46 protein-coding genes and 1 pseudogene (1 of these 47 running past the window's edge) are annotated in these 50,228 nt (G+C 55.3%); 32 read left to right on the top strand and 15 right to left on the bottom strand.

Going from position 1 to position 50,228, the window contains the following annotated elements; genetic code table 11:
* Nucleotides 1–367 precede the first annotated feature (367 nt).
* Entirely contained in the window at nt 368–1,771 is a 1,404-nt protein-coding gene (gene mdtD / locus QCD69_RS07780; protein WP_301251609.1) for a multidrug transporter subunit MdtD, read from the top strand.
* Here the strand turns inward: mdtD and rbsR are convergent.
* From rbsR to budA, 9 genes are all read right to left on the bottom strand, one after another.
* Nucleotides 1,768–2,769 carry a ribose operon transcriptional repressor RbsR gene (gene rbsR, locus QCD69_RS07775; RefSeq protein ID WP_369895303.1) on the bottom strand — a complete coding sequence of 334 codons (1,002 nt, stop codon included), beginning with the start codon at nt 2,767–2,769 and terminating at the stop codon, nt 1,768–1,770. The genes mdtD and rbsR overlap by 4 nt on opposite strands.
* Before the next feature lie 3 nt (nt 2,770–2,772).
* Nucleotides 2,773–3,702, bottom strand: coding sequence for a ribokinase (gene rbsK, locus QCD69_RS07770; protein WP_253456907.1), 930 nt, complete (start codon nt 3,700–3,702; stop codon nt 2,773–2,775).
* A 61-nt stretch (nt 3,703–3,763) separates the two neighbouring features.
* A complete protein-coding gene (gene rbsB, locus QCD69_RS07765) occupies nt 3,764–4,645 on the bottom strand; it encodes a ribose ABC transporter substrate-binding protein RbsB (RefSeq protein WP_253456904.1) in 882 nt (293 codons plus the stop codon).
* A 17-nt stretch (nt 4,646–4,662) separates the two neighbouring features.
* On the bottom strand, nt 4,663–5,619 hold the full coding sequence (gene rbsC, locus QCD69_RS07760) for a ribose ABC transporter permease (protein WP_125289154.1): 957 nt from the start codon (nt 5,617–5,619) through the stop codon (nt 4,663–4,665).
* Nucleotides 5,616–7,127 carry a ribose ABC transporter ATP-binding protein RbsA gene (gene rbsA, locus QCD69_RS07755; RefSeq protein ID WP_301251607.1) on the bottom strand — a complete coding sequence of 504 codons (1,512 nt, stop codon included), beginning with the start codon at nt 7,125–7,127 and terminating at the stop codon, nt 5,616–5,618. Before rbsA ends, rbsC begins: the two co-directional genes overlap by 4 nt.
* A 7-nt stretch (nt 7,128–7,134) precedes the next feature.
* A complete protein-coding gene (gene rbsD, locus QCD69_RS07750) occupies nt 7,135–7,554 on the bottom strand; it encodes a D-ribose pyranase (protein WP_125289156.1) in 420 nt (139 codons plus the stop codon).
* 202 nt (nt 7,555–7,756) lie between these two features.
* Nucleotides 7,757–8,530 (bottom strand): (S)-acetoin forming diacetyl reductase, encoded by a 774-nt coding sequence (locus QCD69_RS07745; protein ID WP_253456895.1) that lies wholly within the window; start codon nt 8,528–8,530, stop codon nt 7,757–7,759.
* Nucleotides 8,531–8,546: 16 nt separating this feature from the next.
* Nucleotides 8,547–10,226: an acetolactate synthase AlsS gene (gene alsS, locus QCD69_RS07740; RefSeq protein WP_253456890.1), complete on the bottom strand. Its 1,680-nt coding sequence runs from the start codon at nt 10,224–10,226 to the stop codon at nt 8,547–8,549.
* 15 nt (nt 10,227–10,241) lie between these two features.
* Nucleotides 10,242–11,024, bottom strand: coding sequence for an acetolactate decarboxylase (budA, locus tag QCD69_RS07735; protein WP_301251604.1), 783 nt, complete (start codon nt 11,022–11,024; stop codon nt 10,242–10,244).
* Between the two features lie 105 nt (nt 11,025–11,129).
* Between budA and QCD69_RS07730 the strand changes: the two genes are divergently transcribed.
* Complete coding sequence (locus tag QCD69_RS07730; protein ID WP_301251603.1) at nt 11,130–12,005, top strand: LysR family transcriptional regulator; 876 nt, start codon at nt 11,130–11,132, stop codon at nt 12,003–12,005.
* A 225-nt stretch (nt 12,006–12,230) separates the two neighbouring features.
* Here QCD69_RS07730 and QCD69_RS07725 read toward each other — a convergent pair whose 3' ends face one another.
* Nucleotides 12,231–12,632, bottom strand: coding sequence for a YgiW/YdeI family stress tolerance OB fold protein (locus QCD69_RS07725; RefSeq protein WP_301251617.1), 402 nt, complete (start codon nt 12,630–12,632; stop codon nt 12,231–12,233).
* A gap of 217 nt (nt 12,633–12,849) precedes the next feature.
* Here QCD69_RS07725 and qseB point away from each other — a divergent pair, with 217 nt between their 5' ends.
* Together qseB and qseC are read left to right on the top strand one after the other, a co-directional pair.
* A complete protein-coding gene (qseB, locus tag QCD69_RS07720) occupies nt 12,850–13,509 on the top strand; it encodes a quorum sensing response regulator transcription factor QseB (RefSeq protein WP_253456877.1) in 660 nt (219 codons plus the stop codon).
* Nucleotides 13,509–14,855 carry a quorum sensing histidine kinase QseC gene (gene qseC, locus QCD69_RS07715; protein ID WP_301251602.1) on the top strand — a complete coding sequence of 449 codons (1,347 nt, stop codon included), beginning with the start codon at nt 13,509–13,511 and terminating at the stop codon, nt 14,853–14,855. Before qseB ends, qseC begins: the two co-directional genes overlap by 1 nt.
* A gap of 280 nt (nt 14,856–15,135) precedes the next feature.
* On the opposite strand, the gene kup is transcribed toward qseC, so the two are convergent.
* Nucleotides 15,136–17,004, bottom strand: a complete 1,869-nt coding sequence (gene kup / locus QCD69_RS07710; RefSeq protein ID WP_253456870.1) for a low affinity potassium transporter Kup — start codon at nt 17,002–17,004, stop codon at nt 15,136–15,138.
* Between the two features lie 253 nt (nt 17,005–17,257).
* On the opposite strand from kup, the gene ravA reads away from it, so the two are divergent.
* The 16 genes from ravA to QCD69_RS07630 all read left to right on the top strand — a co-directional run bounded on the left by ravA (nt 17,258) and on the right by QCD69_RS07630 (nt 34,556).
* Nucleotides 17,258–18,754, top strand: coding sequence for an ATPase RavA (gene ravA, locus QCD69_RS07705; protein ID WP_253461173.1), 1,497 nt, complete (start codon nt 17,258–17,260; stop codon nt 18,752–18,754).
* On the top strand, nt 18,751–20,214 hold the full coding sequence (gene viaA, locus QCD69_RS07700; protein WP_253456867.1) for an ATPase RavA stimulator ViaA: 1,464 nt from the start codon (nt 18,751–18,753) through the stop codon (nt 20,212–20,214). Before ravA ends, viaA begins: the two co-directional genes overlap by 4 nt.
* Before the next feature lie 85 nt (nt 20,215–20,299).
* The gene (gene ovoA / locus QCD69_RS07695) at nt 20,300–22,438 is read left to right on the top strand and encodes a 5-histidylcysteine sulfoxide synthase (protein ID WP_301251601.1); all 2,139 of its coding nucleotides are present in this window, start codon (nt 20,300–20,302) and stop codon (nt 22,436–22,438) included.
* 147 nt (nt 22,439–22,585) lie between these two features.
* Nucleotides 22,586–23,047: a transcriptional regulator AsnC gene (asnC, locus tag QCD69_RS07690; protein ID WP_125289166.1), complete on the top strand. Its 462-nt coding sequence runs from the start codon at nt 22,586–22,588 to the stop codon at nt 23,045–23,047.
* A 244-nt stretch (nt 23,048–23,291) separates the two neighbouring features.
* Nucleotides 23,292–23,735 carry an FMN-binding protein MioC gene (gene mioC / locus QCD69_RS07685; protein WP_253456861.1) on the top strand — a complete coding sequence of 148 codons (444 nt, stop codon included), beginning with the start codon at nt 23,292–23,294 and terminating at the stop codon, nt 23,733–23,735.
* 461 nt (nt 23,736–24,196) lie between these two features.
* Complete coding sequence (gene mnmG / locus QCD69_RS07680) at nt 24,197–26,086, top strand: tRNA uridine-5-carboxymethylaminomethyl(34) synthesis enzyme MnmG (protein WP_253456858.1); 1,890 nt, start codon at nt 24,197–24,199, stop codon at nt 26,084–26,086.
* 50 nt (nt 26,087–26,136) lie between these two features.
* Nucleotides 26,137–26,778 carry a 16S rRNA (guanine(527)-N(7))-methyltransferase RsmG gene (rsmG, locus tag QCD69_RS07675; protein ID WP_301251599.1) on the top strand — a complete coding sequence of 214 codons (642 nt, stop codon included), beginning with the start codon at nt 26,137–26,139 and terminating at the stop codon, nt 26,776–26,778.
* An 828-nt stretch (nt 26,779–27,606) separates the two neighbouring features.
* Nucleotides 27,607–27,987: a F0F1 ATP synthase subunit I gene (atpI, locus tag QCD69_RS07670; RefSeq protein WP_125289170.1), complete on the top strand. Its 381-nt coding sequence runs from the start codon at nt 27,607–27,609 to the stop codon at nt 27,985–27,987.
* A gap of 8 nt (nt 27,988–27,995) precedes the next feature.
* On the top strand, nt 27,996–28,811 hold the full coding sequence (gene atpB, locus QCD69_RS07665; RefSeq protein ID WP_125289171.1) for a F0F1 ATP synthase subunit A: 816 nt from the start codon (nt 27,996–27,998) through the stop codon (nt 28,809–28,811).
* 50 nt (nt 28,812–28,861) lie between these two features.
* Nucleotides 28,862–29,101: a F0F1 ATP synthase subunit C gene (gene atpE / locus QCD69_RS07660; protein ID WP_003849523.1), complete on the top strand. Its 240-nt coding sequence runs from the start codon at nt 28,862–28,864 to the stop codon at nt 29,099–29,101.
* Between the two features lie 97 nt (nt 29,102–29,198).
* Nucleotides 29,199–29,669 (top strand): F0F1 ATP synthase subunit B, encoded by a 471-nt coding sequence (gene atpF / locus QCD69_RS07655; protein WP_253456852.1) that lies wholly within the window; start codon nt 29,199–29,201, stop codon nt 29,667–29,669.
* Between the two features lie 14 nt (nt 29,670–29,683).
* Nucleotides 29,684–30,217, top strand: a complete 534-nt coding sequence (gene atpH / locus QCD69_RS07650) for a F0F1 ATP synthase subunit delta (protein ID WP_125289173.1) — start codon at nt 29,684–29,686, stop codon at nt 30,215–30,217.
* A gap of 14 nt (nt 30,218–30,231) precedes the next feature.
* A complete protein-coding gene (gene atpA / locus QCD69_RS07645) occupies nt 30,232–31,773 on the top strand; it encodes a F0F1 ATP synthase subunit alpha (RefSeq protein WP_125289174.1) in 1,542 nt (513 codons plus the stop codon).
* A 54-nt stretch (nt 31,774–31,827) separates the two neighbouring features.
* A complete protein-coding gene (gene atpG / locus QCD69_RS07640) occupies nt 31,828–32,697 on the top strand; it encodes a F0F1 ATP synthase subunit gamma (protein WP_253456849.1) in 870 nt (289 codons plus the stop codon).
* A 32-nt stretch (nt 32,698–32,729) separates the two neighbouring features.
* On the top strand, nt 32,730–34,112 hold the full coding sequence (gene atpD / locus QCD69_RS07635) for a F0F1 ATP synthase subunit beta (protein WP_253456846.1): 1,383 nt from the start codon (nt 32,730–32,732) through the stop codon (nt 34,110–34,112).
* A 24-nt stretch (nt 34,113–34,136) separates the two neighbouring features.
* Nucleotides 34,137–34,556, top strand: a complete 420-nt coding sequence (locus QCD69_RS07630) for a F0F1 ATP synthase subunit epsilon (protein WP_125289177.1) — start codon at nt 34,137–34,139, stop codon at nt 34,554–34,556.
* A 142-nt stretch (nt 34,557–34,698) separates the two neighbouring features.
* Here the strand turns inward: QCD69_RS07630 and QCD69_RS07625 are convergent, their stop codons facing one another.
* Complete coding sequence (locus QCD69_RS07625) at nt 34,699–35,145, bottom strand: winged helix-turn-helix domain-containing protein (RefSeq protein ID WP_253456843.1); 447 nt, start codon at nt 35,143–35,145, stop codon at nt 34,699–34,701.
* Nucleotides 35,146–35,725: 580 nt separating this feature from the next.
* Between QCD69_RS07625 and QCD69_RS07620 the strand changes: the two genes are divergently transcribed.
* The 5 genes from QCD69_RS07620 (at nt 35,726) to glmS (ending at nt 42,317) form a co-directional block, all read left to right on the top strand.
* Nucleotides 35,726–37,846: a glycosyl hydrolase family 18 protein gene (locus QCD69_RS07620; RefSeq protein WP_301251595.1), complete on the top strand. Its 2,121-nt coding sequence runs from the start codon at nt 35,726–35,728 to the stop codon at nt 37,844–37,846.
* A gap of 58 nt (nt 37,847–37,904) precedes the next feature.
* On the top strand, nt 37,905–38,372 hold the full coding sequence (locus QCD69_RS07615; protein WP_253456837.1) for a lysozyme: 468 nt from the start codon (nt 37,905–37,907) through the stop codon (nt 38,370–38,372).
* 65 nt (nt 38,373–38,437) lie between these two features.
* Nucleotides 38,438–38,749, top strand: coding sequence for a phage holin family protein (locus QCD69_RS07610; RefSeq protein ID WP_301251592.1), 312 nt, complete (start codon nt 38,438–38,440; stop codon nt 38,747–38,749).
* A gap of 203 nt (nt 38,750–38,952) precedes the next feature.
* Nucleotides 38,953–40,323, top strand: a complete 1,371-nt coding sequence (gene glmU, locus QCD69_RS07605) for a bifunctional UDP-N-acetylglucosamine diphosphorylase/glucosamine-1-phosphate N-acetyltransferase GlmU (RefSeq protein ID WP_253456832.1) — start codon at nt 38,953–38,955, stop codon at nt 40,321–40,323.
* 161 nt (nt 40,324–40,484) lie between these two features.
* Nucleotides 40,485–42,317: a glutamine--fructose-6-phosphate transaminase (isomerizing) gene (gene glmS / locus QCD69_RS07600; RefSeq protein ID WP_253456829.1), complete on the top strand. Its 1,833-nt coding sequence runs from the start codon at nt 40,485–40,487 to the stop codon at nt 42,315–42,317.
* Between the two features lie 129 nt (nt 42,318–42,446).
* Here glmS and QCD69_RS07595 read toward each other — a convergent pair whose 3' ends face one another.
* Together QCD69_RS07595 and QCD69_RS07590 are read right to left on the bottom strand one after the other, a co-directional pair.
* The gene (locus tag QCD69_RS07595) at nt 42,447–42,914 is read right to left on the bottom strand and encodes a DUF943 family protein (RefSeq protein WP_301251591.1); all 468 of its coding nucleotides are present in this window, start codon (nt 42,912–42,914) and stop codon (nt 42,447–42,449) included.
* Nucleotides 42,911–43,747 (bottom strand): YPO3983 family protein, encoded by an 837-nt coding sequence (locus tag QCD69_RS07590; RefSeq protein WP_253456823.1) that lies wholly within the window; start codon nt 43,745–43,747, stop codon nt 42,911–42,913. The genes QCD69_RS07595 and QCD69_RS07590 overlap by 4 nt, the downstream gene beginning before the upstream one ends.
* 186 nt (nt 43,748–43,933) lie before the next feature.
* On the opposite strand from QCD69_RS07590, the pseudogene QCD69_RS07585 reads away from it, so the two are divergent.
* Nucleotides 43,934–44,177: pseudogene (locus QCD69_RS07585) on the top strand (glutamine--fructose-6-phosphate transaminase (isomerizing)); the annotation flags it as partial.
* A gap of 45 nt (nt 44,178–44,222) precedes the next feature.
* Here the strand turns inward: QCD69_RS07585 and QCD69_RS07580 are convergent.
* Entirely contained in the window at nt 44,223–44,642 is a 420-nt protein-coding gene (locus QCD69_RS07580; RefSeq protein ID WP_301251590.1) for a hypothetical protein, read from the bottom strand.
* A 420-nt stretch (nt 44,643–45,062) separates the two neighbouring features.
* Between QCD69_RS07580 and pstS the strand changes: the two genes are divergently transcribed.
* From pstS to QCD69_RS07550, 6 genes are all read left to right on the top strand, one after another.
* Nucleotides 45,063–46,103 (top strand): phosphate ABC transporter substrate-binding protein PstS, encoded by a 1,041-nt coding sequence (pstS, locus tag QCD69_RS07575; protein ID WP_301251589.1) that lies wholly within the window; start codon nt 45,063–45,065, stop codon nt 46,101–46,103.
* Between the two features lie 69 nt (nt 46,104–46,172).
* The gene (pstC, locus tag QCD69_RS07570; RefSeq protein ID WP_253456815.1) at nt 46,173–47,135 is read left to right on the top strand and encodes a phosphate ABC transporter permease PstC; all 963 of its coding nucleotides are present in this window, start codon (nt 46,173–46,175) and stop codon (nt 47,133–47,135) included.
* Nucleotides 47,132–48,019, top strand: coding sequence for a phosphate ABC transporter permease PstA (gene pstA, locus QCD69_RS07565; RefSeq protein ID WP_253456812.1), 888 nt, complete (start codon nt 47,132–47,134; stop codon nt 48,017–48,019). Before pstC ends, pstA begins: the two co-directional genes overlap by 4 nt.
* Before the next feature lie 42 nt (nt 48,020–48,061).
* Entirely contained in the window at nt 48,062–48,832 is a 771-nt protein-coding gene (gene pstB, locus QCD69_RS07560) for a phosphate ABC transporter ATP-binding protein PstB (protein WP_125289188.1), read from the top strand.
* A 17-nt stretch (nt 48,833–48,849) separates the two neighbouring features.
* Nucleotides 48,850–49,581: a phosphate signaling complex protein PhoU gene (gene phoU, locus QCD69_RS07555; protein WP_253456809.1), complete on the top strand. Its 732-nt coding sequence runs from the start codon at nt 48,850–48,852 to the stop codon at nt 49,579–49,581.
* Between the two features lie 91 nt (nt 49,582–49,672).
* Nucleotides 49,673–50,228 carry the 5' portion of an MFS transporter gene (locus tag QCD69_RS07550; protein WP_301251615.1) on the top strand. The gene runs 671 nt beyond the window's last position, so the window shows 556 of its 1,227 coding nt (coding positions 1–556); its start codon is at nt 49,673–49,675; its stop codon lies beyond the right edge, outside the window.

Below are 50,228 nucleotides of genomic sequence, written 5' to 3'. Positions count from 1 at the left end.
TTCGCTTCCTGCCGCGAGGTGGCGTATATTACGCTTTCCTCCTTCAGAGTCAACCACTTTTTCAGAAGTTTTCTCCGGCGATTCAGCTTCCTGAACCTTCTGACCCGGTGACCGTCAGGCCGTTGTTCCGTGTCAGTGGAGGCGCATTATAGGGAGTTTCTGACGGCTGACAAGCGTTTCTGTAAAAAAAACTTCCGACCGTTTCTTTTTTCAACAAAGGAACAATAAACGTACTTTTTAAGGTTATTTAACCCGCAAATTGCCCCGAATTCTCTTTTATATCCATCACAATCACCGGCCTGCCGATGCTATTCTTTTTACTTCGCAGGATTTTCCTGTCGGTAATAACGACTGAGAAGGATGCCCAATGATAAAATCCGCGCGCAGTATGGCCGGACTTCCGTGGATTGCCGCCATGGCTTTCTTTATGCAGGCGCTTGATGCCACGATATTGAATACTGCACTTCCCGCCATCGCCTTAAGCCTTAACCGTTCGCCCCTCGCCATGCAATCTGCTGTTATCAGCTATACCCTGACCGTCGCTATGCTGATCCCGGTCAGCGGCTGGCTGGCGGATCGCTTTGGCACCCGGAAAGTTTTTATCGCTGCCGTTTCTTTATTTACGTTGGGTTCGCTGGCCTGTGCGCTTTCCGGCTCTTTAACTATGCTGGTTCTGTTCAGGATAGTGCAGGGGATTGGCGGCGCGATGATGATGCCCGTGGCCAGGCTGGCGCTGTTAAGAGCCTATCCGCGTAGCGAGCTGTTGCCCGTACTGAACTTTGTGACGATGCCAGGCCTGGTCGGTCCGGTGCTGGGCCCGCTGCTTGGCGGCGTACTGGTCACCTGGGCGAGCTGGCACTGGATCTTCCTGATTAATATTCCGGTAGGCGTTCTCGGTATCTTCTATGCCCGCAAATATATGCCGGACTTCACCACGCCGAAACGCCGCTTTGATTTTACCGGCTTTGTGCTCTTTGGGATTGGCCTGGTGATGCTCTCCAGCGGCATCGAGCTGTTCGGCGAAAAAATAGTCGCCAGCAGCATAGCGCTGGCGGTAACCAGCGGCGGCATTCTTCTGCTTCTTCTTTATATAGCTCATGCACGCCGTCATCCGACGCCGCTGATCCCGCTCCCCATGTTTAAGACGCGCACCTTCTCGGTCGGCATCTTAGGCAATATCGCTTCGCGCCTCGGTACAGGCTGTATTCCCTTCCTGATGCCGCTGATGCTCCAGGTTGGCTTTGGTTATACCGCCATTCTGGCTGGCTGCATGATGGCGCCTACCGCTCTGGGTTCAATCCTGGCGAAATCAACGGTAACGCAGGTGCTGCGCTGGTTCGGCTATCGCAAAACGCTGACGGGGATCAGCGTCATTATTGGCGTGCTGATCGCCAGCTTCGCGCTACAGTCGCCTGCGGCCAGTCTGGCGCTACTGCTGCTGCCGTTATTTGTGCTGGGAATGGCAATGTCTACCCAGTTTACCGCGATGAATACCATTACGCTGGCAGACCTTAACGACAGCAACGCCAGCAGCGGCAACAGTATGCTGGCCGTCACCCAACAATTGGCTATCAGCTTTGGCGTGGCGGTCAGCGCGGCGGTACTGCGTTTTTATAGCAATTTTGACGGCACCACTGTCGATCACTTCCACGCCACTTTCCTGACGATGGGCGTGGTAACGGTGTTTTCCGGCCTGGTCTTTATGCTGCTGAAGCCAGGCGACGGCCGGCATCTGATTGCCGACCGGGAAAAGCGGAAAAAACGCGCCTAGCGTTCCGCCACCGAACCGCGTTCGATCAGTTCCGGCGTCAGCACCAGCAGCTGCTGGCTGGCGTCGGGATCGGCAAAACGGTGGATCAACGTATCAATAGCCAGTTCACCCAGTTCGTCTTTGGGCTGGTGAATGGTGGTTAACGGCGGCGTCATATAACGGGCAAGCTCGATATCGTCATAGCCGATCACCGCCATATCTTCAGGCACCGACAGTCCCGCCTGATAAAGAGAATGGTAAACGCCAACGGCCATCGCATCGTTACTGGTGAATACCGCCTGCGGTCGAGGGCTCAATGCCAGCAGCTGATTCATAGCGTGATAGCCGCCCTGAAATTCAAAGTCGCCGCTGACCACATACTCCTCAGGCACGGCTAATTCCGCCTGCTGCATAGCCTGATAAAAACCGTTAAGCCGCAAACGCGCCGGCGTCTTGTCCTGCGGCCCGGCGATACAGGCAATGCGGGTATAGCCGCGCGAAATCAGAAAACGGGTCGCCAGTTCGCCGCCCAGCAGCGAGTTGTCCTGAATAATGTCGCTGCCGCCTTCAAAGGGCGACCAGTCCATCATCACGATAGGAATAGAAGGATAACGATTAAGGATCTCGGGAGAGGGAAGATGACTTTCGGTGCACATGATCAGTAAACCGTCGACGCGCTTTTGCAGCAGCGTTTCCAGACTGCGGTTCATTCTGTCCTCGTCGCCTTCGGTGTTGCACAGCACCAGGCTGTAGCCGCGTTCATAACAGCTTCTTTCCACGCCGCGCACCACTTCCGAATAGAAGGGGTTGCTGCTGGCGGTAAGCAGCATCCCTATCGTGTGCGTCTGATTGAGTTTAAGGCTGCGCGCCAGCGCAGAAGGGGCGTAGTTCAGCGCAGTAATCGCCGCAGTAACCTTTTCCTTCACCGCCTCGCTGACGAAGCGGTTTTTGTTGATGACATGGGAAACCGTAGACGTCGATACGCCCGCCAGACGAGCGACATCTTTCATTGTGGGCACGGGCTACTCCTGCTGCTGTAAAAAGCGATCGGTCTCTTCACGCCAAGGCACCGAAGGCTGCGCGCCGGATCGCGTGACGGCAATTGCCGCCGCCGCATGGGCAAAACGCACGGCCTGCGGTAACGGCTTGCCTTCCAGCAGCGCGGTCATCAGCGCGCCGTTAAAGGTATCGCCTGCGGCGATAGTATCGACGGCCTGCACCTTGAATCCTGAGATGCGCTCGCCTTTACCCGCTTCGCTTAGCCATACGCCACGGCTGCCCAACGTAATCAACACGCTGTGGATGCCTTTATCGTGCAGCACCGATGCCGCGCGCGCCGCGTCTTCATCGGAGGCAACGGCCACGCCGGTGAGGATTTCCGCTTCGGTTTCGTTCGGCGTAATCATATCCACCAGCGCCAGCAGCTCGTCCGGGAGCGGCATGGCCGGCGCAGGATTGAGGATGACTTTGGTCTGATGCTGACGGGCGATTTTTGCGGCGGCCAGCACGCTTTCAAGCGGAGATTCCAGCTGCATCAGCAGGGCATCCGCGTTTTCAACGATCTTCCGCTGTTTTTCGACCAGAGCGGGCGACAGCGCGGCGTTCGCGCCAGCATGGATAGCAATGCTGTTTTCGCCCTCATCATTAACGAAGATCAGCGCCACGCCGGTAGATTCGCCAGCGATGACCTCCACCGGCGCAATATCGATATGGTCTTCCGCCAGCTGCTGACGGATACGCTGGCCGATATCGTCGTCGCCCACGCAGGCGATAAAAGCGATATCCGCACCGCTGCGTCCGGCCGCGACGGCCTGATTGGCGCCCTTGCCGCCGAAAGCGATCTGGTATTGCTTACCGATCACCGTTTCACCGGGACGGGGGAAGGAGGTCAGATTAAGAATATGGTCTGCGTTGATGCTGCCGAGCACGGCCAGCCTGCCGGTTTTATTCATGGGAGCGTCCAGAAAAAGGCGCCACCTGCAAGAGGTGGCGCGTGCCATGCTTTTCTTTGATTTATTTAGTGACCAGCTTCAGGTCAACGGGATTGATAGCCTGAACCTGCTGGCCCTTCAGCACTTTATCAGCGGTTTGTACGCCGATAACGCCGATTTGCTCCGGCTGCTGCGCCACGGTGGCAGCGAGTTTGCCGCCCTGCACGGCTTTTACGCCGTCCGCAGTGCCGTCGAAGCCGACTACTACCACATCAGATTTGCCCGCCGTTTGCAATGCGCGCATCGCACCTAATGCCATTTCATCGTTCTGCGCAAACACCGCCTGCACATCCGGATGGGCCGTCAGCAGGTTCTGCATCACGTTCAGGCCCTTGGTGCGGTCAAAATCTGCGGGCTGGCTGGCAAGGATAACAAATTTATGCGCATCGGCTGCCGTTTTGAAGCCTTCGCCACGTTCGCGAGCGGCGGACGTCCCGGCAATCCCGGCCAGCTCAATGATTTTAGCCTGGTCGCCGATGCGTTTCGCAATATAGTCGCCCGCCATTTTGCCGCCCAGGCGGTTGTCGGACGCGACGTGGCTGACGACTTTGCCCTGAGCAGCCACGCGATCCAGCGTGATCACCGGGATATTGGCCTGATTCGCCATTTTTACCGCGTTGCCTACCGCATCGGAATCGGTCGGGTTAATCAGCAGCAATTTTGTGCCGCGCACCGCAAGATCCTGCACGTTGGCCAGCTCTTTTGCCGGATTGTTCTGCGAATCCAGCACCACCAGGTTGTAGCCCAGCTTGTCCGCTTCTTTCTGGGCACCCTCTTTTAACGAAACGAAAAACGGGTTGTTCAGCGTGGAAACTACCAGCGCGAGCGTCTCTTTCGCCATCGCGTTGGCGCTGAGCGTTGCGCCGAGCAGCACGGCCAGCGCCGTCATTTTAGTCATTTTCATTTTCGATTCCTGTAGGGTTATTTTTTGTTATCCACCAGCACCGCCAGCAGGATCACGACTGCTTTAACGATCATCTGGTAATAGGAAGAAACGCCAAGCAGATTCAGGCCGTTATTAAGGAAGCCCAGGATCAGCGCGCCGACCAGCGTGCCCATGATGCGTCCTTTGCCGCCTGCCAGACTGGTGCCGCCCAGCACCACCGCCGCGATGGCGTCCAGCTCGTAGCCGGTGCCCGCCGTAGGCTGAGCGGAAGAGAGTCGCGCCACCTCAATGGTGCCCGCCAGCGCCGCCAACATGCCGCTCAGCGCATAGACCGTGATTTTGACGCGGCTGACGCTGATGCCGGAAAGGCGAGTAGCCGCTTCATTGCCGCCAAGCGCATAGATATAACGGCCCAGGCGAGTATGGTGCAGCATGTACCACGCCAGCAGGAAGGTCAGCGCCATCAGCCAGACCGGCGTGGGAATACCCAGCGGCCGTCCGATACCAAACCAGCCAAACAGATCGGCATTATCGCTGAAGCCGGTATTCACCGGGCTGCCGTTGGTATAAACCATGGTCGCGCCGCGCAGCAGCAGCATCATGACCAGCGTGGCGATAAACGCCTGCACTTTGCCCTTTGCCACTATGGTGCCGGTTATCGCGCCAATCAGCGCCCCCAGCGCCAGCGAGGCCGCCACCGCGACCAGCGCGTTAACCTCTATACCAACCAGCGAAGCACCCACTGCGCCGGTCAGCGCCAGCAGCGACCCTACGGACAGATCGATGCCTGAAGTCAGGATCACCAGCGTCATGCCGACGGCCATAATGGCGTTGACGGAAGTCTGCTGCAGAATGTTGAACATATTGTTCAGGGTAAAGAAATTGGGGCTCTGACTGGCGACGACGGCAATCAGCACCACCAGCGCAATCAGCGATTTTTGTTCCAGCAGCCAGGCTTTGCCGCGGCTGGCCTGTAGGGTTTGAGTACTCATGGTGTGACCAACTCCGCGCTATGTTGCTTGCCGACCGCCGCCGCCATCAGGCGTTCCTGCGTGGCCTGTTCAATGGGGAAATCGCCGCTCAGGCGGCCTTCGTGCATGACCAGCACGCGATCGCTCATGCCCAGCACTTCCGGCATTTCTGAGGAAACAAGAATGATGCTCAGCCCCTCTTGTTTAAACTGATTGATTAACTGGTAGATCTCTTTCTTGGCGCCCACGTCCACGCCGCGCGTCGGCTCATCCAGAATCAGCACCTTAGGCCGCGTCATCAGCCCGCGCGCAATAGCGACTTTCTGCTGGTTGCCGCCGGATAAAAGCCCGATCGGCTGCATCATCGAGGGCGTTTTTACGTTGAACAGCTTGATAAAATCGCTGACCGCCAGCTGCTCTTCGGCATGTTTTAACCGCCCGCCGCCGTGGCTGAAGTAGTCGAGCGCGGTTAAAGACATGTTTTCTTTTACCGACATGCCGAGCACCAGCCCGTCGCGTTTGCGATCTTCAGAGATATAAACGATGCCGTGACGCAGACCCTCTTCCGGCGTGCGCGTCGTTACCGTTTTACCGTCGAGCGTGACGCTGCCGCCGCTGCGTGGAAAAGCGCCGTACAGCACCTTCATCAGTTCGGTACGGCCCGCGCCCATCAGTCCCGCTACGCCCAGGATCTCGCCCTGACGCAGTGAAAAGCTGACGTCGTTTACGCCCGGCCCGCTAAGGTTTTTCACGGTTAAGCGCACGTCGCCCGGGGCTTTGTTCAGGCGCGGATACTGCTCTTCCAGCCTGCGGCCCACCATCATTTCAATCAGCGCTTCTTCGTGCAGCGTATCGACCGCTCTTTCGGCGATAAACTGCCCGTCGCGAAACACGGTGACGTCATCGCAGATTTCAAAAATCTCTTTCATGCGGTGCGAGATATAAACGATGCCGCAGCCCTGCGCTTTCAGCTCCCGGATAACGCGAAACAGCGAGGCCGTTTCGGTATCGGTCAGCGCATCGGTGGGTTCATCCATCACGATGACTTTTGACTCATAGCTCAGCACCTTGGCGATTTCGACCATTTGCTGGTCGCCGATCGACAGGTCGCCGACCAGTTTATGGCTGTTGAAACGCAGGTTCAGCCGCTGTAACAGCTTGTCCGCTTCCGCATAAAGCTTTTTCCAGCGGATGCCGCCGAAAGCGTTAACGAATTCGCGGCCTAAAAAAATGTTCTCCGCCACGCTAAGCTGCGGGATCAGATTCAGCTCCTGATGAATGATGCCAATACCCGCTTCCTGCGACGCTTTCGGCCCGCTGAAGTTAACCTCTTCGCCCAGCCATTTAATGGAGCCGGCGTCGCGGGCATAGATGCCGGTCATCACTTTCATCATGGTAGATTTTCCGGCGCCGTTTTCGCCCACCAGCGCCATCACGCGGCCGGGGTAAACCGCCAGCGAAGCGCCGGACAGCGCTTTGACGCCGGGAAAGGCTTTTTCAATGCCCTGTAGTTGCAGTAAAGGTTGCATGACGGCCTCAGAAGGTCACGCCAGCGCCAAGGATGATGTTCGCGTAGGGCGAACACTCCCCGCTGCGAATAACCGCATGGCTGCGCTGTGTTAACTGTTTGAACTGTTGATGAGAAACGTACTGAACGGCGATAGTGTTTCCCTGGCGTTGTTGCAGTAAATCGAGCAGTGCGGAAAGTTCGTCGTGGAGCCGTGGATTATGAGATTTGATCTCTTCCGCGATGATGGCGCTCTCGACCTGCATCTCTTTCGTTACGGTTTCGACTACCTGCATAAAGCCGGGAATGCCCTGGGTCAGCGCCAGGTCGATGCGCTCCGGCCCTGAAGGGATGGGCAGGCCCGCATCGCCGATAGTGACGCTGTCGGTGTGGCCCAGGCGGGAAACCAGGGAAGAGATTGCAGAATTCAGTAAGGCGCCTTTTTTCATCTTTCACTCCAGAGCGAAACGTTTCGCTGATCGGGAGTGTAAAAAAACGGCGGCGGAAAACAATCGTCATGATGCGGAACTGTGATCGCCATCGAAACGTTTCGTTAACAAGCTTTGCGCAGGATATGCAACAGGAAAGGAGGAGCGATCGGTCATCAGAACAGTATGAAAAAAGACCGCCTCGTAAGGCGGTCGGCAGGGATTAGTTAAATACCATTCCACCATCGATCAGCAGCGACTGACCGGTCATGTAGTCGGAATCAGGCCCGGCGAGGAAAGAAACGCAGGCGGAGACATCTTCTGGTTCAGACAGGCGGCCCAGCGTAATGCGTTTGGCAAACTCTGCCGTACCGTAGCCCAGCGGTTTACCTGCCGCTTCTGACACCTGACGATCTATCTCGTCCCACATAGGCGTTTTAACAATGCCCGGGCAGTAAGCGTTGACGGTAATGCCCAACGGAGCCAGATCGCGGGCGGCGGTTTGCGTCAGGCCGCGTACGGCGAACTTGCTGGAACTGTAGATCGCCAGCTCCGGGTTGCCGACATGGCCCGCCTGCGAACAGGCATTAATGATTTTGCCGCCGTGGCCTTCAGCTTTAAACGCCTGAATTGCCGCCTGCATTCCCCAAATCACGCCTTTTACGTTGATATCGTAAACTTTATCCACCATTTCCGCCGTGATCTCTTCAATTGGCGTAGTTGGCGCAATCCCGGCGTTGTTGACGATGACGTCAAACCCGCCCAGCTCTTTACGAGCCTGTTCCACCGCAGCGATGACCTGGTCACGCTTTGAGACATCTACCGTTACCGCAATCGCTTTACCGCCTGCGCTGGCGATTTCGTCGGCCACCTGACGCGCGGTCTGGCTGTTATAGTCCGCGACCGCCACGGCAAAACCGTCTTTTGCCAGACGCAGCGCTATGGCTTTGCCGATCCCCTGGCCGCTACCCGTGACTAAGGCTACTTTCGTTTTCATATTATCTCCTTGAATACTAAAGAATCTGGCTCAGATGCAGCTGACCCATCAGCATTGGGTTATCGGCGTAATCCACCGGTACGGCGACCACCGCAGGCCCGTTGACGTCCATTGCTTTACGCAGCGTCGGCTCCAGCTCAGCCGCGCTTTCCACCGCAAAGCCCGCCGCGCCGAACGCCTGCGCATAGGCTTTAAAATCAACCGGCCCGAATTTCACGCCGGAAACGCGCTGATATTTCTTCTCTTCCTGCATCGCCACCATGTTGTAGGCCTCATCGACCCAGATGATGTGCAGGATATTGGCTTTCAGCCTGACCGCCGTTTCCAGCTCCATGCTGGACTGCAAGAAGCCGCCGTCGCCGGAAACCGAGATCACTTTACGACTCGGATCCACCAGCCAGGCACCGATAGCCCATGGCAGCGCCACGCCCATGGTCTGCTGCCCATTGGAGATCATGATCTGGCGGGCGCGGAAGCTATAGAGATAGCGAGCGATCCAGATATGGAAGCTGCCCATATCCACGGTCAGCGTGACGTCGTTGTTAATGATGTCCTGCATGGCGCGCACGATCCGCAGCGGATGCAGCGCGAACTGGTTGAGATTTTTGCCCTGCATTGATAACAGCTGACGCTGCTGTTGCCGATCGTCCAGAATGGCTGCCGCTTCTGCGCTGAGCTGTAAAGGCGTATCAATGCGCTCGGCCAGCTTGTCGACGGTGGCGGCAATATCGCCAATCAGTTCCGCATCAGGCAGATAGCAGTTATCGGCATCGGAGGGCAGCACGTCGATATGTACCAGCGTGGCGCCGCCGCTGTTCCACATGGCCGGTTCGTACTCAACCGGACTGTAGCCGATAGTGATAATCAGGTCGGCCTCGCGCAGCAGACGGTCGCCCGCCTGGTTGTTAAACAGCCCAACGCGGCCCGCAAAACGTGAGAAGTGTTCCTGTCTGACCGCGCCGGCGGCCTGATAAGTGCTGGTAACCGGAATGCGGCTGCGCTCCAGCAGGCGATGGATCGCATCGCTGTTTGCCGGCTGGCTGGCCATCAGGCCCAGCAGCAGTACCGGGTTTTTTGCTTTGGCAATTTGCGCGGCAACGGCGGCAATGGCCGCATCCGGCGCAGGCCCCAGCAGCAGCTGGCCTTTACTGGTTAGCAGCTGACCGCGAGCGGGCTGGTCAACGATATCCTGCGGCAGGCTGACAAAGGCGCCGCCGCCGCGACCGTGCTCGGCATGACGGAAGGCGTTGGAGACCACTTCCGCCAGCGCGTTGGAGTCGGTGACCTCGACGGCATATTTGGTGACCGGACGAAACATCGACACGGTATCCATACTCTGATGCACCTGTTTGGCGCTGTCAGCCCGCTTCACCTGTCCACCCAGCGCCACCACCGGATCGCCTTCGCTGGTAGCGGTCGCCATGCCCGTGATCAGATTCGAGCAGCCCGGTCCGGAAGTCACCAGCGCCACGCCCGCGTTGCCGGTCAGGCGGCCCACGGCGGCAGCCATAAAGGCAGCGTTGGCTTCATGACGCACCGGAATGGTCTGGATAGTCGAGTCCACCAGCGAATCAAACATTTTGTCGATCTTCGCGCCAGGAATGCCGAAGACCTGTTTTACGCCCTGCGCCTCCAGCTGTGCCACGACCAAATCGGCGCCGTGCTGCCAGAGAGCGGTTTCGGTTGGGTTTTTCATCTTAATTCCTCAGGATTAGCTTTCAACGGAGCGAATGGCGGAATCCAGATTTTCCGGATTCAGATTGGCCTGCAGAAAATCACTGTCGCCCGGCAGATCGATGACCAGCTTGCTGATCTCGCCAAAGGTCAGCTCGCCCTCTTCCAGCTGGTAATCCAGCAGATGGCCGCCGCCCTGGCGATCGTCGGTAATGAAATGTTCGTGATAGCCCGCTACGTTGATGCCCTGCATATACTGCGGGGTACGGAAACCAATCAGCACGCCGTCGCGCTGGCTGAACCGGAAGGTAGGCTGCTGGCCAAGCACTTCCGGCATAGAACGATAGGGTCGATGCTGGCAAGGTACGGTACGCGTGGAGGCCGCAGAAAAATGGCCGTTGATCCGCAGCGCACAAAACTGATTGTCCGAAGTCACCTGGCTGTCGATCAGATCGTGAATAGCCTGACGGCTGGCCGGTGCAGAGAAACGATGGCGGTACTGAGGCTGGAAAAAGGTCATCACGGCAAAAGGCGTTTTCTGCTGCGGATCGGCTTCCCGTGCGCTGCCGTCGGAACGCAGCTGATAAACCTCGCTGTCGAAAGCGATCAGCTCACCATCGAGCTGGTTAAAGGTGCCTAAACCAAAATCGCCCTTCTTCAGCAGGTCGGCTACGGTAACGTTGCCTTCGTACACGCCGCTGAGCAACGCACTCATCAGAGAGGTTTGATAGATGACGCTTTCTGGTCTTTGCTGACGGAGCCCGCTGACGGTTGAAACCAGCTGTTGCTCACATAAACAGTCGGTTACAGAATGTTTCATAACTTGCCTCTATGCTAAAACAGTTCAGGATTACTAATTGAATGTTGACTCGATTCAGTTATGAATTCCAATATAGAAAGCCCATCACTTTGAGACGAATTAGATATGGAACTCCGCCATCTGCGTTATTTTGTCGCGGTCGCGCAAACGCGCCACTTTACGCGTGCCGCAGAAATGCTGGGGATCTCGCAGCCGCCGCTCAGCCAGCAAATTCTGCGTCTGGAACGGGAAATAGGTACGCCGCTGCTGAGGAGGCTGTCGCGCGGCGTGGAGCTGACGGAAGCGGGGGAAGCTTTTTATCAGGATGCCTGCCAGATCCTGGAGCTGACCGGGCATGCGCTGGAGAAAGCCAAAGGGATAGCCCGCGGCGTGACCGGCAAGCTTTCGCTGGGTGTCGCCAGCTCGGTCGCCTTTCATTCGGTGATTTTTGCGTTGATGAAGGATTTTCAGGCTCGCTATCCGTCAATGACGATACTGACACGTGAGCAAAATATGGCGTCGCTAATGCACGACTTGCAGGAGGGCTTGCTGGATGCCGCTTTCGTTCGCCTGCCCTGTGAGAGCAGCAAAGCGTTTAACCTGAAGGTAATAGCCAGCGAAAAGATGCTGGTGGCGCTGCCTGCCAGCCATGCGCTGGGCGCGCAGTCGAAAATTTCCCTGTCGCAGCTGGCTGATGACACGCTGATTATGTTTCCGCGCGAGGTTGCGCCAAGCCTGTATGAACTGGTGATCAGCGCCTGCCTGCGCGCCGGCTTTCAGCCGCATACCGGGCAGCAGTCGCCGCAAATTTCCTCGTCCATCGGCATGGTGGCCGCGGGTTTCGGCTTCGCTATCGTGCCGGAATCGCTATGCTGCATCGCGCATCCCGGCGTGGTGTTTCGCCCTGTTGACGATGCGGCGTTAAATACTGATATTGCGCTGGCCTGGCGCCGTTTCGACCGCTCGCCTGCCGTTATGCACCTGTCCATGATGTCGACCTAGGCCATAGCGAGACCTGCTCAGCCATTGTGGGGCCAGACTGGCCGCCTCAGGGCTAACTTAGCCATTACGGGGTCAGCGTAGCGGTTACGGAAGCCGTTAGCCGCAACCGGGGCAAGCTGCTAAGAACGCGGCCGCCCCGGATCCAGACGCCGCCGAAGGTCGCTTACCCGTCGGTAGCGCAGTCGGGCTGCTGGCCTCACCTTCGGCCAGCCGATCGAGGCTGAATCAGTTCAGCTTGCGGATTTTCTTCACGTCAAGCTCGACGGAATTAAAGTCCTTATCCAGTTCGCCCTGGATTTCGACTTTGTCTTTTGGCGTGATGTTCTGGCCTTCCCAACGCTTATGATCGATATCCACTTTCATCGTGCCGGTCGCGTCACGAAAGATATAGTCATCATCGCTGACGCGCTTTTCAATGTTGCCGCGCATTGTCACCCAGGCATCGTCCTTCATATCCTGCGCCTGTTTGACCGTGACCACGGTTTCATCCCCGCTGAAACCGCCTTTCTGCACGTTGGCGGTCGGCGCGGTCGGCGCACTTGGGTCGCTGAAGCCGCCGTTCTGAGCAGCGAATACCGGGCCGGAAACCAGAGCGGCGAGGGCTAATAAAGCAGCAGTTTTTTTCATCATAGTCACCTTTATTCCATGGAGTGAGGCAGCTTTCGCTGCGCGATTCGTCGTGTTCAGGGCTCAGTTAAACAAACTTTTCTTAACAGGATCTTAAGAGACATCATCAAATACGCGGTTTGCGAGCCGTACCGAAAAATAGCCTTTTTTCCCGATTTTTGCCTGTACAGCGCCCGTTCCCTTTCGTATAAAGCCGTTAATCACAGAGGAAGTCGCCATGAAAATTTTGGTCATTGAAGACGATCGCCTGATTGGCGACGGGATTAAAGCAGGTCTGAGCAAGCTGGGTTTCAGCGTCGACTGGTTTACCGAGGGCAAAACGGGGCAGGCGGCGCTTTCCGCTACCTCTTACGATGCGGTAGTGCTGGATTTAAGCCTGCCCGGCATCGACGGCCTGGATATTCTGCGCGGCTGGCGGCAGCAGGGTCGGGACGAGCCGGTACTGATCCTGACCGCGCGGGATGCCCTGGAGCAGCGGCTTGCCGGGCTGCAGCAGGGCGCCGACGACTACCTTTGCAAACCTTTCGCCCTCAGCGAAGTCGCCGCCCGGCTACAGGCATTAATTCGACGACGTCACGGTCAGCTACAGCCCGTGCTCCGCCACGGCGCGGTTGCGATGGCCTCCGGTTCGCATACGGCCACCCTGAACGACGAGCCGCTCCCCCTGAAGCCGCGCGAACTGGCCCTGCTGGAGCTGTTCTTGCTTAACCCTGGTCGCGTATTGACCCGCGCGCAGCTGGAGGAAAAATTGTATGGCTGGGATGACGACGTCTCCAGCAATGCCGTTGAAGTTCATATCCACCACCTGCGCAAAAAGCTGGGCAGCACGTTTATCCGTACCGTTCATGGCGTCGGCTATACGCTGGGAGATGCGTAATGCATCGACTAAGCCTGCGCCTGCGCCTGATGCTGGGTTTTCTGCTGCTGACACTTATCTGCTGGGGTGCTGCCAGCATCGGCTCGTGGTGGCAGACGCGGCACAACATCAATCAGCTGTTTGATACCCAGCAGATGCTGTTTGCCAAACTGCTGGCGACCATGAATCCCGAGCAGCTGAGTCACGAACCTTTAACGCTGCCAAAAACTAAAAAGCTGCTGAAGCATCATCGCGGCGAACAGGAGGATGAGGCGCTGGCATTTGCCGTTTTCACTGCGGATGGCAGCATGGTGATGAACGATGGCGACAACGGCAAGGATTTTCTCTTTAGTCACAGGCGCGACGGTTTTACCGATGGCAAGCTCCGGGGTGATGACGATTTATGGCGTATGGTCTGGCTACCCACGCCGGACAAACAATATGTGGTGGTGGTAGGTCAGGAGTGGGAATACCGCGACGACATGACCCGCGATATCGTCCAGACCAACCTGATCCCCTGGCTGATCGCGTTGCCGATTATGCTGCTGCTGCTGCTGTGGCTGGTTACGCACGAGCTGGCGCCGTTAAAAAGAATTGCCCGCCAGCTGCGTCTGCGCACGCCTGATGACGGCACGCCGCTGGTGGAAAAGCGGGTGCCGAACGAGGTGAAGCCCTTGCTGACGGAGCTGAACGCGCTGTTCTCACGCGTCAGCGAAATGCTGCTGCGCGAACGGCGTTTTACTTCCGATGCCGCGCATGAGTTAAGAAGCCCGCTGGCCGCGCTCAAGGTTCAGGCGGAGGTCGCGCAGCTGGCTCACGATGACGAAACGGTGCGCCGCCACGCGCTGCAAAACCTGGATCTTGGTATCGATCGCGCGACTCGTCTGGTGGATCAGCTGCTTACGCTCTCAAGGCTGGACAGCAAAGCCGATCTGGCAACGGAAAGCCTGGATCTGCGTCAGCTGCTCCAGCAGGCCGTGATCGACCATTACTCACAGGCGCAGGCCGTCGGAATGGAGATAGCGCTGGAAGCACCGCCTTCGCCCATTATCCGTAACGGTAACGCTTTGCTGCTGTCGCTAATGATGCGTAACCTGGTAGAAAACGCCCTGCGTTACGGCCAGTCAGGAAACCTGGTGCAGCTGAGCATTAATGAAAACGGCCTGGCCGTCACGGATAACGGGCCAGGCGTCAGCAAAGATGATCTGTGCCGCCTGGGGCAGCGGTTTTATCGGCCGCCGGGGCAGGAAAAATCGGGCAGCGGCCTTGGGCTGTCTATCGTTAACCGTATTGCCCGCCTGCATGGGATGCAGATGCGTTGCGCCAATCGTGACGGCGGCGGCTTTGCAGTTATGCTGACGTGGTGACGTAGTGGCAAAGTGACATGCTGGTATGTGGTGACACCCTGGCCCGGTTAGATGCCGACAGAACCCGCTAAGCCGCGCCGGAACACGCAGCTCAGTAAGCCGCCGGTTTAGAAATCCGACGTTTCTTTCAGGAGTCGGGATGAGGATATGCCTGGCGGTAAGCAAAACAAAAGGCCGACGATTGTCGGCCTTGCAGGGTCAGGTTTCGGCTTGGGTACCCGGTGCAATAACCCGGCTTGTCAGATTTCGACCTGGGTGCCCAGTACAGTAGCCCGGCTTGTCAGATTTCGACCTGGGTGCCCAGTTCAATAACCCGGTTTGGCGGGATCTCAAACTGGTCAGGGGCGCGCAGGGCGTTGCGCTGTAGCGCCATAAACAGCTTGCCGCGCAGACGCAAATACCATGGCCGCTTGCCGATAATCAGCGATTCATGCGACATAAAGAACGAGGTTTCCATCATCCGGCAGTTCAGGCCTTCCAGCCCGCAGCGGTGGAAAATCTCTTCCATATTAGGCGTTTCCCGCCAGCCGTAGCTCGCCACCACGCGCCAGAAAGTGGGGGAAAGCTGTTCAATAGACACGCGACGCACGTTATGGACGTAAGGCGCATCTTCCGTCCGCAGCGTCAGCAGCACAACACGTTCATGTAACACTTTGTTGTGCTTGAGATTATGCAGCATGGCAAAAGGAATAACGTTCAGCGCGCGCGACATATAGACGGCGGTGCCCGGCACGCGTACCGGTGGCGACTTCTCCAGCGAAACAATCATCGCTTCCAGCGAGTTGCCGTGTTCATGCATCCGGCGCAGCAGACGGAAACGCTCGCTTTTCCAGGTGGTCATAATCACAAACATCACCAGCGCCAGGCTTAACGGCAGCCAGCCGCCGGAGAACACTTTCACCAGGTTGGCCGAAAAGAGCGAAACGTCGATGCACAACATGCAAAGCAGGATAAACAGCACCAGATAGCGGTTCCAGTGCCAGTTTTTTATCGCCACGGTGGTGCAAAGGATGGAGGTCAGCACCATCGTACCGGTTACGGCGATACCGTAGGCGGCTGCCAGGTTGCTGGAGTGTTTAAAGCCGACAATCACGATCACCACGGAGAAAAAGAGTATCCAGTTAATGACCGGAATGTAGATTTGACCGGATTCCTCTTCAGAAGTATGCACGATGCGCATAGGCGGTAAATAGCCCAGACGAACCGCCTGGCGAGTCAGTGAGAAAACGCCGGAAATCACCGCCTGAGAAGCGATAACCGTCGCCAGCGTCGCCAGGATCAGCATAGGGATCAGCGCCCAGTCCGGCGCCAGCAGAAAGAACGGGTTCTTGATCGCTTCGGGATTTTTCAGCAGCAGCGCGCCCTGGCCGAAGTAGTTCAGCACCAGCGACGGCAGCACCGCCAGGAACCAGGCCAGACGGATCGGCAGCTTGCCGAAATGGCCCATATCCGCATACAGCGCTTCCACGCCGGTAATAGCCAGCACCACGGCGCCCAGCGCAAAAAACGAGACGGTTTTATATTCAAAAAAGAAGTGCATTGCCCAATAGGGGTTCAGCGCGTGCAGCACGTCGGGATTAGCCATAATGCCCCGAGCGCCCAGTATGGCCAGAATGATGAACCATGCCAGCATGACCGGCGCGAACAGTTTACCGACAATACCCGTGCCGTGTTTCTGGATCATAAACAGCAGCGTCAGCACCGCTATCGCCAGCGGCACAATCCAGGCATCAAGGTTAGGCGCGGCGATTTCCAGCCCTTCAATAGCGGAAAGTACCGAAACGGCCGGCGTGATCACCACTTCGCCATAGAAGAAACTGCCGCCAATCAGCCCCATAATGACCAAAACCGCCGTGGCTCTGGCACCGGTATGACGGCCCGCCAGGGACATCAGGGTCAGAATCCCCCCTTCGCCGGCGTTGTCAGCGCGCATCACGTAGCTGATATATTTTAACGAGACCACCAGCACTAATAGCCAGAAAATCAGCGAGAGGAAGCCGAATACCGCATCGCGCTCAACGCCGAAACCGAACTGGCCGGAGAGACACTCCCGCAGCGTATAGAGAGGGCTGGTGCCGATATCGCCATAGACGACGCCTATTGCCGCTAAGGTCACGGCGCCAAGGGACTGCTTTTTATCAGAACTCATAGGAAGATCTTTTGTTGGAGCTGATTGCTGAAACGCGCCCAGCTTATCAAGCCATCAAAAAACGCACAGTATGCACGAATCATTCTGAATGCCTATCCTTAATTGGAGTATGGAAAGCGACTTCAATGGCCTGTGTCACCCTTTGACAAGAAAAAAGCTGACGTATATCAACTCTTTCAAGCATCATAGCCAGTAGTGTTTGCGCTCGCCAGTCGCCCGCTGGCAAGAACGTAGAAAAGGATACTGTTTGATGATGTCCCAGCCTCACCTCCTGGCGGAAAGAATCGCACGCCTCAGCAACGCGTTAGAAAAGGGACTTTACGAACGCCATCACGCTATTCGCCTTTGCCTGCTGGCGGCATTAAGCGGCGAAAGCGTTTTTTTGCTTGGCCCGCCAGGTATTGCCAAAAGCCTGATAGCCCGTCGGCTGAAGTATGCCTTTCAGCATGCCCGCGCCTTTGAATATCTGATGACCCGCTTCTCCACCCCGGAAGAAGTTTTCGGGCCGCTTTCCATTCAGGCGCTGAAAGATGAAGGCCGCTATCAGCGCCTGATCAAAGGCTACCTGCCCGATGCCGAAATCGTCTTTCTGGATGAAATCTGGAAAGCCGGGCCGGCTATCCTCAATACGCTGCTGACCGCCATTAACGAGCGCCGCTTTCGCAACGGCGATTGTGAAGAAGCCATCCCGATGCGGCTGCTGGTGACCGCCTCCAACGAACTGCCCGAAGCCGACAGCGGGCTGGAAGCGCTGTATGACCGGATGCTGATCCGGCTGTGGCTTGATAACGTGCATGAAAAGCAGAACTTTCGCAGCATGTTGACCCATCAGCAGGATGAAAACAGCAATCCCGTCGCGGAGTCGCTCTGCATTACTGATGAAGAGTATAGCGAATGGCAAAAAGGCATTGCGCAGGTTGCGCTGCCGGAAGAGGTGTTTGAGCTGATTTTTATGCTGCGCCAGCAGCTGGAGAACCAGCCGGAAGCGCCTTATATTTCCGATCGCCGCTGGAAAAAAGCGATCCATCTTTTACAGGCCTGCGCTTTTTACAGCGGTCGTAAAGCGATCGCGCCGGTAGATCTGATTTTGCTGAAAGATTGTCTGTGGCACGACGTTGCCTCAATGGCGCTGCTGGATCGCGAGATAGACAACCTGATTACCCAGCAGGCCTGGCAGCAGCAGCCGATGCTGATCAAACTGCAGCAAATCGCCTCACGCCGGCTGAGCCTGCAGCAGGAAAAAAGCGTAGAGCAGGCGATAAGGCTGGAGAAGCACGGCGGCATATTCAGCCGTAAACCCCACTATGAGCTGCCCGAGGCGCTGTCCGCCGACACGCTGACGCTGATGCTGCAAAAGCCGCTGATGCTGCACGACATGCAGGTCAGCCATATCGTGATTGGCCGCGAACCGCTGTACCACTGGCTGCAAAAAGGCGGCGAAGTGCGCGGCAAGCTTAACGGTATTGGTTTTGCCCAGACGCTGGATCTGCATATCGACGGCGCCGACTGCCTGACAGTGCGCGATGTCAGCCTCCAGACTTCGCGGCTGATGCTGCCGGGCCAGCCGCTGGAACACGGGCTGCCGCAGGAGATCGTCGAGGCGCTTGATGAGGTAGAGGCACAGCTGCATGCCCAACGTACGTTGTTCAGTCAGCATCATCGCTGCCTGTTTATCAGCGACGACTGGCTGGCGAAGATCGAAGAGAGCCTGCAACAGGTCGCTGAACAGCTGAAACAGGTGCGTCGTTGATATCGCTGGATACGCTCAGCGCCTTTCTGGCGGTCAGCGAAGGCGACCTGATTGAAGAGCTGGTGGTGACGCTGTTGGCCAGCCCGCAGCTCGCCCTTTTTTTTGAAAAATTTCCCGGCATGAAAAAGGCGCTGCTGCACGATTTGCCGCGCTGGAAATCGGAGCTCCTGGCGCAGCTGAAACAAACAGCGGTGCCGGAAGCGCTTGCCGGTGAATTTACGCTTTTCCAACAGTGCCAGCCGCTCGCCCATCAGGCATTTTGCCTGAAAATTCCGTCTATCCTACTTTACCTGGATTCGCATCAGTCGCCGTTTAAAGACAAAGCCCGCGAGCTGGTGGCGCATAGCGTCGCGGGCCAGAGCATGAGCGAGCCGCAGCATACGCTGTTTTTACAGCGCTGGCGGCTGAGCCTGACGCTGCAAACCCTGTCGCTGAATCAGCAGCTGCTCGACAGCGAGCGGGAAAAGCTGCTGGCGGAGCTACAGCAAAGGCTGGCGATGAGCGGCCAGCTGGCGCCGGTGCTGTCGGATAACAGCGATGCCGCCGCCAGCCGCCTGTGGGATTTGAGTAAAAGCCCGCTACAGCGCGGCGATTATCAGCTGATGGTCGATTACGGCGATTTCCTGGCGCAGCAGCCGATGCTGCAAAAACTGGCGGAACAGCTGGGCCGCAGCCGCGAAGCCAAAGCGGTACTGAGCGAGCAGGCGCCGCTGGAGGCGTTCCACCAGCTGGTCAGGGAACCTGCCAGCGTGCCGGAAGAGGTCAACGGCATTCACCAAAGCGACGACGTGCTGCGCCTGCTGCCGCCGGAGCTGGCGGCGCTGGGCATCAGCGAGCTGGAACTGGAGTTCTATCGCAGGCTGGTGGAGAAACGGCTGCTGACCTATCGGCTGCAGGGCGAGGCCTGGCATGACAGGGTTTCGCAGCGCCCGGTCAGCCACCAGCAGCATGAAGAACAGCCGCGCGGGCCTTTTATCGTCTGCGTGGATACTTCCGGCTCGATGGGCGGCTTTAACGAACGCTGCGCCAAGGCCTTTTGCCTGGCCCTGTTGAAGGTGGCGCTGGCCGATAACCGTCGCTGCTACATAATGCTGTTCGCGCATGAAGTGGTGGGCTACGAGCTGACCGCAGACGACGGCATTGCTCAGGCGATCCGCTTTCTCAGCCAGCGCTTTCGCGGCGGCACCGATCTGGCAGCCTGTTTGCAGTCGGTGCTGGGCAGGCTCGCCACACCGGAGTGGAACGATGCCGACGCCGTCATTATTTCCGATTTTATCGCCCAGCGGCTGCCGGAAGATCTGGTTAAAACCGTCAAAAAGCACCAGCTCCTCCAGCAGCAGCGCTTTCACGCCGTTGCGCTGTCCGATCATGGAAAACCGGGTATTATGCGCATTTTCGACCATATCTGGCGTTTTGATACCGGCCTGAAGAGCCGTCTGCTGCGCCGCTGGCAGCGCTGATTTTCTCTTTGCCGCTGCCCGACAATCCTCTCCTGCTATAGTCATAGCTACGCTTTATCCCGCCTACGGTTCTCAGGAGTATTACGTGGCACAACATCACCAGGCTTTTTCCCCAGAGTTACCTGCCCCAACTCACACGTTGTTGCTTAGCGGCAGCGACGCAGAACAAAAACGACAGGAGCTTCTTGGCTATTTCCAACAAACGTGGGCGCTCTACGAGAGCCTGTTCGACTGCCTTGCCGATGAGCAGGCTTATTACACTAAGGCGATTTCGCTGCGCCATCCGCTGGTGTTCTATTTCGGCCATACCGCGACTTTCTATATTAATAAGCTGGTAGCGGCCGGCCTGCTCGACAACCGCGTGGACGACCATATCGAAGCGATGATGGCTATCGGCGTGGATGAGATGAGCTGGGACGATCTGGACGCAACCCACTACGCGTGGCCGACGCTTGCCGAGCTGCGCGACTATCGCGGCAAGGTGCGTCATCTTGTCGAAAGCGTCATTAAAGAGATGCCGTTGACGCTGCCGATCGGCTGGGACAGCCCGGCCTGGGTGATCCTGATGGGGATCGAGCATGAGCGGATCCATCTGGAAACCTCCAGCGTGCTGATCCGCCAGCTGCCGCTCGCCTGGGTTAAACCGCAGCCGTACTGGCCGGCCTGTCCCGACGCCCGTCACGATCGCCACGCCGTGCCGCAGAACAGACTGATAGCCGTTGCCGGCGCACGCGTCACGCAGGGGAAAACCGACGATACCTACGGCTGGGATAATGAATACGGCACGCTGTCCACCGAGGTGAAGCCTTTTGAAGCCAGCCAGATGCTGGCAAGCAACGCGGAGTTTTTTGCATTTATCACGGCAGGCGGCTATCGGGACGATCGCTGGTGGGATGAGGAAGGTCTGGGCTGGCGCAATTTCGCGCAGGCAACCATGCCGACTTTCTGGGTGGGATCGCCTGAGGAACCTGACCAGTTACGGCTGCGTTTGATGACTGAAGAAGTCGCGATGCCGTGGGACTGGCCGGTCGAAGTCAACCAGCTGGAGGCGGCCGCCTTTTGCCGCTGGAAAGCCGATAAAACCGGCCGTTCCGTTCAGCTCCCCAGCGAGGCCGAATGGCTGCTGCTGCGTGAGCAGGTTGAAGGCGATCGCTGGCTGCAGGCGCCGGGCAACCTGAATCTGGCCTGGTGGGCTTCTTCCTGTCCGGTCGATCGCTTTGCCCAGGGCGAATTCTTTGACGTGGTGGGGAACGTCTGGCAGTGGACGACCACGCCGATAAACGGGCTGGAAGGTTTTAAAGTCCATCCGCTTTATGACGACTTTTCGACGCCGACCTTCGACGGCAAACATGCGCTAATTAAAGGCGGCAGCTGGATTTCCACCGGCAACGAAGCGATTAAATCTTCCCGCTATGCGTTCCGCCGCCACTTTTTCCAGCACGCGGGCTTTCGCTACGTCGTGTCCAACCATCAGGAAAAGAAAATGCTGAATCCGTATGAAACCGACAGCATGGTGTCGCAATACCTGGACTTCCAGTACGGGCCGGGCTACTTCGGTACAGAAAACTATGCGAAGGCGCTGGTGGATATCGCCTGTCGCATGACCGATAAACGAGGCCGCGCGCTGGATATCGGCTGCGCCACCGGTCGCGCCAGCTTTGAGCTGGCCCGCTATTTTGAGCAAGTGGTGGGGATGGATTACTCCGCGCGCTTTATCGACGTGGCGCTCCAGCTGACCAGCGGCGAGGATTTCCGTTATGTGACCCAGGAAGAGGGCGACCTGGTGGAGTATCACCAGGTGCGGCTGAAAGATTTCGGCCTCGCCGCAGAGCAGGCCAGCCGCATTCAGTTTATGCAGGGCGACGCCTGCAACCTGAAGCCGCAAAAGGCGGGTTACGACCTGGTGCTGGCCGCTAACCTGATCGACAGGCTGCGTCAGCCGAAGCGCTTTTTGCAGGACGTCACGAGGATGATCAATACCGGCGGCGTATTGATGCTGTCGTCGCCGTACACCTGGCTGGAAGAGTACACGCCAAAAGAGAACTGGCTGGGCGGCATCCGCGAAAACGGCGAGGCGCTGACCACCTACCAGGCGTTGCAGCGTTTGCTGGCGGCAGATTTCGAAGAGATCGCCGCGCCGCAGGACGTGCCGTTTGTGATCCGCGAAACGGCGCGTAAATATCAGCATTCCGTCGCCCAGCTAACCGTCTGGCGCAAGCGCTAACATCAGATAACCCTCTGGCTATGACCAGGCGGTTGTGTTTTCCTTATAGCGGGTAACGTAAGTTATCCGCTATTTTATTGCCTGCATTTTCACTTTCCTGCACATTATTCCCTGACAAATTATCAAATCCTTAATGACGGAGCCTTTATGCCCGATAATCTGCAACCCGACGATCTCGATCGCGGCATCCTCAATGCGCTGCTGGCCAACGCACGTACCGCCTATGCCGAGCTGGCCAAGCAGTTCAACGTCAGCCCCGGCACTATCCACGTCCGGGTAGAGAAGATGAAGCAGGCAGGCATCATTAAAGGCACGCGGGTGGAAATCGATCCTCGCCAGCTTGGCTATGACGTGTGCTGCTTTATTGGCATCATTTTAAAAAGCGCCAGAGACTATCCGGCCGCGCTGGCGAAGCTGGACGCGCTTGATGAAGTGGTGGAGGCCTGGTACACCACCGGGCACTACAGCATCTTTATTAAGGTGATGTGCCGATCTATCGACGCGCTGCAACAGGTGCTGATCAACAAGATCCAGACCATTGACGAGATCCAGTCCACCGAGACGTTAATTTCCCTGCAAAACCCGATCATGCGGACGATCAAGCCCTGATCTGTGCACAATATTATCCACAAAAGATCGGCGCCTCATTTTTGTTGAAATATCTTATATCGGGTCAGGAACGTTCCCATCCGTCCGGCACGTGGCGCTCGCGGCGTGCTTTCACTTATTTGCCCGCAAAACAAAAGCGGCAGTTAAGCCCGCTCATCTACATTTATTAACCTTACTTACCCACAGGTAGATCCCAGACTGATCACAGCGTACAATAGCCGCCTTTAGCAAACAGGGATCTCACATGGCGGACGTAACCTTAATCACTGGCAGCACCCTGGGCAGTGCGGAATATGTTGCCGAACTTCTGGCCGAGAAGCTGGAAGAAGCGGGCTTTTCTACCGAATTACTGCATGGGCCAGAGCTGAACGAGCTTTCGACAGCAGGAACGTGGCTGGTAGTGACCTCTACCCATGGAGCCGGCGATCTGCCCGATAACCTGCAGCCGCTGTTTGATGAAATAGAAGAGAAGCGTCCGGATCTGAGCCAGCTGCGCTACGGCGCCGTAGGTATCGGCAACCGTGAATACGATCTTTTCTGCGGTGCGATCGATAAAATGGACAAATTGTTGACGGCATGTGGTGCACAGCGCATCGGCGACCGTCTGGATATTGACGTGCTCGAACATGAGATCCCCGAAGATCCCGCTGAGGTGTGGATCGAGAGCTGGAAAACGCTGATCGGCTGACGATCGGGCGTCGGATCGCAGCAATTTGTGCGATCGGCGCCTGAAAAACAGGCGAAGTTTTGTAAATTTCTCCCCGATTTGCCTATTTAAATAGCGATCAACTGTGGATAACTATGCTGATCCAGCGGTAATAACCGGTGGTTATCCAAAGAACAACCGTACGGTCGGATCGAGCCTGTGCATAACATGCCTTTTTGATCCCAGCTTATACGCCGCAGGATCACCGATCTTTCACAGCAAACGATCCCGCTTAAGCTGATGATCCAGGAAAGGAAAAAAGGCTTATCCACAGAGATCGTCGATCCTAATAGAAGATCCAGTAAAGAGATCTCTAAATAAAAAAGATCTTCTTTTTAATACGTGTCTGGCCCTGCGCTTTCACCTTCGGCCAAAGTTGAGTAGAATTCACGCCCCGGGCATCCCCCACTCTTTTAAATCGCACAACCGCGAGGTTCAGTACCATGTTTTATCCAGATCCTTTTGACGTCATCGTGATCGGTGGTGGTCATGCGGGCACGGAAGCCGCTATGGCGGCAGCCCGGATGGGTCAGCAAACCCTGCTTTTAACGCATAACATTGATACGCTTGGACAAATGTCCTGCAATCCGGCGATCGGTGGCATCGGAAAAGGACATCTGGTTAAAGAAGTGGACGCGCTGGGCGGCCTGATGGCACACGCTATTGACCAGGCCGGTATCCAGTTCAGGATACTAAACGCCAGCAAAGGACCCGCCGTCAGGGCTACCCGTGCTCAGGCGGATCGCGTGCTCTATCGTCAGGCCGTACGCACCGCGCTGGAGAACCAGCCGAACCTGATGATCTTCCAGCAGGCGGTTGACGATCTGATTGTGGAAAACGATCGCGTCGTTGGCGCTGTGACCCAGATGGGGCTCAAATTCCGCGCCAAAGCGGTTGTGCTGACCGTAGGTACCTTCCTGGACGGTAAGATCCACATCGGGCTGGATAACTACAGCGGCGGCCGTGCTGGCGATCCGCCTTCGATCCCATTGGCTCGTCGCCTGCGTGAACTGCCTTTGCGCGTCAGCCGTCTGAAAACCGGTACGCCACCGCGTATCGATGCGCGCACGATTGATTTCAGCGTGCTGGCTCCGCAGCATGGCGATACGCCGCTGCCGGTCTTCTCGTTTATGGGCAACGTGGCGCAGCACCCACAGCAGGTGCCTTGCTACATCACCTATACCAACGAGAAAACGCACGACGTCATCCGCAGCAACCTGGATCGCAGCCCAATGTACGCTGGCGTGATCGAAGGCGTTGGCCCACGCTACTGTCCTTCCATCGAAGACAAGGTGATGCGCTTTGCCGATCGCAACGCGCACCAGATCTTCCTGGAGCCGGAAGGGCTGACCAGCAATGAAATTTATCCAAACGGCATCTCCACCAGCCTGCCGTTTGATGTCCAGATGCAGATTGTTCGCTCTATGCAGGGCCTGGAAAACGCGAAGATCGTCCGTCCGGGCTATGCCATCGAATATGACTTCTTCGATCCACGCGATCTGAAGCCAACGCTGGAAAGCAAATTTATCGAAGGTCTGTTCTTTGCCGGTCAGATCAACGGCACGACAGGCTATGAAGAAGCCGCAGCGCAAGGTTTGCTGGCTGGGCTGAATGCCGGTCGCCTCTCTGCGGACAAAGAAACCTGGGCGCCGCGTCGCGATCAGGCCTATCTGGGCGTGCTGGTTGACGATCTCTGCACGTTGGGAACCAAAGAGCCGTACCGCATGTTCACCTCCAGGGCGGAATACCGTCTGATGCTGCGTGAAGACAACGCCGATCTGCGTCTGACCGCCGAAGGCCGCGAGCTGGGTCTGGTAGACGATGCCCGCTGGGCGCGCTTTAACGAGAAGCTGGAGAGCATTGAGCAGGAGCGTCAGCGTCTGCGCGACATCTGGGTGCATCCTAAATCTGAAGCCGTGGATGAAGTGAATGGCGTACTGAGCGCCGCGCTGACCAAAGAAGCCAACGGCGAAGATCTGCTGCGTCGTCCAGAGATGACCTATCAGCAGCTGATGACGCTCAGCACCTTTGCGCCCGCCTTAAGCGACGCTCAGGCCGCCGAGCAGGTTGAAATTCAGGTGAAATACGAAGGCTATATCGCCCGCCAGCAGGAAGAGATCGATCGCCAGCTGCGCAACGAGAACACGCTGCTGCCGGTGGAGCTGGATTACCGTCAGGTCAGCGGCCTCTCTAACGAGGCGATCGCCAAGCTGAACGATCACAAACCGGGATCGATAGGTCAGGCTTCGCGTATTTCAGGGATCACGCCTGCGGCTATTTCCATTCTTCTGATCTACCTGAAAAAGCAGGGGCTGCTGCGCAAAAGCGCCTGATGCTTCGCGGGGCGGCTACGGTCGCCCCTTTAACTGATTTGGATGTAATCGTGATTAATAAACTTTCCGCGCTGCTGAAAGCCGCCAATATTTCCCTGACCGATCGACAAAAAGAGCAGCTGACAGGCTATGTTGAGCTGCTGCATAAGTGGAACAAGGCTTATAACCTGACGTCGGTGCGTGACCCGCAGCAGATGCTGGTACGGCATATCATGGACAGCATCGTGGTTGAGCCTTATCTGGAAGGAAGCCGTTTTATCGATGTGGGCACGGGACCAGGGCTGCCGGGCGTACCGCTCGCTATCGTCCGTCCTGAAGCGCACTTCACGCTGCTGGACAGCCTGGGCAAACGCATACGCTTTCTTAAGCAGGTACAGCATGAACTGAAACTGGAAAATATCGATCCGGTACAGAGCAGGGTAGAGGTGTTTCCTGCCGAGCCGCCTTTTGATGGCGTGATCAGTCGGGCCTTCGCTTCTCTGAACGATATGCTGAGCTGGTGCCATCATCTGCCTGGCGAAAAAGGGCGATTTTATGCGCTGAAAGGCGTCGTGCCGCAGGATGAGATCGACGCGCTGCCGGCAGGTTTTACCCATCACAAGACGGTGAAGCTTCTCGTTCCTGAACTGGAAGGCGAACGTCACCTGGTGGTAATTAATCCGCAAAATCTGGCAGCAAGCAGCGCTGATTGAACGTGATTTACCTGAAAATAACGCTGAAAAGCCGAATTTTTTACCGTATTATCGCCTGATTATTCAGCAAAGCGGCTGAACGGCACAGGCTTACCAAACCCGATTTTAGTTAAGTCAGCCCGGCAGGGCAGGGGAGAGGAAGGCGCAGGTAACGCGAAAGGCTAAAAAGCCCGACGAAAATTTAGCCTTTCGGGCGATACGCGGTGATTTTTTTTCAGGTGGGAATGTTTCAGTAAGGTTAAAATGACGCGCAGAAATTATCGTTCACACCTGGTTACATTTAACGTTAATTTCACAAAGTGTTATCAAGGATATTACCTCTTCGGGACGAGATCCGCCTTTTTCAGCGCGAAGTGAAAAATAATGTGGTGATATTTATTTTGCTTGCCTGGCGGATTAGCCTGAAATTTTGGCTGCAATGACTGTCAATTAACACTTTTAATCCGGCTGGCAGGCTGGTTTTACGGTAAAAAATAGTAAGTAGTTGAATGTTATTGATATAATTATATTTTTCTGAGCGATATTAAGAATATTCCTTAACGGAATGCGGATAAAATATTACTGAATTGTGATCTTCCGCACGCTTTATGAGCGATATTTGGCCTTTATCGTATGCATTTTCCGCCTGTCGGCCATTCCTGACAGTTTTGAAAAAGTGCGCCCGCGAAAGAAATTTAAATAATTGTTCACCATTTCGCTACTTATCCATTGAAATCGCAGGGGCGCGCCGTATAATTTGCTCGTTTTTTGCTGCTTGACTCAAAGCGGCAAAGGCAGTTTTATACGACACGCGACATACCCCCGACGGGGCAGGAGAGTTTCAGCGTCATGTCAGTGTCCCTTTACAGAGTGAAATTTGCCCGAACCGTGCTGCTTCTTCAGCTGGTGATTTTTGTCATAATCGGCGCGCTGTTCGCCCTGAAAGAGTTGACCTGGGGCCTGTCCGCGCTTGCGGGTGGACTGGCGGCCTGGCTACCGAACGTATTGTTTATGATTTTTGCCTGGCGTCATCAGGCAGGAGACCCGGTTAAAGGACGCGTGGCCTGGAGCTTCGCTCTGGGTGAAGTGCTGAAGGTTCTGGCAACCATTCTTCTGCTTGTCGTGGCGCTGGCGGTGTTTGGGGCGGCATTTACGCCGCTCGGACTGACCTGGTTATCGGTGCTGATTGTGCAAATCGTCGCACCGGCTGTAATTAACAACAAAGGGTAAGAGGCATCATGGCTGCAGGAGAAATCTCTACGCCGCAGGAATACATAGGTCACCACCTGAATAACCTTCAGCTGGACCTGCGTACCTTCGAGCTAGTGAATCCGCACGACGCACCGTCGTTCTGGGTATTAAATATTGACTCCATGTTTTTCTCTGTGGTGCTGGGACTGGTATTCCTGGTGCTGTTTCGCAAAGTTGCGAAATCAGCCACCAGCGGCGTTCCGGGAAAACTGCAGGCGGCGATTGAACTGGTTGTTGGCTTCGTCGACAACAACGTCCGCGACATGTACCACGGTAAAAGCAAAGTAATCGCACCGCTGGCTCTGACGATTTTCGTCTGGGTCTTCCTGATGAACTTCATGGACCTGCTGCCTATCGATCTGCTGCCGTATATCGGCGAGCACGTTCTGGGTCTGCCAGCGTTGCGTGTTGTGCCTTCAGCCGACGTGAACATCACGCTGTCTATGGCGCTGGGCGTATTTATTTTGATTCTGTTCTACAGCGTCAAGATGAAAGGCATTGGGGGCTTTACTAAAGAGCTGACATTGCAACCCTTCAATCATCCTGTCTTCATTCCGATCAACCTGATCCTTGAAGGCGTGAGCCTGCTGTCCAAACCGGTTTCTCTCGGTCTGCGACTGTTCGGCAACATGTATGCGGGTGAATTGATTTTTATCCTGATTGCCGGCCTGTTGCCGTGGTGGTCACAGTGGGTTCTGAGTGTGCCATGGGCCATTTTCCACATCCTGATCATTTCGTTACAGGCTTTCATTTTCATGGTACTGACGATTGTCTATCTGTCGATGGCATCTGAAGAACACTGATTTTTTTATCAACACTACTGCGTTTTAACTGAAACAAACTGGAGACTGTCATGGAAAACCTGAATATGGATCTGCTGTACATGGCTGCCGCTGTGATGATGGGCTTAGCGGCAATCGGTGCTGCGATCGGTATCGGCATCCTCGGAGGTAAATTCCTGGAAGGCGCCGCGCGTCAACCGGATCTGATCCCTCTGCTGCGTACGCAGTTCTTTGTTGTAATGGGTCTGGTGGATGCAATCCCAATGATCGCTGTTGGTCTGGGTCTGTATGTGATGTTCGCCGTCGCCTAACCCTGATGTTCATCGTTGGACGCGAGTTCGACGATGAACGGCTTCTGCCGGTCGTCAGACCGGAGAAAAAAGTTAACTTAACAAGAGGCATTGTGCAGTGAACTTAAACGCAACAATCCTCGGCCAGGCCATCGCGTTCATCCTGTTTGTAGTGTTCTGCATGAAGTACGTATGGCCGCCGCTGATGGCTGCTATCGAAAAGCGCCAGAAAGAAGTTGCTGACGGCCTTGCTTCCGCAGAACGTGCCAAAAAAGATTTGGATCTCGCGCAGGCTGATGCGTCCGACCAGCTGAAAAAAGCGAAAGAAGAAGCTCAGGTTATCATCGAACAGGCTAACAAACGTCGTTCGCAGATCCTGGACGAAGCGAAAGCCGAAGCTGAGCAGGAACGTAACAAGATCGTCACCCAGGCGCAGGCTGAAATTGACGCCGAACGCAAACGTGCACGTGAAGAGTTGCGTAAGCAGGTCGCGATGCTGGCTATCGCCGGCGCCGAGAAAATCATTGAACGTTCCGTGGATGAAGCTGCTAACAGCGACATCGTTGATAAACTGGTCGCTGAACTGTAAGGAGGAAGGGGCTGATGTCTGAATTTACTACTGTAGCTCGCCCCTACGCCAAAGCAGCTTTTGACTTTGCTGTTGAGCATCAGAATGTCGATCGCTGGCAGCAGATGCTGGCGTTCGCTACCGAAGTAGCCAGCAATGAACAAGTGGCAGAACTCCTTTCCGGCGCATTAGCGCCGGAAGCGTTGTCTGCACGGTTCATCGCTATCTGTGGTGATCAACTCGATGAAGCCGGCCAGAACCTGATTAAGGTCATGGCTGAGAACAAACGTTTACCAGCGCTTCCCGATGTACTGGCTCAGTTTATCCAGCTACGCGCCGCATACGATGCGACCGCGGACGTTGAGGTGATCTCTTCCACTACACTGAGTGACGAACAGCTGACCAAAATCAGCGCCGCTATGGAAAAACGTCTGTCACGCAAAGTTAAGCTGAATTGCAAAATTGATAAGTCTGTAATGGCAGGTGTAATCATCCGTGCGGGTGATATGGTCATTGATGGCAGCGTACGCGGCCGTCTTGAGCGCCTTGCAGACGACTTGCAGTCTTAAGGGGACTGGAGCATATGCAACTGAATTCCACCGAAATCAGCGAACTGATCAAGCAGCGCATTGCTCAGTTCAATGTCGTGAGCGAAGCTCACAATGAAGGTACTATCGTTTCCGTCAGCGACGGCATCATCCGCGTAAACGGCCTGGCCGATGTTATGCAGGGTGAGATGATCGCACTGCCGGGCAACCGCTTCGCTATCGCACTGAACCTGGAGCGCGACTCCGTAGGTGCCGTAGTAATGGGCCCATACGCTGACCTCGCCGAAGGCATGAAGGTTAAGTGTACCGGTCGTATCCTGGAAGTTCCGGTAGGCCGTGGCCTGCTGGGTCGTGTGGTGAACACCCTGGGTGCACCTATCGATGGCAAAGGCGCCATTGATAACGACGGCTTCTCGCCAATCGAAGTGATTGCGCCAGGCGTTATCGACCGTCAGTCGGTCGACCAGCCTGTACAGACTGGTTATAAGTCTGTGGATGCGATGATCCCAATCGGCCGTGGCCAGCGTGAGCTGATCATCGGCGACCGTCAGACCGGTAAAACCGCGATGGCGATCGATGCGATCATCAACCAGCGCGATTCCGGCATCAAGTGCGTGTACGTGGCTATCGGCCAGAAGGCTTCTACCATCGCTAACGTGGTACGTAAGCTGGAAGAACACAACGCGCTGGCTAACACTATCGTGGTTGTGGCTACCGCTTCCGAGTCTGCTGCGCTGCAGTACCTGGCACCGTATGCAGGTTGCGCCATGGGCGAATACTTCCGTGACCGCGGTGAAGACGCGCTGATCGTATATGATGACCTGTCCAAGCAGGCCGTTGCATACCGTCAGGTTTCTCTGCTGCTGCGCCGTCCACCAGGTCGTGAAGCTTTCCCTGGCGACGTGTTCTACCTCCACTCCCGTCTGCTGGAACGTGCTTCCCGCGTGAGCGCCGACTACGTTGAGCGCTTCACTAACGGTGCAGTAAAAGGTAAAACCGGTTCTCTGACCGCGCTGCCGATCATCGAAACTCAGGCTGGCGACGTTTCCGCGTTCGTTCCGACCAACGTAATCTCGATTACCGATGGTCAGATCTTCCTGGAAACTAACCTGTTCAACTCCGGTATTCGTCCGGCAGTTAACCCAGGGATCTCCGTATCCCGTGTGGGTGGCGCTGCGCAGACCAAGATCATCAAGAAACTGTCCGGTGGTATTCGTACCGCGCTGGCGCAGTATCGTGAACTGGCAGCGTTCTCTCAGTTCGCTTCCGATCTGGACGAAGCAACCCGTAAACAGCTGAGCCACGGTCAGAAAGTGACCGAGCTGCTGAAACAGAAACAGTATGCGCCGATGTCCGTAGCGCAGCAGGGTCTGGTGCTGTTTGCCGCCGAGCGTGGCTTCCTGAACGACGTTGAGCTGGCGAAAATCGGCAGCTTCGAAGCAGCGCTTCTGGCTTATGCAGATCGCGACCACAGCGAGCTGATGGCGGAAATCAACCAGGCTGGTAACTACAACAACGATATCGAAGCGAAGCTGAAAGCTCTGCTCGAAACGTTCAAGAAAACCCAGTCCTGGTAATGTCTGGCGGCTTGTCCCTTCCGGGGCAGGCCGCAAGGCTTTGAGGAGAAGCTTATGGCCGGCGCAAAAGAGATACGTAGTAAGATCGGAAGCGTTCAAAATACGCAAAAGATCACCAAAGCGATGGAAATGGTCGCCGCCTCCAAAATGCGTAAATCGCAGGAACGCATGGCGGCCAGCCGTCCTTATGCAGAGACCATGCGCAAAGTGATTGGTCACATTGCGTTAGGCAATCTGGAATACAAGCACCCTTACCTGGAGGAGCGCGACGTTAAGCGCGTCGGCTACCTGGTCGTGTCTACCGACCGCGGGCTTTGTGGTGGTTTGAACATTAACCTGTTCAAAAGAGTGCTGGCTGATATGAAAGGCTGGGCGGATAAAGGCGTCGAGAGCGATCTGGCGATTATCGGCTCTAAAGGTGTTTCATTTTTCGGCGCTGTCGGCGGCAACGTGGTTGCTCAGGTGACGGGCATGGGCGACAAGCCTTCCCTGTCCGATCTGATCGGCCCGGTAAAAGTCATGCTGCAGGCTTACGACGAAGGTCGTATCGACAAGCTCTATGTTGTCAGCAACAAATTTATCAACACCATGTCCCAGTCACCGCAAATCATCCAGCTGCTGCCGTTACCGCCAGCAGATCCGGAAGAAGGCGTAGTGAAGAAGAGTACCTGGGATTATCTGTATGAACCGGATCCGAAAGCGCTGCTGGACACGTTACTGCGTCGCTACGTCGAGTCTCAGGTTTACCAGGGTGTTGTAGAAAACCTGGCCAGCGAGCAGGCCGCGCGTATGGTGGCGATGAAAGCTGCGACCGACAACGGCGGAAACCTGATCAAAGAGCTGCAGTTGGTATACAACAAAGCTCGTCAGGCCAGCATCACCCAGGAACTTACCGAGATTGTCGGTGGAGCCTCCGCGGTTTAACCAGGTTTAATGAATTAGGTAGAGGATTCAAGATGGCTACTGGAAAAATTGTCCAGGTAATCGGCGCCGTTGTTGACGTCGAATTTCCTCAGGACGCAGTACCACAAGTGTACAGCGCGCTTGAGACTAAAAATGGTGATACCCGTCTGGTGCTGGAAGTACAGCAGCAGCTGGGTGGTGGCGTGGTTCGCGCCATCGCAATGGGTTCCTCCGACGGCCTGAAGCGCGGTCTGGAAGTCGCTGACCTTGCGCACCCAATCGAAGTACCGGTAGGTACCGCAACGCTTGGCCGTATCATGAACGTGCTGGGCGAGCCAATCGACATGAAAGGCGACATCGGCGAAGAAGAGCGTTGGGCGATCCACCGTTCTGCACCTTCATACGAAGACCAGTCCAACTCTCAGGAGCTGCTGGAAACCGGTATCAAGGTAATCGACCTGATGTGTCCGTTCGCGAAGGGCGGTAAAGTTGGTCTGTTCGGCGGCGCGGGTGTAGGTAAAACCGTAAACATGATGGAGCTGATCCGTAACATTGCGGCTGAGCACTCAGGTTTCTCCGTTTTTGCCGGTGTGGGCGAGCGTACCCGTGAAGGTAACGACTTCTACCACGAAATGACCGACTCCAACGTTATCGACAAAGTATCTCTGGTCTACGGCCAGATGAACGAGCCACCAGGAAACCGCCTGCGCGTTGCCCTGACTGGCCTGACCATGGCGGAAAAATTCCGTGATGAAGGTCGTGACGTTCTGCTGTTCATCGATAACATCTACCGTTACACCCTGGCCGGTACCGAAGTGTCCGCGCTGCTGGGTCGTATGCCATCAGCGGTAGGCTACCAGCCAACGCTGGCGGAAGAGATGGGCGTTCTGCAGGAACGTATCACCTCAACCAAAACCGGTTCTATCACCTCCGTACAGGCCGTTTACGTGCCTGCGGATGACTTGACTGACCCATCGCCAGCCACCACCTTTGCTCACTTAGACGCAACCGTGGTACTGAGCCGTCAGATCGCGTCTCTGGGTATCTACCCGGCGGTTGATCCACTGGATTCTACCAGCCGTCAGCTGGATCCGCTGGTTGTTGGTCAGGAACACTACGACGTGGCTCGTGGCGTGCAGTCTCTGCTGCAGCGTTACCAGGAACTGAAAGACATCATCGCTATCCTCGGGATGGACGAGCTGTCTGAAGACGACAAGCTGGTTGTTGCTCGCTCTCGTAAGATGCAGCGCTTCCTGTCTCAGCCGTTCTTCGTGGCAGAAGTCTTCACCGGTTCTCCGGGCAAGTATGTGTCGCTGAAAGATACCATCCGTGGCTTTAAAGGCATCATGGACGGTGAATTCGACCATCTGCCAGAGCAGGCTTTCTACATGGTTGGTTCCATCGAAGAAGCCGTGGAAAAAGCGAAGAAACTGTAATAACGGTTTCCCGGGAGGTTAATTATGGCTATGACTTTTCACCTGGACGTGGTCAGTGCAGAACAGCAGATGTTCTCCGGCACTGTGCAGCGTATTCAGGTGTCAGGTAGCGAAGGCGAGCTGGGGATCCATCCTGGCCACGCCCCGCTGCTGACCGCCATTAAACCTGGTATGGTTCGCATCGTTAAAGAACAGGGCGACGAAGAGTATATCTATCTCTCCGGCGGCATGTTGGAAGTACAGCCAGGCGCGGCTACCGTGCTGGCTGATACGGCGATCCGCGGCACCGACCTCGACGAGGCCCGCGCGATGGAAGCGAAACGCAAAGCCGAGGAGCACATGAGTGGCTCTCACGGCGATGTGGACTTTGCTGCCGCGTCGGCTGAACTGGCTAAAGCGATCGCCAAACTGCGCGTGATCGAGTTGACCAAAAAAGCGATGTAATTCAGGTTTAAGCAGAAAGGCCAGACAGGAAACTGCCTGGCCTTTTTTTATTGTCGAAGGGGCGACACAGAGCGCGCTGCAGGAAATCCCGATCGGATAAAACACTATATTTAATGTTGTAATTAAACTGAGCGTTAAACGTTCAGCTACGCCAGAAGAAAAAGCAAAGCGTGCACAACGCCATAACGGTGGCGATGATAGTAAGCGCTGAACAGATAAGGCATTCCGTCTTGCTGCTGCCAGCGTCCGCCATCACAGGTTCCTGCACTGCTTTCTTTTTCTCCGGAATATAGATATAGCCTTTGCCCGGTATCGTTTTAATACAGTTTCTGAGGTTCACCGCAGCTAAATCGCGGCGTATTTTATAAACCAGCTGAGTCAGGTTGGCGTCATCGATAGTCGCAGCCCGGCTTTCCCAGATTGCCGTAATCAAATGGCTTTTTGTCAGCTCTTTTTCCGGGTTGCGAAGGAAATAGCTCAGCAATCGTTTCTCTTTTTCGCTGATGGTTAATGTAATGTTGCCATTGATCAGATGATTTCTCTCCTCTGAGAGATAAATATTGTTACCAAGATAAATTTCTTCGTTCATGACTGTGACCTGTTAAGTGGGGAAACCAGTAATAGATTAAAAAAAACAGCGATGGTAAAAGGCTTTGTATAGCCTCTGCAAATCCTTATTAATGTTTGCTTTAATATTCTTTTTATTTTTTAGCAGATATCGCTCTGCTTAACTGCTTCGCTCTGTTGGTGGCAGGAATATACCAGCAGAAAAGATAAAGACGGGTTGTAATTATTAGCACAAGCATTGCAGAAAGTGCACGCCAGAAGGCGGTAATCCGCGCCGGTCAAGGGTCTGTAGCGGTTTTGCCGCGCGCAATGTTAAGCGAGGTTCTAATTATTGTTTATCCGTCATTGATAAAAGAGAACAGAGTCTTGTTATTCGAAGGTCGTTTATCCGGTCTGGAGTTATTTATCCTGCCTGTCCCCAGACTCACGCACGCAGTCTGGCCGATAGCTGGCTTATTAATGTTATTTCGGGGCGGGCAGGAGTGAGCTGATAATTATTCTTTATTTTTAACTGGTATGCTTTTCCGTATCGGGTAAAAGTTTGTCGGCCAGCTTAATTGATGGCGCTGAGTACACTAACTTTTATCATATAAGGATTTGCAATGAGCAAGTTGATTCAACAAGACATTCTTACAGAACAGTCTTATGCCGCAGATGGATTTAACCCGGTAACGAACACTTCAGAATTTAGTTACACTTCAGGTCGCGTAGCAAAACGTGTATACAACAAATATAACACCGCCAATAAACCTAAAATCTTTGGCTATTACACTGACTGGGCGCATTACGATCAGCGTCAGGTTGATAATAATGGCAACATTCTTAAAGCCAATCGCGGCCGTGGGATTGATATCACTAAGTTAGACCCAACCGCCTACGATAAAATCATTTTTGGTTTTACCGGTATCGTCGGTGATAAAGGCGCTAATAAAGAAAAAATCGATCAGGCTGCGGCCTGGACCGGCAAGAAAGCCAACGAAATGACCATCCTGGATCCGTGGGCCGATTGCCAGTCTTATATCAACTGCGGCTTCAGCGGCTGGAAAGCATTTGGTTTTGGCCCGGGCACCACCTATCCGTCCGATGGCGAAGGCGACTGTTTCTATCAGGATCACCCTAACCTGCAGGGCGTGCTGGGCGCGATGCGTAAATTGCAGATTGATGCAAAAGCTCAGGGTCACGATCTGGCGCTTTCCTTCAGCCTCGGCGGCTGGACGATGAGCGAAGCCTTCCACGAGCTGGCGAAAAGCCAGAGCGCGATTGATACGCTGGTAGCCAGCATTATCTGGTTCTTCGACCGCTTCCCGATGTTTTCTGAAATCGATATCGACTGGGAATATCCAAATGCTGCAGGCGCGGGTAACCCACACGGCCCGGAAGATGGTGAGAACTACGTGGCGCTGATCTCCAGCCTGCGTAAGGCGCTTGATGCTAACAGCATGAAACACGTGAAAATCAGTATCGCGTCTTCCGCTAACGTGGATGTGTTGCAGCATTCTAATATCAAAGGCCTGCTGGAAGTGGGTTTGTACGGCATCAACCTGATGACCTATGACTTCTTCGGTACGCCGTGGGCGGACGGCCTGGCCCATCACGCCAACCTGTATAAAACCAAAAACAGCACCTACAGTCTGGAAGAAGCGGTTGAGTATCTGCTGAACCTGGGTGTGGATCCTGAAGCCATCAACATCGGTTATGCAGGCTATTCACGTAGCGCCAAGGGCGGCAACATTGAATCCTTCTCTCCGCTGAAGGGTTCTTACGATGGTAGCGGTACTACCGTGGGGACTTTTGAGTCCGGCTGTGTTGAATACTATGACATTATCAACAACTACCTGGATCTGGAAAACCAGTCTGGCCGTAACGGTTACAACGTGTATACCGATGACGAAGCCTGCGCAGATTATCTGTACAGCCCGACGTCTAAAGTTTTCCACTCTATCGATACGCCACGTACCGTACGTGAAAAAGCGCGTTATGTGATCGAAAAAGGCCTGGGCGGTCTGTTCACCTGGACTATCGATAACGATAACGGCCTGCTGGTTAACGCCGGTCGTGAAGGTATGGGCTGCCCGATTGTGCAGCAGAATATCGATATGTCCCCTTTCTACTTCAAAGGGATCAATATCAACGGTGAAAACCCGATTGACCCTGTAGACCCAATTGACCCGGTAGACCCGGTAGACCCGGTAGACCCAATCGATCCAGTTGACCCAATTGACCCGGTTGACCCAATCGATCCCGTTGACCCGGAAGATAACACCGCGCCAACTGCTGTTATCACTATGAAAGCGCTGGGCGGCAGCACGCTGGTCTTCTCTGCGGATAAATCCGTTAAAGCCGCCAGCTACAAATGGTCAGGCAGCGGTAACGTGCAGATCGTTTCTCCGCAGGCCAGCGAAACGAAAGTTGCGCTGCCGGCTGTTACCTCTGAAAAGGTGGTAGAGCTGCTGCTGACCGTCACCGCGGCCAATAGCAAAACCGATATGGCCTCTTACAAAGTGGTTATCGTGCCTGCATCCGAAGTTACTCCGGATGAGCCAGTGGTGCCGGATGTGCCTGCTGAATATCCCCTGTGGAGTGCAACCGCAGTCTACGTGGAAGGCAGTAAAGTGACGCATAAAGGCGTTAACTTTATCGGTAAATTCTGGTCACAGGGCTCTGAACCTGGTCTGGAAGAAACTACCGGCCAGTTCGGTAAACCATGGGATTACCTTCGTTAATTTGAAATAAATAATGCTCCTTCGGGAGCATTATTTCCCGTCTGCCAGAGTGAAAAAAATGAATATTTCAGAGAGGGGCATTGATTTTATCAAGGCTCAGGAAAAACTTCGTTTAACCGCAGAGAAGAATGACGCGGGCATCTGGACGCTGGGCTATGGCCATGCGGAAAGCGTCCGTGAAGGCGACAGCGTTACGCCTGAACAGGCGGAGGTGCTGCTTGTCAGCGACCTGAACAAATGCGCCGAACTCTTGCGGCAGAAAGTTGAAGTGCCCGTCACGCAGGATCAGTTTGACGCGCTCTGCTCCATTCTGCACAGCGTCGGCGCCGGGCAGCAGGGCGTAAAAGCTGGCCTGATCGAGCTAAAAAGCGGTCAGCCTTCCACGCTGCTGATGTTTTTAAACCAGGGCTGCTATGCCGCCGCCGCCGAACAGTTCGGCTCGTGGATTTACGCCGGAAATGGCGTGGTTAAAACGTTAATTACTCGCAGGGAACGCGAAAAAAATCTTTTTCTTCGCCATAAATAGCCATGGTCTTTGCCGATCGCTATTTATCTTTCTGAGGTATTACCGTGTTATATAATGATGAAACTATGTTGCTGATGAAGTTTTTAAGTGAACATCATCTTTTGGATGCCATGATAGTTGCCAGCGCCGGAGGAGTGGTTAATTACTTTATCCACGGCGAGCTGATAAAAGAAAATAAAGGGAAACTGAGCTTTTTCCTGAAACACATATTTATTTCAATGTTTACTGGCTTTGTGGTTGGCTTACTCTGTATTGATTTCAACATGACTACGTCCCAAACGCTTTTTTTCTCTGCTATCGCCGGCACCAGCGGCAGCGAAGTCGTGGTCGTGCTGCAGCAAAAAATCTCTGAATGGTTAAAGAGCAAAACCGTTTGATCGACAGCGGTGGAAAGTCATAGACGACTCTATTTTGGTGGTATCATGCTCCGGCTGAGGGACGCATACCGGCTTTTCCCGGCGTGGTGCCCTTGTTCGGCCCGGCGGAAAGTATTTTTGAAGGGTAAAAGAAGTAGTGTTTTTCCCGCAATCCAGCTTTACTTTTCGCCAGGAAAGCGATTTCAACATCAAGCAGGATGTCTATGTCAAACAGCGCGCTGAGCGTGGTGATCCTTGCCGCAGGCAAGGGAACCCGTATGTACTCCGATCTTCCCAAAGTTCTTCATCTTTTGGCCGGTAAGCCAATGGTACAACACGTCATTGACGCCGCGCAGGGCGTGGGCGCTGATAAAGTCCATCTGGTTTACGGACACGGCGGCGAACGCTTACAGTCGACCTTGCAGGATCCCTCGCTGAACTGGGTATTGCAGGCCGAGCAGCTGGGCACCGGTCACGCTATGCAGCAGGCCGCGCCCTGGTTTGCCGATGACGAAGATATCCTGATGCTGTACGGCGACGTGCCGTTGATTTCTACCGAAACGCTACAGCGACTGCGCCAGGCAAAACCGCAGGGCGGCATCGCGCTGCTAACGGTCATCCTTGATAATCCCACCGGCTATGGTCGCATCCTCCGTGAGCAGGGCCAGGTCGTGGGCATCGTAGAGCAGAAAGACGCCACGCCGGAACAGCTGGCGATCCGCGAAATCAATACCGGTATTCTGCTGGCCAACGGCGGCGACCTGAAGCGCTGGCTGAGCAAGCTCACCAATGACAACGCTCAGGGCGAATATTACATCACGGATATTATCGCGCTGGCTCATCAGGAAGGCCGGGTGACGGAAACGACGCAGCCTTTGCACAGTTCGGAAACCGACGGCGTTAACAACCGGCTACAGCTGGCAACGCTGGAACGCGTCTGGCAGGCACAGCAGGCGGAAAAACTGCTGCTGGCGGGCGTGATGCTGAAAGATCCGGCGCGTTTCGACCTGCGGGGCGAGCTTAAACATGGCCGCGACGTAGAAATAGACACCAACGTGATTATCGAAGGTAAGGTGCAGCTCGGTAACCGCGTGAAAATCGGCAGCGGCTGCGTGCTGAAAAACTGCGTGATTGGCGACGACTGCGAAATCAGTCCTTACAGCGTGCTGGAAAACGCCGAGCTGGCGGCAGACTGCACCGTCGGCCCGTTCGCCCGGCTTCGTCCCGGCAGCTCGCTTGCCGCTGGCGCACACGTCGGCAACTTTGTCGAAATGAAAAAGGCGACGCTGGGCAAAGGCTCTAAAGCCGGTCACCTGAGCTACCTGGGCGATGCTTCGATCGGCGCTAACGTCAATATCGGCGCGGGCACCATCACCTGTAATTACGATGGCGTGAACAAATCGCTGACGATCATCGGCGACGATGTCTTTGTCGGCTCCGATACCCAGCTGGTGGCGCCGGTATCGGTAGCGGCGGGCACGACCATCGCCGCAGGCACCACGGTGATGAAAGATATCTCCGCGCCAGGTTTGGCCTACAATCGTAAAGAACAGAATCTGAAAACCGACTGGCAGCGTCCGGCGAAGAAAAAATAATTTTACGGGCGGCGAAGATCGCCCGATTGCAGTAAGGGGTGCATGGCACCCATATAACTCTAATCCCCACTCTCTACAAGGCTCGGGGAACCGGAACATACCGGAACAAACAGGCAGAAGACAAAGTTAATGGCAAACGCCATGACGTCAGGAAAACTACTATGTGTGGAATTGTTGGTGCAGTAGCGCAACGTGATATCGCAGAAATCCTGTTAGAAGGGTTACGCCGCCTGGAATATCGGGGCTATGACTCCGCGGGTCTGGCCGTCGTTACCGCCGAAGGGCAGATCACGCGCCTTCGTCGTTTAGGCAAGGTGCAAAAACTGGCGGAAGCGGCGGAAACCACGCCGCTGGCTGGCGGCACCGGTATCGCGCACACGCGCTGGGCAACCCACGGCGAGCCGTCGGAGGCCAATGCGCATCCTCATATCTCAGAACATATCGTTATCGTGCATAACGGCATTATCGAAAACCACGAGCCGCTGCGTGAGCGGTTAAAAGAGCTGGGCTATCGCTTTGCGTCCGAAACGGATACGGAAGTGGTCGCGCACCTGGTGCACTGGGAGCAGAAGCAGAGCGGCGGCACGCTGCGTGAAGTGGTACAGCGCGTGATCCCGCAGCTGCGCGGCGCTTACGGCATGGTCATTATGGACAGCCGCGATCCGTCCGTGCTGGTGGCCGCCCGTTCCGGCAGCCCGCTGGTGATTGGCCGTGGCGTGGGTGAAAACTTTATCGCTTCCGATCAGCTGGCGCTGCTGCCGGTGACGCGTCGCTTTATGTACCTGGAAGAAGGCGATATCGCAGAGGTTAGCCGTCGCGACGTGGTTATCTTCGATCGCCTGGGCGAGCGCGTGGAGCGTGCCGAAATCGAATCCAACGTGCAGTACGACGCGGGCGACAAAGGCCTGTATCGTCACTATATGCAGAAAGAGATTTACGAACAGCCGATGGCGATCAAAAACACCCTGACCGGGCGTTTCAGCCATGGCGAAGTGGATCTCTCCGAGCTGGGGCCAAACGCCAACGCGCTGCTGGCGCAGGTTGAGCATATTCAAATCGTGGCCTGCGGCACCTCGTACAACTCCGGCATGGTGTCCCGCTACTGGTTTGAAGCGCTGGCTAACGTGCCGTGCGACGTGGAGATCGCTTCTGAATTCCGCTATCGCAAATCGGCGGTGCGCAAAAACAGCCTGATGATCACGCTGTCGCAGTCCGGTGAAACGGCGGACACGCTGGCGGCGCTGCGCCTGTCGAAAGAGCTGGGCTATCTCGGCTCGCTGGCGATCTGCAACGTGGCCGGCTCTTCGCTGGTACGCGAATCCGATCTGGCGCTGATGACCAAAGCCGGGACGGAAATCGGCGTGGCCTCGACCAAAGCCTTCACCACGCAGCTGACCGTGCTGCTGATGCTGGTGGCAAAAATCGGCCGCCTGAAGGGTATGGACGCGCAGATCGAGCACGATATCGTGCACGGTTTGCAGGCGCTGCCGAGCCGTATCGAACAGATGCTGTCGCAGGACAAGCAGATTGAAGCGCTGGCGGAAGAGTTCTCTGATAAGCATCACGCGCTGTTCCTGGGCCGTGGCGATCAGTATCCAATAGCGATGGAAGGCGCGCTGAAGCTGAAGGAGATCTCCTATATCCACGCCGAAGCCTATGCGGCGGGCGAGCTGAAGCACGGGCCGCTGGCGCTGATCGATGCCGATATGCCGGTGATTGTGGTGGCGCCAAACAACGAGCTGCTGGAAAAACTGAAGTCGAACATCGAAGAGGTGCGCGCGCGCGGCGGCCTGCTGTACGTGTTCGCCGATCGGGATGCGGGTTTTGCCGACAGCGAAGGGATGCGTATTATCCCGCTGCCGCACGTGGAAGAGATTATCGCGCCAATCTTCTACACCGTGCCGCTACAGCTGCTCTCTTACCACGTCGCGCTGATTAAAGGCACCGACGTTGACCAGCCGCGCAATCTGGCGAAATCGGTCACGGTGGAGTAACCGACTACCGCGCCGATCCTGCAGAGGATCGGCGCGGTATCTTTTGCTCTAACGCCTGGAAGTTATCAGGGGGATTCAAGCCGGTAGAAAGAATTGTTTTGTCGCTGCTTCTCTGCGAAAGACGCAATCCTAATCGGAACCGACTTTTATAATGTCGCCATTCTGGCCTAAGCGATAATTATCGCCATCGTATGCTGTGAAAGTCGTACCAAAATTCCTGCTTTTATCCACGGAAAAAACAGCATCCTTTTCGATGCAATTTATTCTTATTTTCATATCATCAAAACAAAGCCTGTCATATTTTCCTTCTTCTTTATAACCCACACCGAAATTCCAAAAAATAACAGTAAAATAGCCAGAGGATGAGGGGTTAGGAATGTTATACTTTTCTTTCAGTGTATCTTTATTTTTTAGCCACCAGTTTATTTTCCCCATATCGGTCTGCGGGAAATTCCTGACTAAAACATAGCTATGATTACCATTATCATGAACTGCGATAACTTCCACCGGACGCAGTGATAGCCAAAGCCAGTAACCAGGCAATACGCAGACAGCCAGAGCGAGCAAGGCAATAAGACTCCTTTTCTTTACTCTCATTTGCGATCTCCAGTAATTTCTATGACGGCTTCCATGTTGGTCATAAAAGGCTTAAAACCAAACTGGTTGTATCGCTGCAACACAAACCAGATACGAAAGAAGCGGAACAGGTTGAAGCTGAATTTTGATATATCGTCAACATCCAGGCCAAAGTGATCCTGGATTCTGTAATGCACCACCGCCCGATAACTACCATCATCAACCTGTAGCGATTTGATAGTGATGTGTGTTGCCCAGGTGTCGTGGACAGTTATGCCCATACCATTAAAACTATCCTGAATGCGGTCGAATTTGGGGAGTTTTCCTTCAAGAATAGCTTTTCGCAACTCCTCTTTATCTTTTGCCGGATAACATTTATTTTTCCAGTCAATATATTTTTCAATAGCCTCACCTAACCGTAAGCGAGTGCTGTTTGGTGTGTTATCGGACAAAATATGCTCCTTCAGCGCCCTGTTCAGGCTCACACTGCTGAAAGGTGAACCTTTGCCGTGTTGCATGTGGGTAATCATCTCTTCGGCCAAATGGCGGTAAGGCCCATATACCGAGAACAAGGGGGAACGCTCCCGAAACTCATCAAACAGGATCGCCGCGCACTGCTGGCGGGTAATTTTCTCGCCAGCTCCACGGGAGCCGTAAAACATAGACTGTGGCTGATTAAACGGGGTGATTTTCGTCAGGGTATAAGGATTGGCTTTGGCAGACACATCTACCAGCCCGTAATAGGATTTTAACCGTGCTTCGGTCAGATCGCCGCAGCGCATATCACTGGCGCTGTAATCGTCCATCCGCTTTTGGGTTTTGAATAGAGTGCAGGGGAATTGCAGTCCGGCCATCGTGGCACACTCCTTGTGTTAGCGTCCGTTGCATTCTTTACAGGGGATAATACGCGGTGAAAAGCCAGAGAATAAACGCTGTGCGGCTTCCCTGTCTGAATTCGGATTTTTGGCCGTTTCGGGCAGAGAAAATAACGGATGTTCTAATCTACTCTTTGTCCGTTGACGGCACATGCTTCAGCCGGGAAGCTGAAGTGGAACATTGAAAAGGGGCGCGCGCGGCGGCCTGCTGTACGTGTTCGCCGATCGGGATGCGGGCTTTGCCAACAGCGAAGGGATGCGTATTATCCCGCTGCCGCACGTGGAAGAGATTATCGCGCCAATCTTCTACACCGTGCCGCTACAGCTGCTCTCTTACCACGTCGCGCTGATTAAAGGCACCGATGTTGACCAGCCGCGCAATCTGGCGAAATCGGTCACGGTAGAGTAACCGACTACCGCGCCGATCCTGCAGAGGATCGGCGCGTTTTTAAAGCTATTTCACTTTGTTGTTAACCTCATCCAGCGTCCTTTTCAGATCGCTGATTTGATCTTTAAGGCTCTGCACGGTGGTTTGCGTTTCCCTGTTTGCCCGGTCTTTTTCCTCTACGCTTTTTTTCAGCTCCTGGAACTGTTTATCCAGTGTCTTCGTTTCTTCCTGCTGCTTCTCAAGCCTCTCCTGCTGCTGCGTCACCTTCTCCTGCAACGTCTTGTTAGCGTCAATAAGAGCTTTTATATTTCTGATCTGAAAAGAAGAGCGGTAAAAAACGCTACTGCTATCGGAATAGGCGACCAGACTATCATTGTCTGATGTGAAAGCATTGTTCGATACCAGTGGTTGCTCATTTGCCTGTGCCAGCCCCGCAGTGGCGGCCAGCAGCAGGCTGCCAATAATCACTTTTGCTGTGTATTTCATAAAAATTTCCCTTAATAACGTATTTCATTCCATAAACGAGAGCGAAAATTAATCGTCCTCCATCGCGTTTTCGGCTTTGATATTAGCCCACTCAGGGCTGCTAAATATTGGATAAAAAATGAATTTTATGCAGAGAAAAGTCAGCGCAACGAATGGACGGCGCTTCCGGAAGATACACGACGTCGATTCGGAAGCCGGGTCACGCAACTGCCGCGCGCGTTGCTGGCGTAGCGAAGTAACAACAGGGCGATTGCAAAGGCGATCCACTCTTTTCTGGGATGTCTGTATAAAAGATGTTCGTCACAAAACTGTCATATTGTGTACATTTTACTGTCATCAAACTGTCCTATTTTGCCTCCAGCAGCAATCATTAATCATACTAAAACAGTATAAAGACTGACTTTATCCCCTGGAGGGAATATGACACTGATGCAAAAAAACCTGGCTCGTTTGGTGGCTGTTACGCTGTCGCTGAGCGCGGTTTCCGCTTTTGCCGCCGACAACCTGACGGGCGCGGGCGGGACTTTCCCGGCGCCGGTCTATAACAAATGGGCGGCCGAGTACAACAAAGCAACAGGCGCGCAGATTAACTACCAGGGGATCGGTTCTTCCGGCGGCGTAAAACAGATTATTGCTAAGACCGTCGACTTCGGCGCCTCCGACGCGCCGATGAAAGAAGAAGATTTGCAGAAAAACGGCCTGTTCCAGTTTCCAACCGTGATTGGCGGCGTGGTGCTGGCGGTGAACATTCCCGGCGTAAAATCCGGCGAACTGACGCTGGATGGCAAAACCGTTGGCGATATCTACCTCGGTAACGTAAAGAAATGGAACGACCCGGCCATCACTAAGCTGAACCCTGGCGTCAAGCTGCCGGATGCCAATATCAACGTGGTGCGCCGCGCTGACGGTTCCGGTACCTCCTTTGTATTCACCAGCTATCTGGCGAAGGTGAACAGCGACTGGAACAGCAAAGTTGGCAAAGGCAACACCGTTAACTGGCCAACCGGCCTGGGCGGCAAAGGCAACGACGGCGTAGCCGCTTTCGTGCAGCGTCTGCCTGGCTCGATTGGCTATGTGGAATACGCCTACGCCAAACAAAACAACCTGGCCTATACCAAGCTGCTGGATGCCGACGGCAAAGCCGTTGCGCCAGGCGAACAGAGCTTCAGCGACGCGGCGAAAGGCGCGGACTGGAGCAAATCCTTCGCGCAGGATCTGACCTACCAGAAAGGCGATAACGCCTGGCCAATCACCTCCACCACTTTTATTTTGATGCACAAAGATCAGGCCAACGCGGAGAAGGGCGCAGCCGTACTGAAGTTCTTTGACTGGGCCTATAAAAACGGCGCCCAGGTCACCACCAGCCTGGACTATGCCGCGCTGCCGGACTCCGTCGTAGAGCAGATCCGCGCCGCATGGAAAACCAATATTAAAGACAGCTCGGGCAAAGCGCTGTACTAAGCTGACTAAACGGCTATAAGTTTCGGGCGGCCGCTGTGCCGCCCAAAAACGTTCACTATCGGGAATTTTATGGCTACATCCAGGCCGACATTCAAGGCTCCCGGCAAGCAGGGTGACCTCATTTTTGGCGCGCTGGTCAAGCTGGCCGCGCTGATTGTCTTACTGCTGCTCGGCGGCATTATTGTCTCGCTCATCGTCTCTTCCTGGCCCAGCATTCAGAAATTTGGCCTCTCCTTTCTGTGGACCAAAACCTGGGATGCGCCTAATGAACAGTTCGGCGCGCTGGTGCCGATTTACGGCACGCTGGTGACCTCTGCTATCGCGCTGGTTATCGCCGTGCCGGTCAGCTTTGGCATCGCGCTGTTTCTCACCGAACTGGCACCAAACTGGCTGCGTCGTCCTTTAGGCGTGGCGATCGAGCTGCTGGCCGCCATCCCCAGCATCGTTTACGGCATGTGGGGGCTGTTTATCTTCGCTCCGCTGTTTGCCACTTATTTTCAGACGCCGCTGGGCGAGCTGATGGCCAACGTGCCTATTGTCGGCTCGCTGTTCTCCGGCCCGGCTTTTGGCATCGGCATTCTGGCTGCCGGGATTATCCTGGCGATCATGATCATTCCTTATATCGCCTCGGTGATGCGTGACGTTTTCGAGCAGACCCCGGTGATGATGAAAGAGTCCGCTTACGGCATCGGCTGCACCACCTGGGAAGTGATCTGGCGCATCGTGCTGCCGTTTACCAAAAACGGCGTGATCGGCGGCATTATGCTGGGGCTGGGGCGCGCGCTGGGCGAAACCATGGCGGTGACCTTTATTATCGGTAATACCTACCAGCTGGACAGCGCTTCGCTGTTTATGCCGGGCAACAGCATCACCTCCGCGCTGGCAAACGAATTCGCCGAAGCGGAATCGGGCGTGCATACCGCCGCGTTGATGGAGCTGGGGCTGATCCTGTTTGTGATTACCTTTATCGTGCTGGCCTGTTCAAAGCTGATGATTATCCGCCTGGCGAAAAGTGAAGGAGCGCGCTCATGAGCATGATAGCCATGCAGTCCCGCGCGGAGCTGGAAGCCTCCCGCCGTAAAATGCAGGCGTGGCGGCGGATGAAAAACCGCATCGCGTTGACCCTTTCCCTGCTGACGATGGCGTTTGGCCTGTTCTGGCTGATTTGGATCCTTTGGGCGACTATCGCGCGCGGCGTGGACGGCATGACGCTGGCGCTGTTTACGGAAAACACGCCGCCGCCCAATACGGCAGGCGGCGGTCTGGCTAACGCCATTATGGGCAGCGGCCTGCTGATTTTCTGGTCGACCATCGTGGGGACGCCGCTGGGCATCATGGCCGGTATCTATCTGGCGGAATATGGCCGTAAAGGCTGGCTGGCGGAAACGATCCGCTTTATCAACGATATCCTGCTTTCTGCTCCCTCCATCGTGGTCGGCCTGTTCGTCTACACGCTGGTGGTAGCGCAGATGCAGCACTTTTCGGGCCTGGCGGGCGCGGTGGCGCTGGCGCTGTTGCAGATCCCCGTGGTTATTCGCACCACGGAAAATATGCTGAAGCTGGTGCCGGACAGCCTGCGCGAAGCGGCATACGCGCTGGGTACGCCGAAATGGAAAATGATTTCGGCCATTACGCTGAAGGCTTCGATATCGGGCATTCTTACCGGCATCCTGCTGGCGATAGCGCGTATCGCCGGGGAAACGGCGCCGCTGCTGTTTACCTCGCTCTCCAACCAGTTCTGGAGCACCGATATGCTGCAGCCGCTGGCTAACCTGCCGGTGACGATTTTTAAATTCGCCATGAGCCCGTTTGCCGAATGGCAAAGCCTGGCCTGGGCAGGCGTGCTGCTGATTACCGTCTGCGTGCTGATTTTAAATATTCTGGCGCGCGTGATTTTTGCCAAAAGCAAACACTGATCTAACGCGCGGCTGCGGCGGCGCGTATAAGCGAGAAAAAGAATGGCTGACAACACTTCCGGCAATATGATCCAGGTTCGTGATTTGAACTTTTACTATGGAAAATTTCATGCGCTGAAGAATATCAATCTGGATATTGCTAAAAACCAGGTCACCGCTTTTATCGGCCCGTCGGGCTGCGGTAAATCGACGCTGCTGCGCACGTTTAACAAGATGTTTTCGCTCTATCCGGAACAGCGCGCGGAAGGCGAGATCCTGCTGGATGGCGAAAACATCCTGACCGCCAGCCAGGATATCGCCCTGCTGCGCGCGCGCGTCGGCATGGTGTTCCAGAAACCGACGCCGTTCCCGATGTCGATTTACGATAACATCGCTTTCGGCGTGCGCCTGTTCGAAAAACTTTCCCGTGCCGAAATGGATGAGCGCGTACAATGGGCGCTGACCAAAGCAGCGCTGTGGACGGAAACCAAAGACAAGCTGCAGCAGAGCGGCTACAGCCTTTCCGGCGGCCAGCAGCAGCGCCTCTGCATTGCTCGCGGCATTGCCATTCGCCCGGAGGTGCTGCTGCTGGACGAGCCGTGCTCCGCGCTGGATCCTATTTCCACTGGCCGTATCGAAGAGCTGATCACCGAGCTGAAGCAGGATTACACCGTGGTGATCGTCACGCATAACATGCAGCAGGCCGCGCGCTGTTCCGACCATACGGCCTTTATGTATCTGGGCGAGCTGATTGAGTTCAGCGATACGGATACGCTGTTTACCAAACCGCACCAAAAACAAACCGAAGACTATATCACTGGCCGCTATGGTTAAGTTGACTGGAGAAACGCATGGATAATCTCAATCTGAATAAACATATCTCCGGGCAGTTCAACGCCGAGCTGGAGCACATCCGCACCCAGGTGATGACGATGGGCGGCATGGTGGAAAAACAGCTGACGGACGCCATCGTCGCGATGCACAACCAGGATGCCGAGCTGGCGCAGCGGGTGATCGATGGCGATCAGAAGGTCAACATGATGGAGGTGTCGATTGACGAGGCGTGCGTGCGCATTATCGCCAAGCGCCAGCCGACCGCCAGCGACCTGCGTCTGGTGATGGCGATCATCAAAACCATTTCCGAGCTGGAGCGCATTGGCGACGTGGCGGAAAAAATCAGCCGCACGGCGCTGGAAAAATTTGGCCAGCAGCACCAGTCGCTGCTGGTAAATCTGGAATCGCTGGGCTATCACACCATCCAGATGCTGCACGACGTGCTGGATGCTTTTGCGCGCATGGATCTCAATGCGGCTATTGAAATCTATCGGGAAGATAAAAAGGTCGACCAGGAATATGAGGGCATCGTGCGTCAGCTGATGACCTATATGATGGAAGATCCGCGCACCATTCCCAGCGTGCTGACCGCGCTGTTCTGCGCGCGCGCTATCGAGCGTATTGGCGATCGCTGCCAGAATATCTGTGAAATCATCTTCTATTTCGTGAAAGGTCAGGACTTCCGTCACGTTGGCGGCGACAAGCTGGACGAGCTGCTCACCGGCGAAAGCGACGACAAGCCAGTCTGACCATCGCGCTTCCGGCCTGACGCTTTAAGTTGGTCTGGCGGCGCTCGTAATTTATACTTGCCGCACTTCACACCGGCAAGGAACTCCCGTGATGCAACAAAAAAAAGGCGTAACGCCAGGCAAAGCGATGCTGGCGGCGATCAGCGGCTACGCAATGGACGGCTTCGATCTGCTGATCCTCGGGTTTATGCTGCCCGCCATCAGCCTTTCTCTGGCGCTCGATCCTTCACAGGCAGGCTCGCTGGTCACCTGGACGCTGATTGGCGCGGTGATCGGCGGCGTCGTGTTCGGCCATCTCAGCGACAAGCTGGGCCGGATCCGCGTGCTGACCTTTACCATCCTGATGTTTTCCGTGTTTACCGGGCTTTGCGCCTTTGCGCAGGGCTACTGGGATCTGCTGGCGTACCGCACGCTGGCGGGCGTGGGGCTGGGCGGCGAGTTTGGCATCGGCATGGCGCTGATTGCCGAAGCCTGGCCCGCCAACAAGCGTAACCGTGCTTCCGCCTGGGTCGGCATCGGCTGGCAGCTTGGCGTGCTGCTGGCCGCTTTTATTACCCCGCTGCTGTTAACCTACATCGGCTGGCGCGGCATGTTCCTGGTCGGGCTGCTGCCTGCCGCCGCATCGTTTTTTATCCGGCGCGGCCTGG

Origin of the sequence: Erwinia sp. PsM31 (assembly GCF_030433775.1) — a bacterium.
GTDB classification, from domain to species: Bacteria; Pseudomonadota; Gammaproteobacteria; order Enterobacterales; family Enterobacteriaceae; genus Erwinia; species Erwinia aeris.
The sequence above is the reverse complement of the archived record's forward strand: the minus strand, read 5'-3'. Positions and strand labels throughout refer to the sequence as shown.

What these genes read in the sequence shown, in the direction of transcription:
- mdtD (WP_301251609.1), top strand. Translation starts at nt 368, where the DNA reads ATGATAAAATCCGCGCGCAGTATGGCCGGACTTCCGTGGATTGCCGCC.
- rbsK (WP_253456907.1), bottom strand. Translation starts at nt 3,702, where the DNA reads ATGAATAAAACCGGCAGGCTGGCCGTGCTCGGCAGCATCAACGCAGAC.
- rbsB (WP_253456904.1), bottom strand. Translation starts at nt 4,645, where the DNA reads ATGAAAATGACTAAAATGACGGCGCTGGCCGTGCTGCTCGGCGCAACG.
- rbsC (WP_125289154.1), bottom strand. Translation starts at nt 5,619, where the DNA reads ATGAGTACTCAAACCCTACAGGCCAGCCGCGGCAAAGCCTGGCTGCTG.
- rbsA (WP_301251607.1), bottom strand. Translation starts at nt 7,127, where the DNA reads ATGCAACCTTTACTGCAACTACAGGGCATTGAAAAAGCCTTTCCCGGC.
- rbsD (WP_125289156.1), bottom strand. Translation starts at nt 7,554, where the DNA reads ATGAAAAAAGGCGCCTTACTGAATTCTGCAATCTCTTCCCTGGTTTCC.
- QCD69_RS07745 (WP_253456895.1), bottom strand. Translation starts at nt 8,530, where the DNA reads ATGAAAACGAAAGTAGCCTTAGTCACGGGTAGCGGCCAGGGGATCGGC.
- alsS (WP_253456890.1), bottom strand. Translation starts at nt 10,226, where the DNA reads ATGAAAAACCCAACCGAAACCGCTCTCTGGCAGCACGGCGCCGATTTG.
- budA (WP_301251604.1), bottom strand. Translation starts at nt 11,024, where the DNA reads ATGAAACATTCTGTAACCGACTGTTTATGTGAGCAACAGCTGGTTTCA.
- QCD69_RS07730 (WP_301251603.1), top strand. Translation starts at nt 11,130, where the DNA reads ATGGAACTCCGCCATCTGCGTTATTTTGTCGCGGTCGCGCAAACGCGC.
- QCD69_RS07725 (WP_301251617.1), bottom strand. Translation starts at nt 12,632, where the DNA reads ATGAAAAAAACTGCTGCTTTATTAGCCCTCGCCGCTCTGGTTTCCGGC.
- qseB (WP_253456877.1), top strand. Translation starts at nt 12,850, where the DNA reads ATGAAAATTTTGGTCATTGAAGACGATCGCCTGATTGGCGACGGGATT.
- qseC (WP_301251602.1), top strand. Translation starts at nt 13,509, where the DNA reads ATGCATCGACTAAGCCTGCGCCTGCGCCTGATGCTGGGTTTTCTGCTG.
- kup (WP_253456870.1), bottom strand. Translation starts at nt 17,004, where the DNA reads ATGAGTTCTGATAAAAAGCAGTCCCTTGGCGCCGTGACCTTAGCGGCA.
- ravA (WP_253461173.1), top strand. Translation starts at nt 17,258, where the DNA reads ATGTCCCAGCCTCACCTCCTGGCGGAAAGAATCGCACGCCTCAGCAAC.
- asnC (WP_125289166.1), top strand. Translation starts at nt 22,586, where the DNA reads ATGCCCGATAATCTGCAACCCGACGATCTCGATCGCGGCATCCTCAAT.
- mioC (WP_253456861.1), top strand. Translation starts at nt 23,292, where the DNA reads ATGGCGGACGTAACCTTAATCACTGGCAGCACCCTGGGCAGTGCGGAA.
- mnmG (WP_253456858.1), top strand. Translation starts at nt 24,197, where the DNA reads ATGTTTTATCCAGATCCTTTTGACGTCATCGTGATCGGTGGTGGTCAT.
- atpI (WP_125289170.1), top strand. Translation starts at nt 27,607, where the DNA reads ATGTCAGTGTCCCTTTACAGAGTGAAATTTGCCCGAACCGTGCTGCTT.
- atpB (WP_125289171.1), top strand. Translation starts at nt 27,996, where the DNA reads ATGGCTGCAGGAGAAATCTCTACGCCGCAGGAATACATAGGTCACCAC.
- atpE (WP_003849523.1), top strand. Translation starts at nt 28,862, where the DNA reads ATGGAAAACCTGAATATGGATCTGCTGTACATGGCTGCCGCTGTGATG.
- atpH (WP_125289173.1), top strand. Translation starts at nt 29,684, where the DNA reads ATGTCTGAATTTACTACTGTAGCTCGCCCCTACGCCAAAGCAGCTTTT.
- atpA (WP_125289174.1), top strand. Translation starts at nt 30,232, where the DNA reads ATGCAACTGAATTCCACCGAAATCAGCGAACTGATCAAGCAGCGCATT.
- atpG (WP_253456849.1), top strand. Translation starts at nt 31,828, where the DNA reads ATGGCCGGCGCAAAAGAGATACGTAGTAAGATCGGAAGCGTTCAAAAT.
- atpD (WP_253456846.1), top strand. Translation starts at nt 32,730, where the DNA reads ATGGCTACTGGAAAAATTGTCCAGGTAATCGGCGCCGTTGTTGACGTC.
- QCD69_RS07630 (WP_125289177.1), top strand. Translation starts at nt 34,137, where the DNA reads ATGGCTATGACTTTTCACCTGGACGTGGTCAGTGCAGAACAGCAGATG.
- QCD69_RS07625 (WP_253456843.1), bottom strand. Translation starts at nt 35,145, where the DNA reads ATGAACGAAGAAATTTATCTTGGTAACAATATTTATCTCTCAGAGGAG.
- QCD69_RS07620 (WP_301251595.1), top strand. Translation starts at nt 35,726, where the DNA reads ATGAGCAAGTTGATTCAACAAGACATTCTTACAGAACAGTCTTATGCC.
- QCD69_RS07615 (WP_253456837.1), top strand. Translation starts at nt 37,905, where the DNA reads ATGAATATTTCAGAGAGGGGCATTGATTTTATCAAGGCTCAGGAAAAA.
- QCD69_RS07610 (WP_301251592.1), top strand. Translation starts at nt 38,438, where the DNA reads ATGTTGCTGATGAAGTTTTTAAGTGAACATCATCTTTTGGATGCCATG.
- glmU (WP_253456832.1), top strand. Translation starts at nt 38,953, where the DNA reads ATGTCAAACAGCGCGCTGAGCGTGGTGATCCTTGCCGCAGGCAAGGGA.
- glmS (WP_253456829.1), top strand. Translation starts at nt 40,485, where the DNA reads ATGTGTGGAATTGTTGGTGCAGTAGCGCAACGTGATATCGCAGAAATC.
- QCD69_RS07595 (WP_301251591.1), bottom strand. Translation starts at nt 42,914, where the DNA reads ATGAGAGTAAAGAAAAGGAGTCTTATTGCCTTGCTCGCTCTGGCTGTC.
- QCD69_RS07590 (WP_253456823.1), bottom strand. Translation starts at nt 43,747, where the DNA reads ATGGCCGGACTGCAATTCCCCTGCACTCTATTCAAAACCCAAAAGCGG.
- QCD69_RS07580 (WP_301251590.1), bottom strand. Translation starts at nt 44,642, where the DNA reads ATGAAATACACAGCAAAAGTGATTATTGGCAGCCTGCTGCTGGCCGCC.
- pstS (WP_301251589.1), top strand. Translation starts at nt 45,063, where the DNA reads ATGACACTGATGCAAAAAAACCTGGCTCGTTTGGTGGCTGTTACGCTG.
- pstC (WP_253456815.1), top strand. Translation starts at nt 46,173, where the DNA reads ATGGCTACATCCAGGCCGACATTCAAGGCTCCCGGCAAGCAGGGTGAC.
- pstA (WP_253456812.1), top strand. Translation starts at nt 47,132, where the DNA reads ATGAGCATGATAGCCATGCAGTCCCGCGCGGAGCTGGAAGCCTCCCGC.
- pstB (WP_125289188.1), top strand. Translation starts at nt 48,062, where the DNA reads ATGGCTGACAACACTTCCGGCAATATGATCCAGGTTCGTGATTTGAAC.
- phoU (WP_253456809.1), top strand. Translation starts at nt 48,850, where the DNA reads ATGGATAATCTCAATCTGAATAAACATATCTCCGGGCAGTTCAACGCC.